The 57,671-nt window shown below is 32.0% G+C and carries 44 protein-coding genes and 3 tRNA genes (2 of these 47 cut by a window edge); 33 read left to right on the top strand and 14 right to left on the bottom strand.

All coding sequences use genetic code 11. From position 1 onward, the window contains the following. Together IQ05_RS09325 and thrA are read right to left on the bottom strand one after the other, a co-directional pair. Positions 1 to 569, bottom strand: the 5' portion of a protein-coding gene (locus IQ05_RS09325) for a homoserine kinase (RefSeq protein ID WP_144892295.1). Its footprint begins 358 nt before the window's first position; the window shows 569 of its 927 coding nt (coding positions 1-569); it begins with the start codon at positions 567 to 569; its stop codon lies off the left edge, out of view. Between the two features lie 107 nt (positions 570 to 676). Further along, positions 677 to 3,124: a bifunctional aspartate kinase/homoserine dehydrogenase I gene (gene thrA, locus IQ05_RS09320; RefSeq protein WP_144892293.1), complete on the bottom strand. Its 2,448-nt coding sequence runs from the start codon at positions 3,122 to 3,124 to the stop codon at positions 677 to 679. A 655-nt stretch (positions 3,125 to 3,779) separates the two neighbouring features. On the opposite strand from thrA, the gene hutH reads away from it, so the two are divergent. The 3 genes from hutH to IQ05_RS09305 are packed head-to-tail and all read left to right on the top strand — an operon-like array spanning position 3,780 to position 7,364. Next, a complete protein-coding gene (hutH, locus tag IQ05_RS09315; RefSeq protein ID WP_144892291.1) occupies positions 3,780 to 5,294 on the top strand; it encodes a histidine ammonia-lyase in 1,515 nt (504 codons plus the stop codon). A 49-nt stretch (positions 5,295 to 5,343) separates the two neighbouring features. Next, entirely contained in the window at positions 5,344 to 5,988 is a 645-nt protein-coding gene (locus IQ05_RS09310) for a DUF47 domain-containing protein (RefSeq protein ID WP_144892289.1), read from the top strand. A 29-nt stretch (positions 5,989 to 6,017) separates the two neighbouring features. Then, on the top strand, positions 6,018 to 7,364 hold the full coding sequence (locus IQ05_RS09305) for an inorganic phosphate transporter (RefSeq protein WP_144892287.1): 1,347 nt from the start codon (positions 6,018 to 6,020) through the stop codon (positions 7,362 to 7,364). A 201-nt stretch (positions 7,365 to 7,565) separates the two neighbouring features. Here the strand turns inward: IQ05_RS09305 and IQ05_RS09300 are convergent, their stop codons facing one another. The 3 genes from IQ05_RS09300 to IQ05_RS09290 all read right to left on the bottom strand — a co-directional run bounded on the left by IQ05_RS09300 (position 7,566) and on the right by IQ05_RS09290 (position 12,221). Next, the gene (locus tag IQ05_RS09300) at positions 7,566 to 8,075 is read right to left on the bottom strand and encodes a DUF421 domain-containing protein (RefSeq protein WP_144892285.1); all 510 of its coding nucleotides are present in this window, start codon (positions 8,073 to 8,075) and stop codon (positions 7,566 to 7,568) included. A 79-nt stretch (positions 8,076 to 8,154) separates the two neighbouring features. After that, on the bottom strand, positions 8,155 to 9,537 hold the full coding sequence (rimK, locus tag IQ05_RS09295; RefSeq protein WP_144892283.1) for a 30S ribosomal protein S6--L-glutamate ligase: 1,383 nt from the start codon (positions 9,535 to 9,537) through the stop codon (positions 8,155 to 8,157). Between the two features lie 137 nt (positions 9,538 to 9,674). Next, on the bottom strand, positions 9,675 to 12,221 hold the full coding sequence (locus tag IQ05_RS09290) for an ATP-dependent Clp protease ATP-binding subunit (protein ID WP_144892281.1): 2,547 nt from the start codon (positions 12,219 to 12,221) through the stop codon (positions 9,675 to 9,677). Between the two features lie 257 nt (positions 12,222 to 12,478). On the opposite strand from IQ05_RS09290, the gene gyrA reads away from it, so the two are divergent. After that, entirely contained in the window at positions 12,479 to 15,130 is a 2,652-nt protein-coding gene (gyrA, locus tag IQ05_RS09285; protein ID WP_144892279.1) for a DNA gyrase subunit A, read from the top strand. A 47-nt stretch (positions 15,131 to 15,177) separates the two neighbouring features. Continuing rightward, positions 15,178 to 16,446 carry a tetratricopeptide repeat protein gene (locus tag IQ05_RS09280; RefSeq protein ID WP_144892277.1) on the top strand — a complete coding sequence of 423 codons (1,269 nt, stop codon included), beginning with the start codon at positions 15,178 to 15,180 and terminating at the stop codon, positions 16,444 to 16,446. Between the two features lie 47 nt (positions 16,447 to 16,493). Here the strand turns inward: IQ05_RS09280 and IQ05_RS09275 are convergent, their stop codons facing one another. Together IQ05_RS09275 and IQ05_RS09270 are read right to left on the bottom strand one after the other, a co-directional pair. Continuing rightward, positions 16,494 to 17,255, bottom strand: coding sequence for a C40 family peptidase (locus IQ05_RS09275; protein WP_144892275.1), 762 nt, complete (start codon positions 17,253 to 17,255; stop codon positions 16,494 to 16,496). A 63-nt stretch (positions 17,256 to 17,318) separates the two neighbouring features. Next, on the bottom strand, positions 17,319 to 18,497 hold the full coding sequence (locus IQ05_RS09270) for an acetyl-CoA C-acyltransferase (protein ID WP_144892528.1): 1,179 nt from the start codon (positions 18,495 to 18,497) through the stop codon (positions 17,319 to 17,321). Positions 18,498 to 18,725: 228 nt separating this feature from the next. On the opposite strand from IQ05_RS09270, the gene IQ05_RS09265 reads away from it, so the two are divergent. The 22 genes from IQ05_RS09265 (at position 18,726) to IQ05_RS09160 (ending at position 40,640) form a co-directional block, all read left to right on the top strand. After that, positions 18,726 to 18,809: transfer RNA gene (locus IQ05_RS09265), tRNA-Ser, on the top strand. 17 nt (positions 18,810 to 18,826) lie between these two features. Next, positions 18,827 to 18,901, top strand: a tRNA-Pro gene (locus IQ05_RS09260). A 23-nt stretch (positions 18,902 to 18,924) separates the two neighbouring features. Continuing rightward, positions 18,925 to 18,998: transfer RNA gene (locus IQ05_RS09255), tRNA-Arg, on the top strand. 140 nt (positions 18,999 to 19,138) lie between these two features. Continuing rightward, the gene (locus IQ05_RS09250) at positions 19,139 to 19,915 is read left to right on the top strand and encodes a hypothetical protein (protein ID WP_144892273.1); all 777 of its coding nucleotides are present in this window, start codon (positions 19,139 to 19,141) and stop codon (positions 19,913 to 19,915) included. 124 nt (positions 19,916 to 20,039) lie between these two features. Beyond that, positions 20,040 to 20,324 (top strand): helix-turn-helix domain-containing protein, encoded by a 285-nt coding sequence (locus IQ05_RS09245; protein ID WP_144892271.1) that lies wholly within the window; start codon positions 20,040 to 20,042, stop codon positions 20,322 to 20,324. Positions 20,325 to 20,430: 106 nt separating this feature from the next. Continuing rightward, positions 20,431 to 21,618 (top strand): primase-helicase family protein, encoded by a 1,188-nt coding sequence (locus IQ05_RS09240; RefSeq protein ID WP_244289555.1) that lies wholly within the window; start codon positions 20,431 to 20,433, stop codon positions 21,616 to 21,618. Between the two features lie 230 nt (positions 21,619 to 21,848). Beyond that, on the top strand, positions 21,849 to 22,715 hold the full coding sequence (locus tag IQ05_RS09235; RefSeq protein WP_144892267.1) for a toprim domain-containing protein: 867 nt from the start codon (positions 21,849 to 21,851) through the stop codon (positions 22,713 to 22,715). A gap of 159 nt (positions 22,716 to 22,874) precedes the next feature. Then, on the top strand, positions 22,875 to 23,537 hold the full coding sequence (locus IQ05_RS09230; RefSeq protein ID WP_317133639.1) for a BfmA/BtgA family mobilization protein: 663 nt from the start codon (positions 22,875 to 22,877) through the stop codon (positions 23,535 to 23,537). Positions 23,538 to 23,541: 4 nt separating this feature from the next. After that, entirely contained in the window at positions 23,542 to 25,065 is a 1,524-nt protein-coding gene (locus tag IQ05_RS09225) for a DUF5712 family protein (protein WP_144892263.1), read from the top strand. Between the two features lie 47 nt (positions 25,066 to 25,112). Beyond that, complete coding sequence (locus IQ05_RS09220; RefSeq protein ID WP_144892261.1) at positions 25,113 to 25,703, top strand: ParA family protein; 591 nt, start codon at positions 25,113 to 25,115, stop codon at positions 25,701 to 25,703. A 74-nt stretch (positions 25,704 to 25,777) separates the two neighbouring features. Next, positions 25,778 to 26,002: a hypothetical protein gene (locus IQ05_RS09215; protein ID WP_144892259.1), complete on the top strand. Its 225-nt coding sequence runs from the start codon at positions 25,778 to 25,780 to the stop codon at positions 26,000 to 26,002. A 285-nt stretch (positions 26,003 to 26,287) separates the two neighbouring features. Continuing rightward, positions 26,288 to 27,223, top strand: a complete 936-nt coding sequence (locus IQ05_RS09210; RefSeq protein ID WP_144892257.1) for a hypothetical protein — start codon at positions 26,288 to 26,290, stop codon at positions 27,221 to 27,223. A 520-nt stretch (positions 27,224 to 27,743) separates the two neighbouring features. Then, positions 27,744 to 29,306, top strand: a complete 1,563-nt coding sequence (locus tag IQ05_RS09205; RefSeq protein ID WP_144892255.1) for a type I restriction-modification system subunit M — start codon at positions 27,744 to 27,746, stop codon at positions 29,304 to 29,306. Next, positions 29,306 to 30,526, top strand: coding sequence for a restriction endonuclease subunit S (locus IQ05_RS09200; protein ID WP_144892253.1), 1,221 nt, complete (start codon positions 29,306 to 29,308; stop codon positions 30,524 to 30,526). The genes IQ05_RS09205 and IQ05_RS09200 overlap by 1 nt, the downstream gene beginning before the upstream one ends. Positions 30,527 to 30,537: 11 nt before the next feature. Then, the gene (locus IQ05_RS09195) at positions 30,538 to 31,206 is read left to right on the top strand and encodes a DUF3800 domain-containing protein (protein ID WP_144892251.1); all 669 of its coding nucleotides are present in this window, start codon (positions 30,538 to 30,540) and stop codon (positions 31,204 to 31,206) included. Positions 31,207 to 31,210: 4 nt separating this feature from the next. Then, entirely contained in the window at positions 31,211 to 31,717 is a 507-nt protein-coding gene (locus IQ05_RS09190) for a hypothetical protein (RefSeq protein ID WP_144892249.1), read from the top strand. A 307-nt stretch (positions 31,718 to 32,024) separates the two neighbouring features. After that, positions 32,025 to 34,901: a type I restriction endonuclease subunit R gene (locus IQ05_RS09185; RefSeq protein WP_144892247.1), complete on the top strand. Its 2,877-nt coding sequence runs from the start codon at positions 32,025 to 32,027 to the stop codon at positions 34,899 to 34,901. A gap of 218 nt (positions 34,902 to 35,119) precedes the next feature. After that, on the top strand, positions 35,120 to 35,422 hold the full coding sequence (locus IQ05_RS09180; RefSeq protein ID WP_144892245.1) for a hypothetical protein: 303 nt from the start codon (positions 35,120 to 35,122) through the stop codon (positions 35,420 to 35,422). After that, positions 35,409 to 36,098, top strand: a complete 690-nt coding sequence (locus tag IQ05_RS09175) for a hypothetical protein (protein ID WP_144892243.1) — start codon at positions 35,409 to 35,411, stop codon at positions 36,096 to 36,098. Before IQ05_RS09180 ends, IQ05_RS09175 begins: the two co-directional genes overlap by 14 nt. A gap of 180 nt (positions 36,099 to 36,278) precedes the next feature. Beyond that, on the top strand, positions 36,279 to 38,867 hold the full coding sequence (locus IQ05_RS09170) for a TrlF family AAA-like ATPase (RefSeq protein ID WP_144892241.1): 2,589 nt from the start codon (positions 36,279 to 36,281) through the stop codon (positions 38,865 to 38,867). A gap of 304 nt (positions 38,868 to 39,171) precedes the next feature. Continuing rightward, positions 39,172 to 39,756, top strand: coding sequence for a TIR domain-containing protein (locus IQ05_RS09165; RefSeq protein WP_144892239.1), 585 nt, complete (start codon positions 39,172 to 39,174; stop codon positions 39,754 to 39,756). Next, the gene (locus IQ05_RS09160; RefSeq protein ID WP_144892237.1) at positions 39,756 to 40,640 is read left to right on the top strand and encodes a DUF4231 domain-containing protein; all 885 of its coding nucleotides are present in this window, start codon (positions 39,756 to 39,758) and stop codon (positions 40,638 to 40,640) included. The genes IQ05_RS09165 and IQ05_RS09160 overlap by 1 nt, the downstream gene beginning before the upstream one ends. Before the next feature lie 220 nt (positions 40,641 to 40,860). On the opposite strand, the gene IQ05_RS15505 is transcribed toward IQ05_RS09160, so the two are convergent. Further along, positions 40,861 to 41,121 (bottom strand): transposase, encoded by a 261-nt coding sequence (locus IQ05_RS15505; protein WP_244289554.1) that lies wholly within the window; start codon positions 41,119 to 41,121, stop codon positions 40,861 to 40,863. A gap of 982 nt (positions 41,122 to 42,103) precedes the next feature. Between IQ05_RS15505 and IQ05_RS09150 the strand changes: the two genes are divergently transcribed. The 4 genes from IQ05_RS09150 (at position 42,104) to IQ05_RS09135 (ending at position 49,118) form a co-directional block, all read left to right on the top strand. Further along, the gene (locus IQ05_RS09150) at positions 42,104 to 43,606 is read left to right on the top strand and encodes an LVIVD repeat-containing protein (protein ID WP_144892235.1); all 1,503 of its coding nucleotides are present in this window, start codon (positions 42,104 to 42,106) and stop codon (positions 43,604 to 43,606) included. 524 nt (positions 43,607 to 44,130) lie between these two features. Beyond that, positions 44,131 to 45,909 carry an ATP-dependent nuclease gene (locus IQ05_RS09145; RefSeq protein ID WP_144892233.1) on the top strand — a complete coding sequence of 593 codons (1,779 nt, stop codon included), beginning with the start codon at positions 44,131 to 44,133 and terminating at the stop codon, positions 45,907 to 45,909. Positions 45,910 to 45,922: 13 nt separating this feature from the next. Continuing rightward, on the top strand, positions 45,923 to 48,208 hold the full coding sequence (locus IQ05_RS09140; protein WP_144892231.1) for an nSTAND3 domain-containing NTPase: 2,286 nt from the start codon (positions 45,923 to 45,925) through the stop codon (positions 48,206 to 48,208). 280 nt (positions 48,209 to 48,488) lie between these two features. Then, positions 48,489 to 49,118, top strand: a complete 630-nt coding sequence (locus IQ05_RS09135; RefSeq protein WP_144892229.1) for a hypothetical protein — start codon at positions 48,489 to 48,491, stop codon at positions 49,116 to 49,118. Positions 49,119 to 49,360: 242 nt separating this feature from the next. Here IQ05_RS09135 and IQ05_RS09130 read toward each other — a convergent pair whose 3' ends face one another. Continuing rightward, on the bottom strand, positions 49,361 to 50,605 hold the full coding sequence (locus tag IQ05_RS09130; protein ID WP_158634582.1) for a site-specific integrase: 1,245 nt from the start codon (positions 50,603 to 50,605) through the stop codon (positions 49,361 to 49,363). A gap of 897 nt (positions 50,606 to 51,502) precedes the next feature. On the opposite strand from IQ05_RS09130, the gene IQ05_RS09125 reads away from it, so the two are divergent. Together IQ05_RS09125 and IQ05_RS09120 are read left to right on the top strand one after the other, a co-directional pair. Further along, positions 51,503 to 52,258, top strand: coding sequence for a carbonic anhydrase family protein (locus IQ05_RS09125; RefSeq protein ID WP_144892225.1), 756 nt, complete (start codon positions 51,503 to 51,505; stop codon positions 52,256 to 52,258). Between the two features lie 133 nt (positions 52,259 to 52,391). Continuing rightward, on the top strand, positions 52,392 to 53,039 hold the full coding sequence (locus IQ05_RS09120; protein WP_144892223.1) for a M15 family metallopeptidase: 648 nt from the start codon (positions 52,392 to 52,394) through the stop codon (positions 53,037 to 53,039). A gap of 3 nt (positions 53,040 to 53,042) precedes the next feature. Here IQ05_RS09120 and IQ05_RS09115 read toward each other — a convergent pair whose 3' ends face one another. The 5 genes from IQ05_RS09115 to IQ05_RS09095 form a co-directional block, all read right to left on the bottom strand. Further along, positions 53,043 to 53,609, bottom strand: a complete 567-nt coding sequence (locus IQ05_RS09115; protein ID WP_144892221.1) for a hypothetical protein — start codon at positions 53,607 to 53,609, stop codon at positions 53,043 to 53,045. 5 nt (positions 53,610 to 53,614) lie between these two features. Further along, positions 53,615 to 54,793, bottom strand: a complete 1,179-nt coding sequence (locus IQ05_RS09110; protein ID WP_144892219.1) for a THUMP-like domain-containing protein — start codon at positions 54,791 to 54,793, stop codon at positions 53,615 to 53,617. Positions 54,794 to 54,795: 2 nt separating this feature from the next. After that, on the bottom strand, positions 54,796 to 55,887 hold the full coding sequence (locus tag IQ05_RS09105) for an AI-2E family transporter (RefSeq protein ID WP_144892217.1): 1,092 nt from the start codon (positions 55,885 to 55,887) through the stop codon (positions 54,796 to 54,798). Between the two features lie 75 nt (positions 55,888 to 55,962). Beyond that, positions 55,963 to 56,913, bottom strand: a complete 951-nt coding sequence (locus IQ05_RS09100; RefSeq protein ID WP_144892215.1) for a zinc metalloprotease — start codon at positions 56,911 to 56,913, stop codon at positions 55,963 to 55,965. 207 nt (positions 56,914 to 57,120) lie between these two features. Further along, on the bottom strand, positions 57,121 to 57,671 hold the 3' portion of the coding sequence (locus IQ05_RS09095; protein ID WP_144892213.1) for a zinc metalloprotease. Its footprint extends 400 nt past the window's final position; 551 of the gene's 951 nt are visible here — the last part of the coding sequence; its start codon lies off the right edge, out of view; it ends in the stop codon at positions 57,121 to 57,123.

Below are 57,671 nucleotides of genomic sequence, written 5' to 3'. Positions count from 1 at the left end.
TGTTTTAATACGGAACGAGCATCTGATGTTTTCAATTCAATTTGAGGATGAACCACGGTGGCATACAATTCAGATGGACTTTCTATTTTTATAATATCCAGTGGATTATAACTTCTTACCAATGTAAATCCTCCCAAGAGGGCAGGAGCAACATTATCAGCATGGGCATTTCCACTGGCTAATTTTTCGCCTTGCATCGCAAATACAACCAATTCTTTTCGAGTAAATGGACGTCCCAATAATTCATTAATTCCAAAAACTGCACCCGCTGCACTCGCGGCACTGCTCCCAATTCCGCTTCCGGCTTTGATATTTTTGTAAATTTCGATTTCAAAACCAAATTCGGTTTCTACTTCTTCTAACATTGCCAAAGCGGAGACTCCAGCAACATTTTTTTCGGTTTCCAAAGGCAGGTCGGCACCCACAATTTTAGTAATTCGAATTCCTTTTATATTTGATTTCCGAATAATCATTTCGTCACCCGCAGTTTCTAAACAAAGTCCTAGGACATCAAAACCACAGGAAAGATTAGCAATTGTAGCTGGGCAAAATATTTTTATTTCATTCATAATAGTAGTCTTAAAGTCTAATGTCTTAAAGTGATAAAGTCATTGAAATGTACATAAAATGAAGTCGGTAACTTGTAGACTTTATGACATTCGACTTTATGACTTATTTATATATTTCCAATCCTAATTACATCTGCAAAAATTCCTGAAGCTGTAACTGCAGCTCCGGCACCAGCTCCTTTTATCAATAGCGGTTGATGTACATAACGGTTTGTGAAAAACAATACAATATTGTCTTTTCCTTCTAGATTATAAAAAGGATGGTCCTTAGGAATGAATCGCAATCCTACATTAGCTTTTCCGTCTTCAAATTGCGCCACATATTTTAATCGTGATTCTTTGATTAATGCTTCTTTGTAAATGGATTCAAAATGTGCCGCATGTGTTTGTAAGGATTTGAAAAAGGCTTCATTATTAGTTGTATCCAAACATTCAGCTGGCATGAACGATTCGTTTGTAATTTCGTCAATTTCCATTTTGTAACCGCTTTCGCGAATCAAGATTAATATCTTTCTGGCAACGTCAATTCCGCTCAAATCTATCTTTGGATCTGGCTCTGTAAATCCCTGTACACCAGCTTCTTTTACAACATCATGAAAAGTGTTATTTTCATCGAAATTATTAAAAATAAAGTTCAAACTACCAGATAAAACGGCTTGAATTTTATTGACTTTATCGCCCGAAGCAACTAGATTTTTTACCGTATCAATAATTGGTAATCCAGCTCCAACATTAGTTTCAAACAGAAAAGGAGCATTAAATTGTCTGGATAGTTTTTTTAGCTTTTTATAATTGTCGTACTCTGATGCGCATGCAATTTTATTACAAGTCACTACGGCAATATTGTGTTTTAAATACTGTTCGTATGTTTTAGAAACACTTTCATTTGCCGTGATATCTACAAAAATACTGTTGCGTAAATTGAGTTCTTTAACTTGTGTGATAAACTGCTCTTGGTTACAAGGTTCTCCTGTTTCTAAAGCAAATTGCCAATCTTTTAAGGAGATTCCATCTTCATCAAAATACATTTTTCTAGAATTTGACAAGGCTATTACGCGCAGGTTTATCTTCAATTTTTCTTTAAGGAATTTCTTTTGATGTTGAATTTGTTCTATGAATTTTTCTCCCACATTTCCTACTCCCATCACGAACAAGTTGAGTTGCTTGGTGTTTTCTTCAAAAAAGTTTTCATGCAGCGAATTCAATGCTTTTTTTACATCTCTTTCGTTAATTACCGCCGAAATATTTCTTTCTGAAGCTCCTTGAGCAATGGCGCGAATATTGACATTGTTTTTTCCCAAAGTGCTAAACATTCTACCGCTTAAACCTTGATGGTTTTTCATATTCTCGCCCACTATGGCTATGATGCATAAATTTTGTTCAACAATACATGGATTAACTTTATTTTGTATAATTTCCACTTCAAATGCGGCGTTGATTGCATCCTCGGCTACAGCGGCATCTGAATTTAAAATCCCAATACAAATAGAATGCTCAGATGAAGCTTGAGTAATAAAAATCACGTTTATTTTATGATGTGATAATACTTCAAAAAGTCTTTTAGAAGACCCAGAAACACCAATCATTCCAGAACCTTCAAGTGTAATCAATGTGATTTTATCAATATGTGTGATTCCTTTTACGGGATTAGATGTTGTTATAAATTGGTTCGAAATATAAGTTCCTTCGGCTTCTGGTTCAAAAGTGTTTTTGATTAAAATAGGAATATTTTTTCTTAAAACAGGCTGTATAGTTGGCGGATACAGTACTTTAGCTCCAAAATGAGACAACTCCATCGCTTCCTGATAGGAAATGAATGCAATAGGTTTCGCTTGTTTTACAATTTTTGGATTGGCAGTAAACATTCCGTTGACATCAGTCCAAATTTCAAGTTCCTGTACATCAAGTGCCCCCGCAAGAATAGCTGCCGTATAGTCAGATCCTCCGCGTCCTAAGGTAGTATTGATTCCGTCTAATGAAGCAGCAATAAAACCCGGCATTACAACTACCTGTTTTTCATTAGATTCGAAAAATAGATTGATCTGTTTATTTGTTACTTCAAAATTTACCGTTGCTTTTCCAAAATCAGCATTGGTTTTAATTAATTCTCTACTGTCTTTGTAGCCACTATTTGGGATTATTTGCTGCATTCCTTCGGATATGATAAATGAAGAAAGCAACTCACCAAAACTTAAAATAGTATCTGAAGTTCTTGCGGATAATTCACCCAAAAGATAGCAGCCATCCAGTAAGGTTTCAAGATGATTGATAATTCTCTTAATTTGGCTAAGCAAACCGCTTTGATTTTGTACTGGTATAAGCTCTCTTAAAACTTCTAAGTGGTTTTTCTCAATTTCGGCAAGAATTGTTTTGTAATTTTCATCTCCAGCAGCCGCTTTTTGTGAAGCAAGTTGGAGCATATCAGTAACTTTACTAAAAGCAGATACCACTACAATTAATTGTTGGTTTAGGGATTGGTTCATGACAATTGACATTACCAATTTTATATTTTGTGCATTGGCCACAGAAGTGCCTCCAAATTTGAGTACTTTCATTTTGTTGTTGTTTAGTTTTTTATTAACAAGAGACCATGGTCGCTAGGTAAAATTATTGTGAAAAGAGAATTATTTGAGTTTTACTCAAGTTAAGTTAACTTTAAATAAAGTATACGTATAGGATGATATGTAATTGTAGTACCCCTAAGGGGTTGTAGTAGTTGTAGTAGAGTAAGCAACAAAAGTTACCTCCCATAATAGGGTGGTGCTTGTAGTATTATATGTTGCTTTATTGTTCTTCATCTGTTTTTCAAAAATACGTTATTTAGTTTAAAATAAGCATGTTTGTTTCATTTTTGTGAAATATGAATTTTGTAAAGCGTAAATTGTATATTTCTAAATTTGATTTGATGAAATGCATTGAAAATCATGATATTCATATTTTTTAAAGTTTTTTTGACTTTAAAAAAGATAAGACTTTAGTTTTTTATTTGATATATCTTTTTTTTGAATCTATAAAAGGCATTTTGATTTTCAGGGTTCTATTATTTTTTGAAATGGAAAAAAAAGAACTTTTAAGCGGATGTTTTATTTATTTAAAATACAGTTATGTTTCAAAATTAAATTTTGTTTAACCTAAAAATAGAAATTAGTATTAATTTATGTTGTGTACTAATAAAGAATTGATCAAATTTACTTTTCAAATAAGATACTGATGGATAATACACATTATATTAGCACTGAGTTGCTTACGCTTGAATCTGTAGATAAGATTATTAAAGAGAATAAATATTTAGCCCTGTCAGATGAGGCGAAAATTAACATACAAAATTGCAGAGCGTATTTAGACAAAAAAATGGTGTCTCAAATAGAACCTATTTATGGGATAAACACGGGGTTTGGTTCGTTATGTAATGTGAAAATTTCTAATGAAAATTTATCTAAGCTTCAAGAAAACTTAGTGCAATCTCATGCTTGTGGAACAGGAGATGAAGTTCCAAAAGAAATTGTTAAACTGATGCTATTATTAAAAATACAATCACTGAGTTATGGGAACTCTGGAATTCAACTAGAAACAGTGGAGAGATTAGTGTCATTTTATAATAATAATATTTTACCCGTAATTTATACGCAAGGGTCACTTGGAGCCAGTGGTGACTTGGCGCCATTAGCGCATTTATCTTTACCAATCATTGGTCATGGTGAGGTTTATTACAAAGATCAAAAGGTTGAAGCAGCGGTAGTTTTAAAAGAATTTGACTGGGAACCTATTGTATTAAAATCAAAAGAAGGATTAGCATTATTGAATGGTACTCAATTTATGAGTGCTTATGGAGTTTATGTTTTACTTAAATCCAATACCTTATCTTATTTTGCAGATTTCATAAGTGCTGTATCTCTAGAGGGTTTTGATGGAAGGATAGAGCCTTTTAATGAGCTCATTCATTTTGTTAGACCTCATAAAGGGCAGATTATTACAGCGCAAAATATGGTTCATTTTCTGTCAGGCAGTGAAATTATAAAACAACCCAAAAATCACGTACAAGATCCTTACTCATTTAGATGTATTCCTCAAGTGCATGGAGCTTCTAAAGATGTTTTTGAGTATGTAAAAAAAATATTTACTACCGAGATTAATTCGGTAACCGATAATCCTAATATATTTATTGATGAAGATCAAATAATTTCTGGAGGGAATTTTCATGGCCAACCCCTTGCAATGGCACTTGATTTTATGGCAATTGCCCTTTCAGAATTAGGCAGTATCTCTGAGCGTAGAACCTATCAATTAATTTCAGGTAATAGGGAATTGCCAGCTTTTTTGGTTGATAATCCAGGACTTAACTCAGGACTAATGATACCGCAATATGCGGCAGCTAGTATTGCAAGTCAAAACAAACAATTGGCTACTCCAGCCAGTGTAGATAATATTGTTTCGAGTAACGGTCAAGAAGATCATGTAAGTATGGGTGCTAATGCAGCTACAAAAGCACTTCGTGTTGTTGATAATGTAGAACGCATTTTGGCTATTGAACTCCTCAATGCATCACAAGCACTTGTATACCGAAAACCTTTAAAGTCAAGTGTTTTAATCGAAAATTTTATAGATTCATATCGCTCTGCAGTGCCTTTGATCACTGAGGATAGGATTCTTCATTACGATATTTTAAAGACAGTAGCTTTTTTGAATACTTATCCAGTTGAGAATAATTTGTTAACAATGGCTTAACGTTAGCAATTAATAATGAAGTAATTTTGCCTGACTAAAATTAAATCAAATGAATATTAATAATTTTTTCCAATTTTTGGTTCCTAAAGACAAAAAATTTTTTCCACTTTTTGAAGAAGCATCTAGTAATTTAATTGAAATTGCAATTAATTTACATGAAGCAGTAAATTTACCTTTTAAAGAGCGTGAAATTCTTTTTCAAAAAATTGATGTTTTAGAACAAAAAGGGGAGGATATCACTCGTCAAACCAACCTTGAGTTGAGTAGAAATTTCATAACACCATTTGATAGAGAAGATATTCATTCCTTGATTACTTCAATTGATAATGTTGCCGATAACCTTCATGGAGCTGCAAGCAGAATACGCTTGTATCAAGTGGATAAAATTACAAAATCAATCCGAAAATTAACGGAGATTAACCTTGAGGCTTGTCAAAATATTGATGTTGCTATAAGAGAGTTAAGAGATTTAAAGAAAATGAAAAATATTACTGATGCTTGTGTTCGCATCAATAAATTAGAAAATAAATCTGATAATGTTTACGATAAAGCCGTTCTTGACTTATTCGAAAATGAAACAGATGCTAAAAATATTATCAAATATAAGGAAGTGCTTTCTGTACTGGAAACAGCAACAGATAAGTGTAAAAGTGTAGCTGCAGTTTTAGAATCTATTTCTGTAAAACATTCTTAATTAATTCCTTTTTATCTGAAATAACTCTTATGGATTTCACCTTACTTATAGTTATCATTGTCTTAGCTTTAATCTTTGATTACATCAATGGTTTTCATGATGCTGCCAATGCAATAGCTACAGTTGTTGCAACAAAAGTCTTGTCGCCATTTCAAGCTGTAGTTTGGGCTGCTTTTTTTAACTTTTTGGCCTATTGGGTTTTTGGTTTTGGTGTGGCTGATACAGTTGCAAAAACAGCCAATACTCTCGAGATTGATCTTGTTGTAATTTTAGCAGGTGTTATAGCCGCAATTATTTGGAATTTATTTACGTGGTGGCAAGGTATTCCATCGAGTTCATCACACACACTTATTGGTGGTTTTGCTGGTGCAGCCATTGCTCACGCGCTAGCAGTTCATGGTTTCTCAGGATATTCAGTAGGATCAGGTGCTGAGTTACATACCGCTTATTGGTATGATACTGTAAACTGGTACACAGCTGGTAAAGACGGAGGTTTTCCATCTGGAGTATTGGTAATCATTGCTTTTATTGTACTAGCGCCACTTTTGGGAGCTTTTATGTCTTATTTGATATCTATTTGGCTTTTAAATGCTTCTAAAAGAAGTATATATCCCAAGATTTTTACAGTTTGTTTGATGTTATTAACAATTTGGTTTGTAGAGTCTCAAATGGTTTATTTTGTGGATATTAAAAAACCGCGTTTCGATTCGCATTTTTGGAGTGTAGTTTTTGAATCTCATAATATTAAATGGTTTTTAGTTGCATTTATAATTTTGACCATTAGTGGTTTTAGTTTAATATTTAGCTCTTTAAACTTACATCAATCAACTGCTTGGTTGAAAAAGATGCAATTGTTATCATCAGCAGCATTTAGTCTTGGTCATGGAGGTAATGATTCACAAAAAGTTATGGGAATTATTGCAGCAGCAGTTACAGTTTATATCCAAACGAGCGGATTAAGTCAAGAAAGTCTTCCAGATTGGTTAGATGTAGTATTACCAAATGAAGAAGGCATTTTTAAAATGCCAGAATGGATTCCTCTAGCATGTTATTCTGCAATAGCAGCAGGGACATTGAGTGGCGGTTGGAAAATTGTAAAAACGATGGGTTCAAAAATCACAAAAGTTACTTCTTTTGAAGGAGTTGCCGCAGAAACCGCAGGTGCACTTACTTTGTATTTTACAGAGCATTTTAAAGTTCCAGTAAGCACAACGCATACCATTACAGGTTCTATAATAGGTGTTGGATTAACAAAAAGAGTATCAGCTGTGCGATGGGGAATGACTGTAAGTCTTATTTGGGCTTGGGTACTAACTATTCCTATTTCTGCAATTTTAGCAGCTATCATATATTATATGTTTCGTATTTTTATATAAATTAAAACATTAAAATATCGAATATAAAAAAACCATTCTTAACGGAATGGTTTTTTTATATTCGATATTTCCTACTTCTCAATATTATATTGATTTAAAAAATATAAACTGATTGCGATTTTGTCTTAAAAAAAACAGAAAAAATTGATTTTCTTTAATGTGATTAAAAGTTGATAATTCAAACAGTAACTAGACTTCTTTTTATCCGTTAAGATTTTTATGGTTATATTTTCGTTTGTGATAGGTCTGTTTTAATTGAATATTACCCGAAATAATACTAATGTTACCATCAATCTCTAACATGGCCAGTTTTACTTCATTAAAATGTTCTATACCATGTTCCCGCATTGATTCTTTTAATTCGTCTGAAGTGATGTTCAATTTACTTAGAGTTTTAAAGTCTAAATGGCCATTATGAATTAAGATTTCTGGCTTTTCTTGCATGAAATCACTAAATTTCGGAAATCTGAACATCAGTTTTTTTAAAATAAAATTAATGATAAAAAGGACTGATGCTGCAGCTAGGCCTCCCCATAGACTAGTATTGTTTCCTACCATTGCATTTTGAACGGAGTTGCTAATGAGTAAGATTAGAATAACATCAGCAGTATTCAATTGGGATAATTCTTTTTTGCCAAAAAGGCGCAGCGCAATTACCATAAAAAAATATACAGCACTACTTCGAACAATTATAATTAGATATTCGTTCATTTGTACTGTATATTTATTTAAGAGGTTCGTTAGACTCTGGCATCTTTCTATCTGTTGCTAAAGTCTATTTAAAAATTGGTTATTTCAAATCTGCTTTTTGATGAAAGTGTTTCTCAATAGCTTTAATCATTTCTCCTGCAATATCTTTGTTAGTCGCACCTTCTATTCCTTCTAGCCCTGGAGATGAGTTAACTTCTAATAGTAAAGGACCTTTAGAAGAACGTATTATGTCAACACCTGCTACTTTTAGATCCATTGCTTTTGTTGCCTTAATAGCTATTCGTTTTTCCTCTGCTGTAACTTTAATTACAGAGGCTGTTCCTCCTAGATGTATATTTGCTCTAAATTCTCCTGGCATTGCCTCTCGCTGAATAGCAGCAACCACTTTTCCGTCGATGACAAAGCAACGAATATCTTTTCCATTAGCTTCTTTTATAAATTCCTGTACTAAAATATTTACATTTAGACTCTTAAAAGCATTAATTACGCTTTCGGCAGCTTTTTTTGTCTCAGCTAGAACAACTCCTTTACCTTGTGTACCTTCAAGTAACTTTACAATTAGTGGAGATCCACCTACCATCTTAATTAAATCGTCAGTGTCAAGTGGAGAGTTTGCAAAACCAGTTGTAGGAATTTCAACTCCATGATTCAATAGTAATTGTAAAGAGTATAATTTATCTCTTGACTGTGTAATTGCGTTTGAAGAGTTCAAGCAATACACTTTTAAAGCTTCAAATTGTCTTGTCAATGCACAACCATAAAAGGTAATACTAGGTCTAATTCTTGGGATAATAGCATCAAATTGGTTTAGGATTTTTCCTCCTCGATAATGAATTTCTGGGGTTTTTGCATCCAGTTTCATATAGCATTCCTTGATATTTAAAAAATGCATTTCATGACCACGCATTTCACCAGCTTCCATGATTCTTTTATTGCTGTACAATTCGGGATTACTGGCTAAAAGACCTATTCGCAATCCTGATGTTGCTTTTTCAGAGTTTTTATAAAGCTCTTTTAAAGTATCTGTTGTCGGTTGACCTAAAAGATATTTTTCTTCAGGATCAACAAGTACACGTCCACTCATTGCTTCACGTCCTAGAAGCATTCTAAAGCCCATTGAATCTCGATTTGTCAATGTCATCTCAATTGGCCATTGTGAACTTCCTATTTGTAAATTAGTTTGAATCACATAGCGTTGTTCTCTAAATCCGCTAGAACTTTTCACAATACGTTTATCAATCAAAGGAGCTTCGCAGTGAATCACTGTCATTTGATTGTTTTGTATGGGATTAATGTCAAATTTTACCCAGTTACTTTCATTTTTTATGAACGGAGCAATATTTATAGCGTGTAAAGCTGATGTTTTTGCTCCCGAATCTACGCGTGCTTTTATGGTAGGAATTCCTAGTTCTGGAAAAGAACACCATTCCTCACTACCTAAAATTACTTTATTATCTGACATACCTATTTTTTGATTAACCTTAATTTAAAGTCCAAATGTATATATTTGTTTTTAAAATTAAGGATGTTTTTTTGTAAACAATAAACCCGTTATGTTATGAAAACGTAACGGGTTTAAGCATACGAATCTATATGAGTTTATAAGTTTGAAGCTTCACCTGCTTTATGAACTTTTACTGTTAATTCCTGAGCACCTTCTTCAATATCCATGAAGATCTCATCGCCCATGCTTATTTTTGAAGTAATGATTTCTTCGGCAAGTGTGTCTTCTACGTATTTTTGAATGGCTCTTTTTAGCGGTCGAGCACCAAATTGTTTATCAAAACCTTTATCAGCAATAAACGCCTTTGCTTTATCAGAAAGATTTAATTTGTAACCTAATTCTGCAACACGTGCAAATAACTTTTTCAATTCAATTTCAATAATCAAATCAATATCATGTTTTTCTAAAGCATTAAAGACAATTACATCATCAATTCGGTTAAGGAATTCAGGAGCAAACGTTTTTTTCAATGCATTTTCAATAATACTTTTCGAATTATCATCTGCCTGTGATACTTTTGCAGCTGTACCGAAGCCTACTCCTTGTCCAAAATCTTTTAACTGTCTGGCACCCACATTTGATGTCATGATAATTATAGTGTTTTTGAAATCAATTTTTCGACCTAAACTGTCTGTCAAATACCCATCATCTAAGACTTGAAGTAACATATTGAAAACATCAGGATGTGCTTTTTCTATTTCATCTAACAGTACAACACAATACGGTTTTCTTCTTACTTTTTCAGTAAGCTGACCACCTTCTTCATAACCTACGTAGCCTGGAGGCGCACCAACTAAGCGCGAGATTGCAAATTTCTCCATGTATTCGCTCATGTCTATGCGTATCAAAGCATCCTCTGAGTCGAAAAGTTCTTTAGCTATAACTTTTGCTAATTGTGTTTTTCCAACTCCAGTTTGTCCCAAGAAAATAAAGGAACCAATAGGTCTATTAGGATCTTTCAATCCTGCACGATTTCTTTGAATAGAGCGTGCAATCTTCATTACAGCTTCTTTTTGACCTATAACTTTACCTTCAATAAGTTCTGGTAATTTAGCCAGTTTATTACTTTCGGTTTGAGCAATACGGTTTACGGGAATACCACTCATCATTGAAACAACATCGGCCACATTGTCCTCTGTAACTTCTATGCGATTGTTTTTAGCATCTTCTTCCCATTGTTCTTGGGCTATTGCCAAATCTTTTTCGATGCGTTTTTCATCATCTCTAAGTTTTGCTGCTTCTTCGTATTTTTGTTTTTTTACCACAACATTTTTTAGTTCTCTAACTTCTTCAAGTTGTCTTTCTAGATCTAAAATTTGCTTTGGGACCTCAATATTTGTGATGTGCACTCTAGATCCGGCTTCGTCTAAAGCATCAATGGCTTTGTCTGGTAAAAAACGGTCAGACATGTAACGATCTGTAAGTTTTACACAAGCTTCAATTGCTTCCTGAGTGAAAGTTACATTGTGGTGGTCTTCATATTTATTCTTGATGTTGTTCAAAATTGTAATTGTTTCAGATACCGATGTTGGTTCTACAATTATTTTTTGAAAACGTCTTTCTAAAGCACCGTCTTTTTCTATATACTGGCGGTATTCGTCAAGAGTTGTAGCGCCAATACATTGAATTTCTCCTCTAGCTAGAGCAGGTTTAAACATATTTGACGCATCTAGAGAACCTGTAGCTCCACCAGCTCCTACAATGGTATGAATTTCATCAATGAATAAGATTATATCATCGTTTTTTTCTAATTCATTCATAACCGCTTTCATACGTTCCTCAAATTGTCCGCGGTATTTGGTACCGGCAACAAGGCTTGCAAGATCAAGTGTTACTACGCGTTTGTTGAACAATGTTCTAGAAACTTTTTTCTGAATGATGCGTAACGCTAAACCTTCAGCAATTGCTGATTTTCCAACCCCAGGTTCCCCTATTAATAAGGGATTGTTTTTTTTACGACGGCTCAAAATTTGAGAAACACGTTCAATCTCTTTTTCACGTCCTACTACTGGATCTAGTTTTCCTTCTTCGGCCATTTCTGTTAAATCTCTACCAAAATTATCTAAAACAGGAGTCTTTGACTTCTTGTTAGACTTATTGGCTGGATTGTTGAAAGTTCCTTCTTTAAAACTGTCATCTTGTCCTGAATCGTCATTGTATGATTCGTTTCGGGGTAAATTTTCTGTAAAATCGTCTTCGCTTGGAGTCATATTTAAATACTGTTCTTTAGCTATATCGTAATCAATTTTAAGTTTATTCAATAGCTTAGTTGTGGGATCGTTTTCGTTTCTTAGAATGCATAATAAAAGATGCGCTGTACTAATAGATATACTTTGAAAAACCTTAGCTTCTAGAAAAGTAGTTTTTAGTGCACGTTCAGCTTGTCGCGTTAAATGCAAGTTTTTCTTTTCAGTATTTGTGTCTACTCCCGGAATTGCTGGGCTTAGTATTTCTACTTTTCTTCGTAAATGGTCTAAGTCTATATCTAGACTGTTTAAAATCTGGATTGCTTTTCCATTTCCGTCTCTTAGTATTCCTAGCATTAAGTGTTCTGTGCCTATAAAATCGTGACCTAGTCGTAAAGCTTCTTCTTTACTGTAGGTGATAACGTCTTTTACTCTTGGTGAAAAATTATCATCCATAATATATATTTGATATCGTAAATTTAGTGAATTAAGTATTGAAAAACAAAAACCATTCCTATTCCAATCCCATGTCAGCTAAGTGACAAAATTTATCATGATTTTAAAGTTAAATTCCCCTTAAATTATTAACTAATTCGACACTGGATATTGTTAATAAATCTTGTAAATAACTCCTATAAAATTAGTGAAAAAAATTCAGAAAGCCGTATATTAGCACGTTTTGAATTTAATATAATTATTTAATATAACAACTTATGTCTGAAGGAGAAAAGTTAATTCCTATTAACATAGAAGATGAAATGAAATCAGCTTACATTGATTATTCGATGTCAGTAATTGTATCAAGAGCGCTTCCAGATGTTAGAGATGGTTTAAAACCTGTACATCGAAGAGTTCTTTATGGAATGTATGATTTAGGAGTTTTTTCAAATAAAGCCCATAAAAAATCCGCAAGAATTGTTGGAGAAGTTTTAGGTAAGTATCACCCACACGGTGATACATCTGTATATGATGCTATGGTACGTATGGCTCAAGAATGGAGTATGCGTTACTTATTAATTGATGGTCAAGGTAACTTTGGTTCTGTAGATGGAGATAGTCCAGCTGCAATGCGTTATACTGAGGCTAGAATGCGTAAAATTTCAGAAGAAATAATGGCTGATATCGAAAAGGAAACAGTTGATTTTCAATTGAACTTTGATGATACCTTGTATGAGCCAAAAGTAATGCCTACTCGTGTTCCAACTTTGTTAATAAACGGTGCTACTGGTATTGCTGTTGGTATGGCTACTAATATGCCACCACACAACTTAACCGAAGTTATCAATGGTACACTTGCTTTTATTGATAACAATGAAATTGAGATTGATGAGTTGATGAATCATATTAAGGCACCAGATTTCCCTACTGGTGGTATTATTTATGGTTACGAAGGTGTTCGCGAAGCCTTTAAAACAGGTAGAGGTCGTATTGTTATGCGTGCCAAAGTAGGTTTTGAAGAGGTTGACGGTAGAGAATCTATTATTGTTACCGAAATTCCGTATCAAGTTAATAAAGCAGACATGATCAAGCGTACTGCTGACTTGGTAAATGATAAAAAAATAGAGGGAATTGCAAATATTCGTGACGAATCGGATCGAAATGGTATGCGTATCGTTTATATCTTAAAACGTGATGCAACTCCTAATGTAGTTTTGAACACTTTATATAAGTACACACAACTGCAATCTTCTTTCAGTGTAAATAATATTGCATTGGTAAAAGGACGTCCGCAAATGTTGAATCTAAAAGATATGATTCACTATTTTGTAGAGCACCGACATGATGTAGTGATTCGTAGAACGCAATTTGATTTAAGAAAAGCTGAAGAAAGAGCGCATATTTTAGAAGGATTAATTATAGCCTCTGATAATATTGATGAGGTTATTGCGTTAATCAAAGCATCTAAAAATACTGAAGAAGCAAGAACTAAATTAATAGAACGATTTAATCTATCCGATATTCAGTCTAGGGCTATCGTAGAAATGCGATTGAGACAATTAACAGGTCTTGAACAAGATAAGCTAAGAGCGGAATATGAAGAAATCATGAAATTGATTGATCACTTGAGAGCTTTACTTGCTGATGTAAATTTAAGAACTGCATTAATCAAAGAGGAACTTGAAGAAATAAGAGATAAATATGGTGATGCTCGTCGTTCTACCATTGAATACTCAGGAGGTGATGTAAGTATTGAGGATTTAATTGCTGATGAAAATGTGGTTATAACCATTTCTCATGCGGGTTATATCAAACGTACAAACTTAACAGAGTATAAAACTCAAAATAGAGGTGGAGTTGGTCAAAAAAGTGCCGGTACAAGAGATCAAGATTTCTTAGAACACATGTTTGTTGCTACAAATCACCAATATATGATGTTCTTTACTCAAAAAGGGAAGTGTTTCTGGATGCGTGTTTATGAAATTCCAGAGGGTAGTAAAACAGCAAAAGGAAGAGCAATACAAAACTTGGTAAACATAGAAAGCGATGATAAAGTAAAAGCTTTCATTTGTACTCAAGATCTAAAAGATAAGGATTATATCAACAGTCATAACCTTGTTATGGTTACTAAACAAGGTCAGGTTAAGAAAACATCTCTTGAAAAATATTCTAAACCAAGAGTTAATGGTGTTGCAGCTATTACTATTAAAGAAGGTGACGAATTACTTGAAGCTAAATTGACAAATGGGGAAAGCCAAATTATATTAGCTGTTAAATCAGGTAAATTGGTTCGTTTTGAAGAAACTAAAACAAGGCCAATGGGTAGAACCGCTTCAGGAGTCCGAGGAATTACTTTAAAAGACGATACTGATGAAGTAATTGGCATGGTTACTGTGGATAAAAATGATATAAACGATTCTCAAATTCTTGTTGTAACCGAAAATGGTTATGGTAAACGTACGAAACTTGTTGATGATGATGGTGAGGATGTATACAGAATTACAAATCGTGGTGGAAAAGGAGTTAAAACATTAAACATCACTGAAAAAACAGGTCAATTAATCTCGATCAATGCCGTTACTGATGCTGATGATTTGATGATTATTAACAAATCTGGTTTAACGATTAGAATGGCTATTGAAGATTTAAGAGTAATGGGAAGAGCAACTCAAGGAGTTCGACTTATAAATCTTAAAGGAAAAGACTCCATTGCAGCAGTTACTAAAGTCATGAAAGATGATGTAAATGAAGTTGTTGTTGATGAAGATGGTAATGTAATTGAAACAGCGGTAATTGAACGAGTAAAACCTGATCTTGAAATTCTTGAAGATGATGGAGTTGTCGAGGATGATGAAGAAGACGACGAGGTAGTTGAAGACGACGAAGATGTGAACGAAGAATCTGATGAAGACGAATCGGAAGAATAATAATGCAAGCCCAATTAAGAATAATTATTAAACAAACAATGAATATTATGAATAGTAAATATGTAATACTAGCATCAACTTTATTGATATCGGTAACTACTTTTGCTCAAAAAGATCAAATAAAAGCTGCCGAAAAGGCATTAAAAAGTGGTAAAAGTCAGGAAGCAGTAACGTTACTTGCTGAGGCTGAGTCGTTGATATCAAATGCTCCAGACGCAGAAAAAGCACAATTTTATTTTGTAAAAGGAAATACATTTTTAGATCTAGCAAATAAAAGTGTAGACACAGATAAGAACTTGTCACAAGCAGCTACTGCTTATCAAGATTTAATTGCAGTTGAAAAAGCTTCGGGTAAATTAAAATTTACTACTCAAGCTGCAGCCTCAATTACAGATATTAAATACAAATTTATAAACAGTGCCATAGCTGATTCTAAAGCGGAGAAGCATGCTGATGGTGCAAGGAAATTGTATGACGCTTATAAATTAGATAAAAAAGATACTATTAACTTGTATTACGCTGCGTCAACTTATGTAAATGCAAAAGATTATGACAAAGCTTTAGAGTTGTATAGTAACTTAAAAACTTTAAATTACTCTGGTAAAGGAACTAGTTATTATGCTGTAAATAAACTTACTTCTCAAGAAGATTATTTTACTTCTCTTCAAGAAAGAGATAAGATGGTAAAAATGGGAACGCATGAAAAACCAAGAACAGAAGTTGTTCCATCAAAAAGAGGTGAAATTTATAAAAACATGGCCTTAATTCTAGTTGAAAAAGGTAAAATTGACGAAGCAAAAAAAGCAATTGCTGATGCGAGAGTTGCAAATCCTGAAGATGGTTCTCTTTTATTGACTGAGGCTAACTTGTACCTTGAAACAAAAGATTTCGATACATACAAAAAATTAATAGCTGAGGTTTTAGAAAAAAATCCAAATGATGCGGATTTAATTTTTAACCTAGGTGTAATTAGTGCAAATGCTAAGAATTTTGTGGATGCTGAAAAGTATTACAAGAGAGTTATTGAGATTAATCCCAAATATCTTAATGGTTATATTAATTTAGCAGCAATGAAACTGGATAATGAGAAAGAAATCATTGACGAAATGAACAAACTTGGTACAACACCAAAAGAACAAAAACGTTATGATGAATTGAAAAAGAAAAGAGAAGATATTTTCCGTTCAGCAATACCATTCTTAGAAAAAGGAGTGGAGTTAGATCCGAAAAATACAGATGTTTCTAAAACTTTATTAGGAGTTTACAACGCTCTTGAAATGACTGCAGAAGCTAAAGCATTGAAGGCTAAAATGTAAAATATGTTTTAGTTTAAAAAAAGCCTGTCTATTTAGACAGGCTTTTTTTATATTATCTTTTTGATAACTCTCAACTTGTGTGTGTGTTTATTTGTTTCGGTATTAAATATACCTAAATGGTCAATCCTATCAATTCGAACTTTGCCGCTGGCATGAATAATATAATTGTCATCCATGATTATTCCTACGTGAATGATAGATCCTTCATCATTATCAAAAAACGCTAAGTCCCCAGGCTCGCTCTCTTCAATAAAACTTAAAGCTTCACCTTGAGTAGCTTGTTGTGAGGCATCACGTAATAAATGATATCCGTTAAGTTTATAAACCATTTGAGTAAAACCCGAACAATCAATACCAAAAGGTGTTTTTCCGCCCCATAAATAAGGAGCATTCAGATACATGAATGAGGTTTTGATAAGGTTGTCTTTGTTTTTTTTACCACTAGTCTTAGTTCCTTCAAATTCAAAATTATCTTTGTTAATATCAAGGTGATTTAAAAAAGATAATGAGGCACCAAGTGGTATCGGAAGCATCAAGTTATTTGTTCCCGTTATGTATTCTAGTAAATCAGCGTTTAAAATAATAGTGTCATCAGTAAGATTTTGATAGCTGTTTTCAGAGATTAGTTGCATTTGTTTGCTATCAATCCAGCCCTCGTAATTATCGTACTGTAATTTTATTTTAAACCATTGATTGTTTTTTTCTAAAATTTCAAAATGTTCTCCAAATAAAACTTGAGAAACTATTTCGCTTTTATCACTTGCCTCATGACGAAGCGGAATGACTGCAAGATTACAAATTCCGAACATTTAGATTGTTTTAAGAGTTAAAAAGAGCAAATTATTTCAAATAATTTGCTCTTTTTTTTTGAATTAGATTCTTTCTATTACAATTGCAGATGCACCACCGCCGCCATTGCAAATAGCAGCAGCACCTATTTTTGCGTTATTTTGCTCCAGAACATTTAATAAAGTAACAATAATACGCACTCCAGAACATCCTAGCGGGTGTCCTAGTGATACAGCACCACCGTTTACGTTAACTTTCGTATTGTCTAGTCCTAGTATTTTAGAATTGGCTAATCCTACTACAGAGAAGGCTTCGTTAAATTCAAAGTATTCAACAGCATCAAGTGCTATTCCAGCTTTGTCTAGTGCTTTTGGCAAAGCCTTAGCGGGGCTAGTAGTAAACCATTTTGGTTCTTGGGCAGCATCAGCATAGCCTTTAATGTATGCTAACGGTTTTAAACCTAATGCAAGTGCTTTTTCTTCACTCATCATGATTACCGCAGCAGCACCGTCATTGATAGTTGATGCGTTAGCAGCTGTTACAGTTCCGTCTTTAGTGAAAACAGGACTTAATGAAGGTATTTTGTCTAGTTTTACATTAGTGTATTCTTCATCTTTGATTACCATGATCGGGTCTCCTTTGCGTTGTGGTACAGCAACAGGTACTACTTCATTGTCAAATTTTCCGGTATTCCATGCGGTAGCACTTCTTTCATAGGATTGAATAGCATACGCATCTTGATCTTCACGAGAAAAATTATATTCGCTCGCACACAAATCAGCGCAAACTCCCATTGCACTGTTGTCATAAGCGTCTGTAAGGCCATCTTTTTGCATTCCGTCAAGCATGGTTGATGGACCAAATTTTGTTCCGTTTCTTAGGTTCATGTAATGTGGAATCAAACTCATGTTTTCCATACCACCTGCTACTACAATTTCAGCGTCTCCGCACTGAATTGCTTGAGCAGCCATCATTACTGCCTTCATTCCTGAGGCGCATACTTTGTTTATAGTTGTACAAGCTACTGTTGTAGGCAATCCTGCAAACAAAGCCGCTTGTCTAGCAGGAGCTTGGCCTACGCCTGCTTGTACTACGTTACCCATATATACTTCGTCAATTAAGTTTGGGTCTAAATTTATTTTGTCTAAAGCACCTTTTATAGCAGCAGCACCCAATTTTGGTGCAGTTACTGTAGATAATGCTCCCATAAAACTTCCGATAGGTGTTCTTACGGCAGAAACGATAACAACTCTTTTGTTCATGTCTTTCATAATGTTAGTTTATGAAGCAAATTTAATCTTTTTTAAGTAAATTTATATTTCGAATAGGATTTAATAATTCCGATAAATTTTTAATCTTCTATGTGTTTGACTGTGAAGTATTTTTAAAGTTTTTTAAAAAAAATATTAAAAAAACATCAAAAAAAGTTGTGAGAAGTCTAAAGAAGTAGTAAGTTTGCAACCGCAAAACAGAACACGTTTCTTGAGCTTGGAGGGGTGCCAGAGTGGTAATGGAGCAGTTTGCTAAACTGTCATCGAGTGATCGGTGCCAGGGTTCGAGTCCCTGTCCCTCCGCTTTAAGTTTTTGTTTTCGGGGTGTAGCGTAGCTCGGTTATCGCGCCTGCTTTGGGAGCAGGAGGCCGCAGGTTCGAATCCTGCCACCCCGACTAGATTTTTTTACATGAGCAATGGAGGCATAGCTCAGCTGGATAGAGCACCTGCCTTCTAAGCAGGCGGTCGAAGGTTCGAATCCTTCTGCCTTCACATTGAAAATCAAGCCCTTACAAATTTGTAAGGGCTTTTTTTGTGCCTTGTAACGAACATTTGACGAACATTATAGTCAAATTAAGTAAATCATACTCTGATTATTTTTTCCTATTTTTGATAAAGTTAAAAATTAAAATATGGAAACTGTTCAAATTACTGCGGGATGTTGGGGTATACTTTTTCTATTTTACCTTTTAATAGTAGGGCGATTGTCTTATATTATCACTCCTGTTTTGTCTACTTATTATTTTGATGAAAAATTAGAATGGAATGAGAAAATAAACTCTGTAAAGTTGAAAATATATTTAATTTTATTTTTGCTCGCTTCCTCTTTAATTTGGTTCAGTTACCAATCGTTTATTGAACCTAAACCTTTGTTTGATATTACGATTACTTTCATTGTCGATTCTGTCGCGTTTGCTGGGATATATTTTTTTTTGGAAAATAAAATAAGAACTCCTTCAAAAGAAAATCTTAATAATTGTTCTTACGAAATCAACGATATTATATTAGTTTCAAATGTAATCAATGATCAAAATAATATTTTGTTAGAAGATGTAAAGAAAATAGACAACTCTTTTTCTTTTACTAATGAAGAAATTAAACGAAAGCATGTGGAAGCTTTGGAAAACAAATTGTTTGATTGTGAATTATCAGTTTTTAAAACTTTCGTTTTGTTAGAAGAACCTATTGAAAAATTAATTTGGAAACCAGTTGCGGATAGTGGTCATAAAAACAGACAATTACTTTTTGATTATATTAATGATTTGTTTCCTAATCAGATATTGACTAAAGATAGAAACGAAAGTGTAACCATGATAAACAAATATTTTGAGTTTAACGAGATTGGACACCCTAAAAAGGAGAAAGAGGTATATCCTAAGTTAATTGGAGATTGGATGAAAAAAAAATAAGAGAGTTTCTTTTGAGAGTTAGGACAGTTATAATAGATTAACTGTCTTTTTTTCTTTTTATCCTTTCTATTCCTTTGCTTCATGGTTCTCACAAAGAGAATTTAAAATCTTAAAAAAGAAAACGATGAGCAATCTACAAATCGAAGAGAAACTATTCCATATTGAGAATAGTATTCAAAAGTTAAGTCTAGCAGTTAAGACTATTTTATCTCATGAAGAAGCAGCAGAGTTTTTAAATATGAAACCTTCATATTTATATAAGCTTACAGCGAGAAAGGAAATAAGATTTTTCTGTCCATTAGGGAAGTTGAATTATTTTCAAAAATCTGATTTAGAGGATTTTTTACTTCGTAATGAAATCCCTGCAATCTATAAGGAACATACAATTGAGAATCATTGGAAAAAATAAACACAATCATAATAGCTTCCGACTATAATGATTGTGCTCTATTTTGTTTTTAATCCATTCGTATCTCACAAAGATACAATAAAATTCATATTGTATAATGAAAAACATGTATTTAAGAATAGGAACTACCTATTTTAAGAAATCCTTATATCCTTTACCATCAGGTGATTTTATTGAAATTTTAGTTATTTGGTCTGCCGAGTTAATCAGACAAGATCATGGCAAAAATGTCCTTTCAGAAATTGAACGATTTGATGGGTTCATATGCATCCCTGAGAATCGCCCCGAGTTCTTCAAAAAAAGAGTTCAGGATTATTACAACACCTATCATCAAATAAGTAAATCGCCTTTAGAAGGCGAAATTATTAATACTCTGGAGTTTCTATCTCACATTTTTGGTGAGCAACTTGAACTTGGGCTTGATTATTTGCAATTAATTTATTTAAAGCCGACTCAAATTTTACCAATTCTTTGTTTAGTTAGTAAGGAACGTTCTACAGGTAAATCAACATTCCTAAAGTGGTTAAAAGAAATTTTTGAATACAATCTGACTTTCTTAACTAACAGTGACTTTACTTCAAATTTCAACTCCGATTGGAGTTCAAAACTATTGATTTGCATTGATGAAGTTTTATTTAAAACTGATGAACTCACAGAACGGATAAAATACCTCTCTACTACTAATACACATAAAACGGAAGCCAAAGGAAAAGACAAAAAAGAAGCCTCTTTTTTTGGAAAATTTATTCTTTGTTCCAATAATGAAACATCGTTTATTAAAATTGATGCAGATGAAATTCGCTTTTGGATCATAAAAGTGAATCGTTACAAAAAAGAGGATGTTAATTTTCTAAAAAAACTAACTGACGAAATTCCTGCATTTCTACATTTTCTAACAACAAGAAAATTATCTACCGAAAATCAATCCCGAATGTGGTTTACTCCAGAACAGATTAAAACTGCAGCATTGCAAAAACTGGTACGTTATAATTCGAGTAAAATTGAAAATGAATTAGCAAACGTTTTATTGAATACAATGGAAAGTTTAGATACTGAACTTTTAGAATTTTGTTTTTCAGATTTATTAAATATTTTGAACAAATTCAGGATAAAGTATGATGCTGCTGAAATAAAAAAAATCATTCGTGAAAATTGGCAATTAGTCCCAGCATCTAACTCTAATAAATACCAAAAAATAACACTCACCATGGATTTAGATTTTTATCAAAATCAATCCAAAGGAAGACATTATTCAGTTTCTAGAAATTTTTTAGCTGAAAAATTGATGAATTGATGACAGACTAGTCTCAGCCCAATATTTACAAGGCTTCGTCTTGTCATCATTTTGTCATCAAAAATAAAAGTGATGACAGAAAAATGATGACGAGCATAAAAAAGAAATCAAAACTGATGACGTGATGACAAAATGATGACAACGTAATCCCTTTACCGCATTGACCTAAGGAAGCTTTGTCATCAAATCATCATTTTTTTGCAATTTTTTAACCCACTAAACAAATTGAGATGAATACAACCCAAGCAAGAGAAATATTAATTGAAAAAGTACTCCAGAATTTAGGCTGTGAACCCACAAAATCTTCTGAAAATGAAAGTTGGTATTTATCCCCTTTTAGAATTGAAAAAACAGCCTCTTTTAAGCTCAATAGAAAGATTAATCGATGGTTTGACCATGGAGAACAAAAAGGTGGAAACGTTATAGACTTGGTAATTGAAAAGTTTGGATTTACTGTTAATGAAGCTTTGAGTTACCTAGAAAAATTCGACACTTTTTTTTCTTTTCAAAAGCAAATTTTCGAAACAGTAACTAAGGAACTGAATAGTAAAAATCAAGTTGAAAAAATACTACCGGTTCAACATGTTGCTTTAGTTCAGTATTTAAAAACTAGAAAAATAAATAATTCGAATAATATTGAACAGCTAAAAGAAATTCATTACTCAATAAATGACAAAAATTACTTCGCCTTAGGATTTCAAAATAAAAGTCAAGGCTGGGAAATCAGATCTAAATATGCAAAAATATGCCTAGGAAAGAAAGACATATCATTAATCAATAATGGATCAAAAACGCTAAGGATATACGAAGGTTTTTTTGACTATTTATCTTTTATACAGATTCGGGGAAATTTAAAAATGGAGGAATCGGATTATTTGATTTTAAATTCTGTGGCATTGTTAGTGAAGAATATTTCGGTTTTGAGTGATTATGATTTTATAGAATTGTACTTAGACAATGACACCACAGGAGATAAATATACTTCATTGGTAATAGGGAAATTTAAAAATGCGAAAGATTGTAGAGTGCTATTTGATGGATTTAAAGACTTTAATGAATGCTTGGTAGGTAGCAGTGCAATTAAAGATAGAATTTGAAGATATGAGGGAGCAAGAGGGGATTGCGCTATGCGACAATCCAAACCATAACTGACTGAATTTTAATGTTTTAATTTATTGTGGTTTTAATAAATGCGTGCAATCTTTATCCTTTTTTACTAAAAAAGACAAAAATAAACTAATAATCAACACTTTACGATGGATAATAGTAAACATAATTACATGCAGAAGGATGTAAACATCAGAATTAGCAACGAATGTAAAAGCCAGCTTGATTGGTTGAAAAAAACTTATTCTTTCACAACTTTTAACGAGTGCATTTCTCAAATCCATTATTTTTTTAAGGTAAATAATATAGCTCCGAACGAACAAATCTCAAACATGTTTTTAAAAAATTTCGAAGAATTAAAATTTGAAATCAATAATTTAAAAAAGGTAATGAAAGACGATTTTAAAGCGAACGAGAAAATTTTAAAAATAAGCGAGAGAGATATTTTGACTCCTATGAGCCGAAAAATAAATGCCCTTTTTGAAAATAAAAACATTCAATCTGTTGATAAAAGAAACGAATCTTTGATTGAAAAAGCGGAAGAACCTAATAAGATTTGGGAACTAGATAAAAAAATAATTAGCCTCACACGGGACTTATCATCGAAAAATCAACTGCTTATTTCCATGGAAAAAACTATAGAAGGAATAAATGAAGATTTAGGATTTTACAGAAGATTACACCAAATCTTAAAGGAAAATACAAAAATAGAAAAGCAGCTTATCAGTAAGGATAAAGTAGTAATTGAATGGGATATTGACGATTGGAAAGATATTCTAGAATATAGAGAAGTATTTAAACGAAAACGATAAAATCATGAATATAAAATTTATCACGCACGATGCCAAATCAAGTTCCAGTTGTTCAGGGCTTGTAGAATATCTGAATAAGGAAAACGAAATTGACACTGACAAGGTCAGACTACAGGAGAATTTTTTCAATCAAGAATATTCAGAGACACAACCTTTGCAAAACATAAAAATGGATGATGTCAAAGATACTATCGATTCGAATAAAGGGTCTCGGAAACTAAGCGAATCTAATTTTTACATGCTAAATATTTCGCCGAGTAAAGATGAATTAAAACACCTAGAAAAAATTGCAGTTGCCGAATTAACCCAAAGGGGATACGATAAAGACAGTCCTGTTTATGAAGAAAGCAAAAAAGAACTTATCAAAATGCAATTGAAGCTTTACACCAAAAATCTAATGTCTGAATATGCTTCAAATTTCGAAAGGGAGGTCTTTATTAACCCCCAAAAGATTCCGAACAATGAGGAAAAGAAAGCTCTAGAAATGGAAACTAATAAAATTTACAAAGATTACTTGAAAGAAAGAGGATTAGAGATCAAAGAAAATACAAATCCCAAAGAATGGAAGGAATTAAAAGATTTGAAAATTATTTCGGAAAATAAAAAATCTTTGAAAGTTGAACTGAGTTTGGAAGGTTTTGGAAGCAAAGAGGTTTCTATTCCAAAAACACTTTTACATGAACAAAAAAATGGAACCTATAAAATTCCTCAAACATTGTATGATCACAAAGTAAATGAAGCAATTGAGAAAGAATACGGAACCAAAAAAGAAAGTATTTACAAAGACCTCGCCCATCAAAAAGGGTTCGATTTGAGCAAAAGACAGCTTACAGGCGATGATTTACTTTGGTATGGAAAAGTAGAGACACAAAGGCATTACAACCACAAAGACAGGGAAGTTATAAGAAATAAGGAGCTGTTACGAGAAATTAAAATCGAAAAAAATAATCCTGAAAAAATAAAGGAATTGGAAGCCAAACTAAACAGAGATCCATTTACCAAGGAAGTAATCAAACACGACACTTTGAAAGGTGGAGACAACTTTCACGTACATGTTTTAGTTTCTAGGCATGATAAAACCAACCATAACGCACGAGATAAAATTTCACTATCTCCTTTGTCAGCCGCAAGGGACAAAATGCTTTTAGCTGGAAAAAATCAAGTTGGTTTTAATCGTAGTGCTTTTTTCAAAACGGCAGAGCAAACTTTCGATAAAAAATTCGAGTATGCCAGACCCATTCACCAATCGTACGAATATTTTAATGATAAAAAGAAAAATTATAATATTGAAAAGTCCGAAAAAGAATTAGGAAATAAAGTATCTAGTGGGGTAAAAAACGAGGCTAAAAATTTCATATTTAAGCACACTGGCTTAAATGAGGTAAAGCAACAATTGAACCCAATTCAAAGTATAAAAGAGCAAATCCCATTTGCTAAGATACCGACTAGTTTCCCAAAAACCATAACGGATTTGTCAATAAAAGTTATGAGGAAAATTCTTGATAGTGGTAAGGATTTGGGCTACTAATCGCTTCGCTAAGTTTACAGAAATAATAACCGTTTAAATTTTAAAACATGCCGAAAATTATATTAATAACACACCAAAAAGGAGGAGTTGGTAAAAGCACTCTTACTTTTAATCTTGCACAAAATATTGCTACAAATTCCAGAGTTGCCGTATTAGATTTTGATTTACAAGGAAGTTTGAGCCAATTAGAAGAATTGGTTACTGATTTTAATATAATTCCCTATCAAGATAAATTGGAAAGTATTTCGGAGCTGCAATATGATTTTATATTCATAGACACTCCCCCTTATTTAACTAATCATTTAGCTAAACTGATTTCAATATCAGATTTAATTATTGTGCCAACTAAAGCCGGTATTCTAGATCTGCTTGCCATAAAAAGCACCCTTGCCATTATTGAACAAGAGAAAAGAACTATGGATACCTTGGTTGTTTTCAATATGATAAAACCAAACACTACTTTAACTCTAGATATTTTAATTGGCTTAGAAGAATATAACGTTAAAATTGCTTCTACGCATATTAGTGATTTGGTCGCTTTTACACGCTCAGTTCTATTAAAAGGGGTTTCAAATGACAAAAATGCACAAAAACAGATTGACCAACTTACAGAAGAAATTTTAACTAAGCTAATATGATTATAGGAAAATATAGATCTACAAGTCTATAAATCTATAAGTCTATAAATCTATAAAAATACAAATCTATCATTATGGAAAAACAAAACATCAATGACCTAATTAATAAGGCGAAATCAAGCAATCAGCAAAAAGCAATTCAAAAAATTGTTCCTATTGTTACCAAAGAAATAGAAGAAGTCCAATTTTCTTTTTATCTCGAAAAAGAACTACTTAAAAAGTTAAAGCTTAAAGCCCTACAAGAAGATACCAGTATGAAGCAAATTGTCAACGATGCTGTAAAATCATTTCTTATTTAAACTCGACCTTTGATAGATTAATTATTTTAAAATAGATATCGCTCTTTAAAAACTTTGACTAAATTTGAAACCAATATAAGATGTAGCAAAATACAGTTTTAGAAATAAAAATATAAAGTGTTTAGCTTTTGAATTAGTACTATAAAATCTCCAAAATTAATAGCACGCTAATATCAAAACTAAGACGCCCATGCCTAGCGTGGGCTGTTCTTGTTTGGTGTGCTGGTGTTTGGAGATACCTATAGTGCTAACAAGAAACAGTTCCACGCTTTTTTTAAAAACGTCATGGGAAATATAAACGAAAAAGTCTCTAATATTCGAGTTCAAGTTTCAGAAAAATGTACTGAAAGAGAGAAATCAATCATTGAACTGTACTGGAGGTTTAATGGTTTTGAATTTTTAAATACAGCCAAAAGTATCATGGAAACTTTTGAAATTTCTCAAAGTCAGCTAAACAAACTTATTTCTTCACGTGGGTTACTAATGTTTTCTATTCCTTGTGGGTCTTGTCCTAAATTTGATGATTTTCAAGTATCTAGTAGATTGAATTTTAAATCAACTATAAATCAAGCATTGACAAGTAATCTTATTTCAACATATAAGTGCAGTTTTTGCATCAGTAAAGAACAAGAAGAAGCTTATTTGAAAAATGTTCAAGAACAAAAAAAAATAAATGAAAATTTAGAAAAAGCCATTGAAACTGAAAATTGGCTACACCTTTCTAATTTTCAAAAAGGAATGCTATGTAATTGCTTCAAAATGAATTTTGTTGAATTAAAAAAACATTATCGCCCCATATTAGGTTCAGATAATTGGATTCTATTTATTGACTCATTGGAATCTATTGAGTCACATAATCTTTTGAGTTTACAAAGAGACTCAACCACGAAAGAGATCATAAATTATCGTTATTTAGATGAACTAACTAGTTTTAAAAATGAAATTTCAATAAAAGAAACGATTACTAAAAGCTCATTTGATATGGATATTGAAACAAATGAACTAAAATTTAGATTAACTACTAATAAAGACCAACATTACCCTGACCGTCCTTCACATTCAGGAACTGTAATCTTTAATCAAAAAATAGTCATTGAACCTGGAGTAGAATATATTTATGGACTATGGCCAAGAGCCAATAAACATCTATATTTAACTTTGATACCACAAGAGAATTTAGAGAGGTTGCCAACCTATGGAAGTTCGCGTAAAAGGAAATAATTACAAAAAATTGAGTTTCCTTTTGATTGGTGAAAAAAAATACATTTCTATAAAACTAGATTTATAGAATTATATAATTCTAGTTTTATAGAAAATATCAAAAGTACTAATCAAAATGGACAAAAGTTATTTCCATAAAATTCTTGTGAGCTTTTAAAGTAGCTCGATAATTTTATGGAATAACTTTTCTGAAGACATTGATTGTTGTAAATCAAATTTGCTAACATCCTAAAACATGAGTAAAAGACAATAAAAGAAATCAACAGAAAATAAAAGCATGATTTTTTTTATCGCTTTTCGGTTTTACGTACCGCTTAAAATTAATTTTTTAATATCTTAGCAAAGTGAATTTCTTACATAATTAAATTTCCAAAAACACTTTTGGTTGTAGTACCACAATACCACAAATTGCAATCAAAAAAATACCACACACCAAAAGCTTAAAGCAAAGAAATTAATTAACTAATTAATTAAATAGAAATATTCACATTAACATAAACAATACGATTATATATCATTAATGGCAGCCGAACAAAAACAAAAATTAGAACAACAACTCTGGAACATCGCAAATACCCTTCGTGGGAAAATGGATGCCGATGATTTTAGAGATTACATTTTAGGTTTCATTTTCTACAAGTACCTGAGTACTAAAATGGATTTGTATGCCAACACCATACTTCAACCCGACGGTTTGACTTTTCAAGAAGTAGTAGGACATCCTGACGAAGCCCTCTTGATGCAAGAAATAAAACAACTCGCTATTGACAAATTAGGCTTTTTCTTAGAGCCAGCTGATTTATTCTCAGAACTAGCACGCAGAGGCAACGCAGGTGGAAAAAATAATTTCATTCTGGGCGATTTAGCCAAAGTACTCACGCACATTGAGCAAAGTACCATGGGGTCAGAAAGCGAAGAAGATTTTGGAAACTTATTCTCAGATTTAGATTTAACATCTCACAAACTAGGAAAGTCCGAAGCCGATAAAAACGAATTGATCGTAAAAGTATTAATTCACTTGGACGAGATTGATTTTGATTTAGAAAACACCGATAGTGATGTATTAGGCGATGCCTACGAATATTTAATAGGGCAGTTTGCCAGTGGTGCCGGCAAAAAAGCAGGAGAATTTTACACGCCACAACAAGTCAGCAGCATCTTGGCACAACTAGTAACCGTGGGTAAAGACAAACTCAAAAGTGTGTACGACCCAACTTGTGGTTCGGGTTCTTTGCTTTTGCGTGTAGCCAAAGAAGTAAATGGCGTAAGTGCTTTTTACGGTCAGGAAATGAATCCTACCACCTACAACTTGTGCCGCATGAACATGATCATGCACGATGTACACTACAAACGTTTTGACATTAAAAACGAAGATACCCTAGAACGCCCACAACATTACGATTTGCGTTTTGAAGCCATCGTGGCCAATCCGCCATTCTCGGCCAACTGGTCTGCGAGTCCGCTGCACATGACCGATGATCGTTTCTCGGCCTACGGCAAACTCGCCCCAAGCTCTAAAGCTGATTTTGCTTTTGTACAACACATGGTGCACCAGCTAGAGGATAACGGAACCATGGCTATTGTTTTGCCACACGGCGTTTTGTTTCGTGGTGGTGCTGAAGGACACATTCGCAAGTATTTGATACAAGAGAAAAACTACCTCGATGCCGTAATAGGCTTACCCGCCAATATTTTTTACGGAACCAGTATCCCAACCTGTATTTTGGTCCTAAAGAAAAAACGCGACAATCCAGATAACGTATTGTTTATTGATGCCAGCCAGCACTACGAGAAAGTGAAAACCCAAAACGTACTGCGTACCGAGGGTATTGACAAAATAATTAGTACCTACGAAAACCGTTTGCCCGAAGACAAATACAGCCATTTGGCGCAGCTAAGCGAATTAGAAACCAACGATTACAACCTGAACATTCCGCGCTACGTAGACACTTTTGAAGAGGAAGATGCAATAGATTTACAAGCCTTAAGTAAAGAATTACGGGAACTAGCTTCGCAATCTAAAACTACCGATGCTACCATTGCTGATTTTTGCATTGAATTAGGAATTGAAACACCATTTTAATGAGTACAACAACTTTACAAATCGAAAAGAAAAAAATGCTTGTACCTCATTTGCGCTTTCCTGGGTTTGATCAACAGTGGGAGCAAAATAAACTTGGCAGTTTAGGCGAATTTAAAGGAGGTGGAACTCCTAGTACGACAAACGAAGATCATTGGAACGGTAATATTCCTTGGATTTCTAGTTCCGATATTTATGATGGTAATCTACATGAAATTAATATTCACCGATTTCTTAACGAAGCTGCCATTAAAGAAAGTGCAACTAAAATAATTCCAGCCAATAGTATATTATTGGTTTCAAGAGTCGGAGTTGGAAAATTAGCTATTAATAAAATTGAATTATGTACTAGTCAAGATTTCTGTAATTTTATTCCAAATAAGTGTAGCAGTTATTTTGTCGGTTATTTTTTAATATCTAGGAAACAAATATTAATAAATTTTTCTCAAGGAACTTCTATTAAAGGTTTTACTACTGGCGATATTAAAACATTACCAATAACACTTCCGACTCTTCTCGAACAACAAAAAATAGCTTCTTTTTTATGTGCGATCGATGAAAAAATACAGCAATTGTCCCGCAAAAAGGAATTATTAGAACAATACAAAAAAGGCGTCATGCAACAATTGTTCTCAGGCAAATTGAGGTTTAAAGACGAAAATGGAAAGGATTATCCGGATTGGGAGGAGAAAAAGTTGGGAGATTTTTGCACTTTTTTTTCAGGAGGAACACCAACAAGTACAAATCAAAAATTTTATTCAGGCACAATACCTTTTATTGGTTCAGGAAATATTTATGATTCTGAAGTTTACAATTTTATATCAGAAGAAGCTTTAAATAGTTCATCGGCCAAAATGGTTGAAAAAGGCGATTTACTTTATGCTCTTTACGGTGCAAATAGTGGTGAACTTGCAATATCAAAAATGAATGGAGCAATAAATCAAGCGATACTTTGTATTAGAAATGAAGAATGTATAGAATACTTATACTATATATTATTGCTAAATAAAGACAATATTGTTGCAAAATATTTACAAGGTGGACAAGGAAATTTGTCTGCACAAATAATTAAAAGATTAAAATATAAATTTCCATCCCTACCCGAACAACAAAAAATCGCCAATTTTTTATCGGGGATTGATGGAAAAATAGAACAGGTGAATGGGGAATTGGTAAAAACGCAAGAATTTAAAAAAGGATTGTTGCAGCAAATGTTTGTATAAAAATTTTAACTATGAATAAAACATTCAACATCTATTGTGATGAAAGTTGTCACATCGAGAATGACCATAAAAAATATATGTTTTTAGGGTCAACAAGTGTTGCTTACAATCAAGTTAAATTGCACACTGAAAAAATAAATGAATTAAAAAAGAAACACCATTTTTATGCCGAAATAAAATGGTCAAATGTTTCTAAATCTAAAATACGTTTCTATCTGGAATTGGTCGATTATTTTTTTGCAACGGACTTGCAGTTTAGAACAGTAGGTATAGAAAAAGCTAAAATTAACAACGCTAATTTTAATCAAACTTTCGATGATTTTTACTATAAAATGTACTACTACCTTTTAAATCATAATTTAAACAGTTTGTACAATTACAACGTTTATTTAGATATAAAAGATACGCTGAGTGCTTACAAGGTAAACAAATTAAAAGAGGTTCTAAATGCCAAATTTGGTGTTTTTAGAAACGTGCAAAACATACGTTCTCATGAAAGTATAATTATGCAAGTAACTGACTTTATGATGGGTGCTATATCTTACTTACACAATGAAGAGGATAAAAAAAATATTGCAAAAATTCAGATAATTGACAAAATTACAAATCATTGTAATGATGCGTTACTGAAGACTAATTACTCTAATAAGTTAAATTTGTTTTTCATTGAGTTAAGATAAAATTATGCCATTAAATACACTAAAAAATTACAACGACCATCTTGATTTAGCTTCACTAAATGAACCAAAAAGATTAGCTTCACTAAAAGGTGTTTTTGATAAAGACTTTACTAATAAGCAACCTGTGTATTTTAACCAAAAACAGCTTATCCCTTGCCCTAGTGACGGTAAAATAGAAATGGACACCTTATTCAGACACTTAACAACAGTTATAACAGATAGGGCGACAAATAAAAGAGAGTTTGAAATGAGTCGGTCAAAAAGACTACATTGGGTACGCTATCATATTGATGGAAAAAAGAAAAACAATATGTTATTGTTTACTGTCAAAGAGCCCGAAGGGCTTAGAACCTATTTGTATGATGATGATGAGAAATATGTTATAGTGTTAGAGCCTAAATTAAAACAAAATGTTTATTTTTTACTTACAGCATATTATCTGGAAGGGAAGGATGCACAGAGAGATAAGATAAAAAAGAAATATAAAAGACGAATCACAGAGGTGTTATAAAAGCAAAAAACGCAGAGCATCTAGGCTTGCGTTTCTCGATTTCCTTTTCTCGGGTGAGAAATGAACTCGGTGCAAATATAAGAAATAAAACTTGGTTTTATCAACAATGAGCAATACTTATTAACAAATTTGTTAATAATGAACTTATAGTCTTAATGGTATTGATTTATTTACTAAAGAGAAAATCGGTTAAATGAAAATCAAAAAAGTTGCCAAATTGCAAACAATTAATTACAAATCCTACGTTGCTATTTTGTTTTGAAAATAAATAAAATGATCTAGTTTTAGATAAATAAAGAGTATTAAAATGAGTCATCAATCCGAAGCTACATTAGAAAACAACTTAATCAAGCAATTGATTGGTTTGAACTATGCGTCTGTTAAAATTCAGGATGGAGACGCTTTAGTTTCTAACTTCAAAAATCAGTTGGAAATTTTTAACGAAACCACTTTTACTCCCAAAGAATTTGATGCCGTTTTGAATCATTTGGCCAAAGGCAATGTGTTTGAAAAAGCCAAAACACTCAGGGATCACTTTCAATTGACCAAGGAAGATGGGACTTCGTTCTATGTTCGGTTTTTTAATGCGGAGGATAACGGCAAGAATTTATATCAAGTTACCAATCAAATATCATTAGAAGGCAGTTATAAGAACCGTTTTGATGTCACCCTTTTGGTCAACGGTTTACCATTGGTACAAATAGAATTGAAGCGTTCCGGTATTGAAATCAAAGAAGCTTTTAACCAAATCAATCGCTACCAGATGCACTCGTTTTGGAGCAACCACGGTTTGTTTCAATACGTGCAATTGTTTGTGATAAGCAATGGTGTTAATACCAAATATTTGGCCAACAATAAATTGCAATCGGTCAAACAAACTTTCTTTTGGGCTAATGCCAATAATAAAAACATCACGGAGTTACCCGAGTTTACGGCTGCTTTCTTAAACCCAAATCAATTGGGTAAAATGATTGCGCATTACATAGTGATCAACGAAACACATAAGGTAATGATGGTTTTGCGTCCATATCAATTTTTTGCTACCGAAGCGATTATTCATCAAGTCAAAAACTCGAATGACAACGCCTATATTTGGCACACTACAGGATCGGGTAAAACCTTAACTTCCTTTAAGGCCAGCCAAATTTTGATGGAATTGCCCGAAGTCTATAAAGTCGTTTTTGTAGTAGATAGGAAAGATTTGGATTACCAAACCATGAATGAGTTCAACGCGTTCAAAAAAGACAGTGTTGATGTCACTAATAATACCCAATCGTTAGTAAGACAATTGACTGACAATACAAAGTTGGTCTTAACTACCATTCAAAAATTAAACAATGCCATTTCAGAACGGTTTTCGGGCAAAATAGAAGCTTTACGACACAAGAAAATCGTTTTTATATTTGATGAGTGCCACCGTTCACAATTTGGAGAAACACACGACCGCATTACCAAATTCTTTGAGAAAAGTCAGTTAATAGGATTTACAGGAACACCCATTTTTGCCGAAAATGCTTCTAAGAATGATTTAGGAAAACGAACCACGAAAGATTTGTTTGGCAACTGCTTGCACAAATATGTCATTACAGATGCTATTCGGGATCAAAATGTTTTGCGTTTTGGGATTGAATATGTGGGGAAATACAAGAACAAGAGCAACGCTTTTATCGACATAGAAGTAGAAGACATTGACAAGCAAGAAGTACTGGATTCTGAAAAGAGAATCAATAAAATTGTAGATTACATCATTGCCTATCATGATCAAAAAACATTTAATAAAGACTATGCAGCGCTGTTAGCAGTCAGTAGTATTGATAATGTGATTCAGTATTATGACCTTTTTCAACAAAAGAAAGAAGCTGGAGCACACGATTTGCGCATTGCTACTATTTTTACCTACGGCACCAATGAAGATTCAGAAGAAGCACAAGATTTCTTGCCTAGTGATGATGATTTTGATATGGCGGCAGAACCAAAAGCCATTTATCAATCTAAACATACCCGGGACAAGCTAGAAAAATACATTGGTGATTACAACAAAATGTACAATACCAGTTTTTCGACTAAGGACAGCCAACAATTTGAGAATTACTTCAAAAACATAAGCCAACGTTTGAAAGACCGAGAAAAAGAAAACTTCAATCATGAGAAAGATCGATTGGATATTGTCATCGTGGTCAATATGATGCTTACGGGTTTTGATGCTAAAAAAGTAAATACGTTGTATGTAGATAAAAACTTGAAGCAACACGGCTTGATTCAGGCGTATTCCAGAACCAACAGGATATTGGGAGAACAGAAGTCACAAGGAAATATTTTGGCTTTTAGAAACCTTAAAAAAGCGACTGATGATGCCATTACTTTGTTTTCGAACAAAGAAGCTATTGAAGTTGTAACTATGCCCGATTATGAGGCCATTGCGGAGAAATTTGATGAAGCTTTAAAGCTTTTAAGAGAAATTACACCCACGTATCAAAGCGTAAATGATTTAAAAAACGAAGAAGAGGATGCGCAATTTGTGCAAGCGTTTAGAAAGTTGATGCGAGCCACGAATGTATTGCAATCCTATACTGATTTTGATTGGGAGGATTTAGGTATTGATGAGCAAGAATACGAGGACTACAAAGCCAAATATCTTGACATCTACCAAAGGGTAAAGCAGGATAATGAAAAGAAAAAAACATCAATTCTGGATGACATTGATTTTGAATTAGAATTAATTCATACCGATCAAATCAACGTAGCGTACATCCTGAAATTGTTAGCGCAGCTAAAAGGCGAAAAAACACCAACGGCAGCTGCAGCACAAAAGAAAGCCATCATTGATTTGTTGGGAGGGGACATTCATTTGCGAAGCAAAAGAGATTTGATTCAGAAATTCATTGATGAGAACTTGCCCAATATCAAAGACGGTGATTCTATTCAAGATGAATTTGAAAAATACTGGCAAGATCAAAAAGTCTTGGCATTAGGCAAACTATGCGAGGAAGAACACCTAGACAAAGCACAATTCAAATCCTTAATCGACGCTTACATCTACAGTGGTCGAGAACCCATAAAAGATGAAGTCTTTCAATGCTTAGACAACAGACCCAGCATCCTGCAAGCCAGAACCATCGGTGACCGAATTATAGCAAAAATGAAGGAGTTTGTGGAGATTTTTGTGAAGGGGATGATGGCGTAATTTGTGTAGGACTATAAATATAAAATATTTTTATTTGTAATAATTTAATTATAAATTAGCAAAAAAAACAATCTTTACAAGATAAATCATTCTAATGTAAGTAGCTACGTCTGATTTTGTCAAACATATTATAGTAGTTAGGCGCATGCAAACCGAAAATACGAATAAACTTAAAGTTTATTAAAGATGAATAATTTCTAAACATTGAATTAACCAATATGACTGCAAAAAAGGCTAAAGAAGAAATACTTGAAAAATGGTATGAAGACCCAGTTAAAAAGTGGTTTTCAGTTTTTATGGGATTTCTTAGTGTTGCTTCAATAGGTTATGCGTTTGCAAGAATTCAAATGACATTAGAATTCCGAATGGAAAAATATGAAATTAGACAAGATTTTAATGAAAAGTTGAGAGGTCAAATCGATGATTGTAGAACTCAAAAGCAAGAATTAGAAAACAGTAGAGTCAATGAAATTGAAGAAGTAGTTAAAAATTTAGAAAAAAAATTCGATGGAAAAAAATAAAAACTATAAGATAATTGTCTTTATTTTATCTATTGGATTGATTCTATCAATATCATTATTATTGATGTTTTATATTGATAACCAAAATTTAGAAAGACAGATTGTAAAAAGAGAAAAGCTTATTAAAAAAGCTGTTGTAAAAGACGTTGAATTATCAAAGCAGAAAACTAAAAATGACAGTATAATTGAACATTATATAGATGATTGTGGAATTAGAGTTAACAATAAAAAAGTATCTTCAGATGAACTTTTAAAATTGATTTATTCTAAAATAAAAGAGGTTGAAGAATTGACTGCAAAAAATTCACAATTGAATGATTCCTTACAAATTTGCCAGTCTTTTGTTTCATTAACAAAAAAAAGTATTGATGTAAAGTACAATGTTAAAAAGGAGGATAATAAAATAATATCTAGCATAAATATAAAACAAGATTCTTTAAATATTTATAAAAAACTCTATCAGCTTATGAGAAGAGATTATGGAATATTTTATACTATAGAAGAAAATAAAGATTCAAGAACCTACATAAAAATATATTCTAAATTAGATTCTGCACTTTTTGTTTACAAACATTATAAGCACGTTTTAAGTACAGATTCTAACGGAAGCTTATTAATTGATCTACCTACAAAAAAAGAAATTAGAAATAGTACAAGCAATCGGGGAAAAAAATAGCCAGCACCTAATAGCCGTTTGTCAAGATTGGGGTTTTAGATTTAATTTAAAGATGGTTTTGTTTTCGGAAAATTTGTGTTTAACCGAAAAATATAGAAGCTTTAATACCCAACCTCGCCAAGCGGCAAAACTTTGTATGCTAGCTTCCACGACCACAGAAACTTAACACGACCAAGAACAATGAACGAAATTTACAGAGGCTCAGAATGGAGAAAATGGGACTTACATTTTCACACTCCTTCTTCTTATGACTACCAAGACTTAAGTGTAACTAACCAAGATATAATTGACGGATTATTTGCAAACAATATATCAGTTGTTGCTGTGACTGACCACCACATAATTGATATTACTAGAATTAAAGAACTTCAAAAACTTGGAAAAGAAAAAGGGATAACTGTTTTGCCAGGAATTGAATTTCTTGCAGAATTGAGAGATAGAGAGCCTATTCATTATATTGGAATTTTTTCAGAAGAAGCTAATTTAGAAGCTATTTGGGGACAACTAGAAAATAAAACAGCACTTTTTGGTATAAAAAGTGAAAGTAAAAAAATTAATGAAGTTTATTGTGTCCTTAAAGACACTGTTGAATTAATTAAAAAGTTGGGCGGTATTGTGACAATTCACGCAGGAAGCAAAACAAATTCCGTTGAAAATATTACAAATTCATTATCCCATTCAATTGCTCAAAAAATAGATATTGCAAAACTTGTTGACTTCTACGAGTTAGGTAAGATTGAAGATAAAAAAGGCTATTTAGAAATTGTTTTTCCTGCAATCAAAAAGCATATTCCATTGATTATGGCGTCTGATAATCACAATATCAGAAAATATGCTTTAAAAGAAACTTGTTGGATTAAAGCTGATAAAACATTTGAAGGGTTGCAACAAGTTATATATGAGCCAAAGGAACGAGTACGTATTCAAGCTAACAAACCTCAAGAAAAAGCTGGATATCAGGCAATAGATAATATAACAATTTCACACACTGATTTCTCTCCAATTAAAATCCAGCTTAACCAAAATTTAAATACAATTATTGGTGGTCGCTCTACTGGCAAATCTATATTACTTGGTTCAATTGCAAAAAAACTAAATAGCGATAAGGAAGTAAAATTTGAAAATGAAGACTACTCAAACTATGTATTTCAAATAGTTTCAAATCTGAAAGTAACTTGGAAAGACGGTATTGAAAATAATGACCGGAACATTGAATATTTCCCTCAAAGTTATATGCATCGACTTGCTAAAAATATAAATAACGACCTAGACAATTTAATTGAGGAAATAATTATTCAAGACGAAGAGAAAAAAAACGAAATTGATAATTACCAAAACTTTAGCAAAAACAATAACACTGAAATTGTTGGAAAAATAAATAAATTATTTCAGACTCTAAGTGATTTCCAGAAATTAAAACTAAGTATAAAAGACCTTGGTGATGAAGATGGCATTAATAACGAAAAGGCAAAATTAACAATAATACTAGATGAATTAAGAAGTAAAATTCAAATTTCAGAAGATGAAATAAAGATTTACAATTCTTTAGTACAGCAGTATAATGAAAATTTAAATAAAATTAGTACTATAGAAAATCAAATTCTAAAACTGAATAGCCTTAAAGGAAAAAGCATTACTAATGACAATTTAGAATTTGATTTTGTTAATCTTATTGATCCTGCAAAAACAGCAATTTCTGACATTTATAAAGATTTGAAAACGCAATTTCAAACTGCTTGGTCTGCAAAAATTGATGGTTTGGTTGTGGCATTACATCAGCAAATTCTACAATTAAATTTACTTAACAATCAAATTATTGAAAATCCTATTTACACTAAAGGAATTAGCGTTTTTAATAATAATGAACAGTATAAAGAGATTGAAGAAAAACTAAAAATTCAGACTAATAAATTATTCGAAATTGGAACTTTCAAAACACAAGAAAAGGCTCTTATTGAACAATATAATCAAATTAAAGATACTGTTAAAATTGACTTTCGTGAGTATTATAACAGAATCATTTTAATAAAAGATAAACTTAGTTTGAAATCAGATAAACTTGAAATTAAAGCTAAACCAACATTAAGTGTTAGTAAGTATCTTGAAATTTTAAATTCAAGTATTAATCAACAGAGTTACAAAGGGCAAGAAATAGTAAATAAACCTATTAAATCTTACGAAGATTTTTTTACTGCTGTATTTGAACTTTTTGAATTATTACTCAACAATAAAGTAACATTAAAAGGAGGATTTACTAATACTTCACTTGCGCAGAAAATCTTATCAACGAACTTATTTAAAATCACTTACGAAATATTCTATGAAGACATTTTTAAACAAATGTCAGAGGGTAAAAAAGCATTTGTTGTGTTAATGTTATTGTTAGATTTTAGTAATAAAGACTGCCCCATTCTTATAGACCAACCAGAAGACGACTTAGATAATAGAGCAATTTACAACGAATTGGTAACTTACATTAAAAGGAAGAAAAAAGAACGACAAATTATTATAGTTACCCATAATCCTAATATTGTCGTTGGTGCAGATAGTGAATTAGTAATCGTATCTAACCAACACGGTGTAAATTCACCAAATAAAGGAGATTTTAAATTTGATTATATACAAGGTAGTCTAGAAATGACAAAAGAGAAAGATGAAAAGATAAATGAAACTTTATATTCACAAGGTATAAGACAACACGTTTGTGAAATTTTGGAGGGGGGATTTGAAGCGTTTAAAAAAAGAGAACTAAGATACAGTATACATTAAAAGCCAGCATATAACGCACGTTACAAGCAATTTGGAGATTTTGCCTAATTTAAATATGGTTATATTTTCGGAAGATAAGGCAAATCCGAAAAAAGGGCTTAATTTAAGCCCTAACATCATGTAGCACGGGAACGTCAGGCTGTGAAAAAACCTCTTCAAATCTAGAAAGTATTTGGAGGGCTACCAAAGAGTAATCTCAAATATAGAATTCTCAAGAGGTTGATTTTAGTTTTTTCACAGACTGACGATGGCAGAAATCCCAAATCTGAGACGAGAATCTAATACAATTTAAATATATAAATTTATGGCACACAAATGTTTCATTTCCTTTAAAACTCAAGACCACGAATTTAAAAAATATATTCATGACGAACTTGATATTGATATGATAGATAAATCATTGCACGAACCAATCAATTCCGATGATGAAGATTATATTATGAGAAAAATACGTGAAAATTATTTATCTGATTCCACCGTTACAATTTTCTTAATTGGCACAAAGTCAGCTGAGAATGCATTTTTAGAAAATCAAACATTTATTAAAAGAGAACTACAAGCATCATTATATCATGGTGCAAATAATACTAAAAATGGAATTTTAGGTGTTGTTCTTCCTGATATGAATAATTCAATATTTTTAGGAAGTGATAATTGCTCAACTTGCGGTAATTCTCACACCATTGTTAAAATCAACGATGATACTTCAATCACAGAGTTTTCATATAACTATTACATTCCCAATAATAAATGTTCTTGGACAGAAGATGATAGATATTGTATTTTAACCAGTTGGGAAAAATTCTGTGAAAATCCAAATTATTATATAGACCAAGCTTTCGACAAAAGAACACGTGCAATTTCTGCATACACTAAAGTTAGACCGTAATGAAAGACAAAGATTTTCCTAATTATTTTCGTGCAGGCGATAAAGCTTCAATTGTTGCTCAATCAACATATGTAAATTATGTAAAATGGGACTTAATATTTATGGTTTGTGGATCCACATTAACAATTTTTAACTATCAAGACGAAAATAGCAAAACAATTATTTATGTTATTTCGGGTGTACTACTTTTAATTGCTACAATTCTTTCCCTTGTTATAAAAAATAAACAATTTGAAGATACATGGTATCGTGGAAGAGCTTTAGCTGAATCTTGTAAAACTTTAACATGGAGATATATAACTTGTTCCGAATATTTTGAAAACTATTTAACCGTACATGAAGCTAAAAAAAGATTTATCGAAAGAATTACAGAAATAAAGGATGAATTTAATGACTTAAATAAAGAATTAAGCGCAAACCTAATCGCTCTACCTATTATTACCGATGAAATGAAACTCGTTAGAGAGTTTTCTTTAGATATTAGAAAACAATATTACTTGCAACATAGAATTGATAATCAAATTAATTGGTACAAAAATAACGCAGATAAAAATAAAAGTAAATATGAGGGTTGGTTTTGGGCAGTAATAATTGCGCAAATATTAGCAATAATTTCTATTGGTTTTTTAATAAAATTTCCAAATTGTAATTTTAATTTTGTTGGTCTTTTTTCAACATTATCAGCCTGTTTCTTTAGCTGGTTACAGCTAAAAAAATATCAAGAAAATAAGGAAGCATATACAACCGCTACTTCCGAATTAAATTTGATTAAACAAGAAGCCGAAGAAATAAACTCAGAAGGATCATTTTGTAAATTTGTTCTTGATTCAGAAAATGCAATGTCAAGAGAACATACAATGTGGTTAGCTCAAAAAAGAAAATGACCTCTGCCAACAGACACTAAAAGTAAATTTGTTTTTGGCTTAATTTGAAATTAGCTATGTACTTGGAAGATTAGGAAAACCCAAATAATGGGCTTAATTTAGTCCCAAACTGCTTGTAGCACGGTAACGTCAGGCGGTGAAAAAATCTCTTTTTTCTAATATAATCTTCAAATTTCAAGACGCTACAATTCAAATAAGGTCTTTTAAGAAGTCGCTTTTTTTAGGCTGCAAATTTAGTTTGATAAAAAATGGAGTCTAATTGCTGCTTTATATACTTCGTTTTTAGCAAAAGCAAGACTTTTGCATTGTAAGGTGAGTTCCATTTTATGAGTTTGGCAATCAGATCGAGAACGCCCAGGATATTGATACTGCGTTTGATATTATACACCAGCATAATCAGGCTGTGTTCTCCATTTACTTTTTCGAGTCCCGTTAAATTGGTGTGATTATAATCCCATTGTCGTTTAATGGTGCCAAGCATTACTTTTCTAGATCTCGACTACTTCTGACTCCACTGAGATACCCGTATAAATAGATCTTTAGAAACACTTTACTATTAAAACTCGGACGAACTTCGGTATTCAGGGTTTTTAAAGCAAAATCAAGGTTAGAGAGATGAATATACTCGACAAAGGCATCTATAAAGCGCACCTGATTATCAGGACTTACTATGTCTTCTAAACTTGAAAAACGTAGTTACTGATGAGAAATAACTGTGATATGTTAAATCTTAAAAAAATACGAAAAATCTTCTTTTTATATCAGTTTTTTATTATATTTGAGCATAATAAAACGTAAGTTTTTTCACAGACTTAAATTGGCAGAAGAGGAAATGCGACACTCAGCTTAAACTTGAAAGTCAAACAAAATTTAAGAAATTTGAAGCTAAATTGATAACAACGAAACTTAAAAATCTATGACAACACATAACAGTCACTCTGCTGCTAGTATCACTTAAGAAATATGCGTTTTGAAGTGTAATTGCAAACAATTTATAAAAAATAAAAAGGAAGTAGGCCGAAAATTCCAACTAGAGTAGGCAAAAAAATAAAATTTAATATATGACTAGTTCAGCAAACATTGAAATGAATGATGTAAAAGCAGCCTTTAAAAAGATCCTGCCTATTGGTAATCGTGTATTTTATGAAAGTTATCATAATTATCCCACTTCTTCTGATGGATTAATTAAGTCTCACTTTAAGGGTATTGCATCCTATAATAACAAACTAATTTTCACTCATACCAATTTAGGTGCCCCAGTAGTTGGTGTAAATGGTCCTGGAAAAATTATAATTGCTGGTAAACAAACAGCAGGAGATCAGGCTAGTATTAGTGCGATTTATGATACAACTCCATATCATGCAGGTTGGTCACATCCATGCTCTGCACAAGCTTGTGGAAGTTTTATGGCGATGGGTATTCAAATTACAGATGATAGTAGTTGTAATGCTGAAATTCATATTTTGGATCTTACCCCTGTTGATAATGATGCCCAACCCCAAAATATAGGAACTATTATATGTGTAAATAAAACAGGAGGACAATCTTTACTCTCTGCAGTTAATGGAGTAGCCATGACAAAAGAATCCGGTAATGATGGCAAATATATTGTTGCAGGACTTCAGGGCAATGCATTAACATTATACAGATCAGTAAATTCATTTTTGACATCTAATCCAGCGGATAATATTTTTAATGTAATTGGAGATACCATTCAAAACTTTCCAAGATCAGGTGCTGGAATAGCTCTTATTACTCAAACGAATGGTGATATTTATATAATTGCATTAGATACAGATGATGATGAGGGTTCAAATAACAGTATATACCTGTGCCAATTAACAATAACTGAATCATCTGTTACATGTAGTGATGTTTTAGATTCAAAGTACATGCCTGTACCTGGATTATCAGAAGCAGTTAGATATGCCACTAACGGATGGGTTATAACAGATATCGGTACGCTGGGTGGGGATCCAGTTTTGGCTACCTTTCTGACTACATTTTCTACTGGTATTCAAAATATCAATATTCTCAACACTTCATTCAGATGGGGAAAGGGACTTGCAATAACATCTCCAGATACTTTTGAAATCTATGCTACAGACCGTAATGATTTAACAACTTCCCAATTCAGTAGGCCAGTTAATACTCAGAAAGACTTTTCATTGGTGACATGGTTTTCTGCTCCAGCCTCGCCACTTTTCTTAACAACACAAGGAAATGATGGCATCTTTATATTTGATACCAAGAATACGGGTCAGAGTCCATCGCAAATACCATCAACTGCTAGATATGGCTTTCAGAACGTTATAGCAATAGGTAATCTTCTATATCTAACTACTCAAGGCAGTGATGGCATCTTTACATTCGATACACAGAATTTAGACCAGAGTCCATCGCAAATACCATCAACTGCTGGATATGGCTTTCGGGACGTGATAGCAATAGGTAATATTTTATATCTAACTACTCAAGGCAGTGATGGCATCTTTACCTTCGATACACAGAATACAGGCCAGAGTCCATCGCAAATACCATCAACTGTTGGATTAGGCTTTCAGAATGTGATAATAATAGGTAATCTACTATATCTAACTACTCAAGGCAGTGATGGCATCTTTATATTCGATACACAGAATACAAGCCAGAGTCCATCGCAAATACCCTCAACTGCTGGATATGGCTTTCGGGACCTCAAAACTTTCGGTAATCTTCTATATTTAACTACTCAAGGTAGTGATGGCATTTTTACATTCGATACACAGAATACAGGCCAGAGTCCATCGCAAATACCATCAACTGCTGGATATGGTTTTCGGGACATGATAGCAATAGATAATATTTTATATCTAACTACTCAAGGTAGCGATGGCATATTTACATTCGATACACAGAATACAGGTCAGAGTCCATCGCAAATACCATCAACTGTTGAACTTGGATTTAGGGGAATCATTCTTTAGGTTAGAGATTAATGGAATTCTCCAAACACGCTGTGATTCTCATTTATAGTCAAAGCGTGTGGTGGGGAAGACCAAAACGTTAAAAATTATGAGAACACAAAACAGTTCCATTGCTGCTAAAAGATATGGTTTCGTCGCGGCAGCAAGCCGAACAATGAAACCTGTGTTAAACTGAACTGGTCACTGGCAGGTACTATGGAGTTATCGCAAAATTTAGATAGATAATGACTAGTGGGCTTTCAGTCTTCAACGCCTTTACGGCAAAACGGAGCTTAGAGAGGTCTATAGAATCGACAAAGGCATCTATAAATCGCACCTGGTTATTTGGAGCTATAGCGTCTTCTAAACTTGAAATACGCATTTGTTCACGGGAAATTCCTGTGATGTGTTGCATGCTTAAAAATACGAAAAATCTTCTTTTTACACCTGTTTTTTGTTATATTTGGTGATAATAAACCAAAGCTTTTTCACAGACTGACGTTACTTGCCATTTTTTGAACTCGCAACCAATAACAGACAATCATATGGCACATAAGCTATCAGATTTTAAAGTAGAAAATTTTAAATCAATTGTATCTCAAACATTTGAACTTTCCGACTATACTCCATTAATTGGATACAACAATGCTGGAAAATCAAATATTCTTAGTGGCATAAAATGGCTATTAAGAAGAAGCAGTTTAAGTGCTGATTCATTTAATCAAATTGGAATACCAGTAAGTATGGAAGGAACAATTGATGGAATAGATGAGGATTTGTTAGATTTATTACCTCAAAATCACAGAAATAGCATCGAGCCATACATTGTAGCAAATCAATTAAAAATTAAACGTGTTCAAAATAATCCGAATGATACAGCTGCAAACATTCGCTTATTTGTACATAATCCAAATGCTGCCGATCCCAATAATCCTTGGATTGCAAATCCAAACGGAATAGATAACGCCTTAAATGTTTTATTTCCAGAACCAATTCATATTGGCGCAATGGAAAATTCTGAAGATGATGTAAGCAAGTCGAGAGCAGGAACAACAATTGGAAAGCTTTTAGGAGAAATTATTGAGCCAATTGAAAATCAATATGGAGAAGATATCAGACAGATGTTAGATGGACTAAAAGGTTTATTAGACGCCGACGGCGTTGACCGAGCGGTTGAACTAACCGAGTTCGATACTGCAGTTAATGAAAAAATTGATATTTTTTTTCCAGATGTAAACATAAAATTACATATACCAACTCCCGAACTTAAAGAAGTGTTCAATAAAGGAACAATAAAAGTTTATGAGCCGCATTCGCAATTAGGACGCGACGTTTCGTCATTAGGTCATGGCGCACAACGTTCAGTCCAAATGGCATTGGTACGACATTTAGCAGAATTAAAAAGAGCTGCACAAAATCATGTTACAACAACACTTCTATTAATCGATGAACCTGAACTTTATCTTCATCCGCAAGCAATCGAAGTAATTAGAGACGCATTGAAAAGACTTTCGACTCAAGGATATCAAGTTGTTTTTTCAACTCATTCCGCAATGATGGTTACTCATGAAGATGTTGCGAATGCAATTTTAATCAGAAAAAATCTTCCTTTGGGAACTTACAAAAGACAAACTTTAAAAGCTGCAATTCCTCAAGTAACAATTGATGCACCAAGCCAATTACAACTTATGTTTTCATTGAGTAATTCTACAAACATTTTATTTTCAGAAAAAATAATTTTAACCGAAGGCAAAACTGAACTTAGGATTTTACCAGCTATTTTTGAAAAAGTAACTGGTAGTACATTAGGAATTCACAAATATGCAGTTGTTAGGCAAGGCGGTGTTGCAAGTACACGAAAATCAATGATGGTTTTAAATACAATGGATTTACCAACAAAAGCCATTGTAGATCTAGATTATGCGTTTAGAAATGCGGTTGGAGACGGTTATCTTTTAGCAGCTGATTCAGATTTATTAGCTTGCCAACAGCATTTAGCACAAATTGCACTTGCTAATGGAATTGCTCTCGAAGCAGACGGTTATCCCACAAACAGAAATAGTTCTATGTCGGCATCAGATGCATTTGCCTTTTTAGCCAACCAACCTGTAATACAACCAAATATAAATAACCTTCATATTAAACTTTTAGGAGAGAATATTTGGCTTTGGAAACGTGGTGCAATCGAACAACATTTGGGAATACATGGAAAAGCTGAACATGTATGGGCAAATTTTGTTTCTCATTTGAAAGCGAACCCATTAAATGTGGCAGTTGCTGATCATGCTGAAATTACCGCTTGTGTCAATTGGCTATTAATTTAAACTATAAACCTTAATGAATGATTATAATTTTTTGAATTTATCATCCTTTGAATTTGAAAATTTTTCAAGAGATATCTTGCAAGAAAAGTTAGGTGTCTTTTTTGAAAGTTTTACAAGCGGTCAAGATGGAGGAATAGATTTACGAGCAACAATAAACAAAGATGAAAACATAATTGTTCAAGCAAAAAGGTATACAAGTTATAGTGATTTGAAATCTACTCTAAAATCAGAATTAAAGAATGTGAAAATTCTTAAACCTGACCGATATATAATAACTACTTCAGTTGGATTAACACCACCAAATAAACAAGAAATATTAAAAATATTCCATCCCTACATTAAATCTACAGAAGATATACTTGGGAGGACGGATTTGAATAATTTAATAGGTTTACATCCGAAAGTTGAAGAAAGATACTATAAATTGTGGCTATCAAGCACAAATATTCTTAATAGACTGATTCATAGCACAGTTTACAATCAAAGTAAATTTGAGCTTGATGAAATAAAAGAGACTTTGAAAATTTATGTTCAAAACAATAGTTTTAAAGAAGCTTTGGACATATTACAAGACCATCATTATATAATAATTTCTGGAATCCCTGGAATTGGTAAAACTACTTTATCCAGAATGTTGGTCTACCGTCTATTAGCTAAAGAATTTGATGATTTTGTATATGTTTCTGAAAGTATAAACGATGCTTATTCTTTTTATGAAGATGGAAAAAAACAAATTTTCTTTTTTGATGACTTCCTAGGTAGAAACTTTTTGGAAACAGGTTTATCAATGAATGAAGATAGTAAACTCATAAAATTTATTGATAGAATAAAAAAATCCAAAAATAAAATATTCATTCTCGCTACTCGAGAATATATATTAAAACAAGCAAAAAACACATTTGAGGCATTAAATAATCCTTCACTAGAATTAGTAAAGTGTACTCTAGACTTATCAAAATACACAAAAATAATAAAAGCAGAAATCCTTTATAATCATCTATTTTTTGCCAATATGCCAAAAGCACATTTAAAAAACCTAGTCGAAAATAAAGGCTATTTAAAGTTAATTGAACACAAAAGTTACAACCCAAGGATTATTGAAACCTTTGTCCAAAATCAATTTTGGAATGATTGCGAACCTAAAGAATTCTCAAAGAAAATTTTATCATTCTTTAACAATCCCACAAGTGTTTGGTTACACGCATTTGAAAACACAATTTCTAAAGGTTCACAAATTGCTCTTTTAATTTTATCAACTATTGGAACACCAGTTCTTTTAGAAGATTTAAGAATAGCTATTAACTCATTTATTATAGCAAATAATAAAAAGTATCCACTTACAATTGATTCAATAGAATTTAATAAGATAATAAAGGAATTAGAAAGTACTTTTATAAGTACAAGAATGGATTCATTCAATAAAATAGCTATCGAATTTCAAAACCCATCAATTCAAGATTTTTTAATTAACTATATAAAAGATAAAAATGATTTAATAAGTGATTTAATAAAATCATTTTCTTTTGTAAGTCAATTTTTTAGAATATTTACTTTTGACAAATCCATCAGCGAATTTAATCTCAGAATAGGACTAAATAATGAACTATTGGAAGAATATGTCAATAAAATAATTTCAGATTTCAGTTTGTTTAAATCTTCATATATTCTTCGTTTAAACTTTGAAAATAGTAGATTTAGCTGGCATAAAAACGAAAATTTTATATACTCCTTTTTAAATCAAATTTTAATTGAATTAGATAATTCAGCTAATCAGAAACTATATGATTTTGTGATAGAAGAATTTCAACGAAATATTGAACCTAAATTGACTAGTTATGATGAACGAAAATCTTATATCAAATTACTAAACAGAATTGACAAAGAAAACATAACTATTGGAAGTGAGGGTTTAATTAATAGTTTTGCAAAACAAGTAAACTCTATAGATTCTTTAAAGGACTTTTCTAAACTTCAAAGCTTATTTTCGTTTGAATATCAAGAATTTGTTACAAACCCTAAATTTGAAAGCAAGATAGAAGAAGTGATTGAAAGTGAAATTAATGGAACAGAAATAAATAAATACGAAAATCTAATTGATGAACTAAAAGAAATAGAGAAAGAGTTTGGATTTCATCTAGATGATAAAATAAGTACTTTAACTGAAAAGCACGCTGAACTTATGGACGAAATCGACAGAAACATGGAAAAGAAGACAACGATTATTCATTCGAAGCTAAAGAATATGAGGAGCAGATGGAGAGAGAAGAACAGTTTATTTCAAACTTATTCGATGGATTAACAGAAGAATAATAAGTAGGTAACACTTGCTACAAGCAATCTGCGCATTTGGCTTAATTTGAAGATGGTTTTGTATTTGAAAAATTAGTATTTAATCGAAAGATTACGCATTTTAATCCCAGCCTACACTTAGCGCGAGGAAGTCACGCTGTGAAAAAACTACTTAAAATTTATAATGTATTCGGATGGATACCAAATAAAAATTTCAAATATGAGATTCTTAAGAGGTTGATTTTAGTTTTTTCACAGTCTGACGTTAGCGGAAATTTAAAAAAAAGCAGATGAAACAAGAACTAATTAATAATAAAGTATTCTGCGAAAACATAAAATCGCTTATAAAACTTTCCGAAGATTCATTAAATTTAATTGAAAAGCAAAATTCAGAATTTCACTATAAACTAACTAAAGGAGAAACTGATGAAACTTGGTTAGACGAAAGTGCTCATCTTGCAAATTCTGATTGGATAATATTAAATTCAATATTTATAAGTATGTTTTCTCATTTTGAATTCAGATTGTTTCGTTTGTGTAAAATTCTTGAAAAAGAATCAGTTAGCCAAATAAAAATTGAACATTTAAGTGGTTCAGGAATTACGAAGTTTTATAATTATTTGAGTTTAGTCTCTAATATAAAATCTGCTAACAAAAATGCAACTTACTATAATGAAATACAGAAGTTTCAAAAAATTAGGAATCTTCTAACTCATAATGGAGGAATACTTTTGACTGATAGAAATAAAGATATTACTAAAGAGGATAATTACAAATTCTTAAAAGAACATAAAGTGGTAGTTGCCGGAAGTTTGGGAATTATAAGAATAACAAAGACTAATTTTCTCGAATATTTTGCCAATTTGATTTTTAAAATTATTAATGAGATAACAGAAGATATTAATATAAACTTCCCCTAATACACACTACAAGCAATTTGGGTATTAGGCTTAGTTTGAAGTTGGTTTTTTATATTTGGAAGTTTTGGCTTATCCACAAATGGCTTAATTCTATATCAAAATCATTGTAGCTACTTTAAAAAATGCGGTGAAAAAGAAATTTTATCACCGCATTTTTGCGACGTATTATACATATTTACACCGCAAAATTACTTATGTGTGGTAATTAAAAACTATAAATTCGATTATTACATGGTTTTATTTTAGAAATATTTTGAATTTTCAAAAACATCATCAATAATTTTGTCAAGCTTTTTGTTGGGTAGCTTGTTTAAATAAGCCTGAGTGGTTCTAATATCGGTATGACCTAACATTTCGCTAATAGCATCGATAGGAATGTTTTCAAACTTTAAAAACGTAGCAAATGTATGGCGAGCAGTATAAAAAGTGATGTGTTTGCTAATTTTTAAAATTGCCATCATTTCTTTCAGAGCTGGATTTATTTGTCCAAGTAATTTATGACTTCGGTTTTTAATTTTTTTTATGGTCATGTTTTCATCTAGTAAAAGAGGAAATAGATAAGAATTCATGGATTTTTGGTTGTACACTTTTAATATCTCGAGCGAGTGATCACGCAGCTTAAAATCCAAATGTACTCCAGTTTTAGTTCTTATATAGGATTGTCTTTCATCGTATAAATTTGAATTGTTTAATTTTAGTAAGTCAATAAAATTCATTCCTCTACAGTAGAAACTAAATAGATACATATCTTTTGCAAATTGATGTTTTTTATTTGAGCTGAAATCTTTGGCAATTAGTTTTTGTAACTCTTCATCAGTCAAATATTCTCGTTTTGCTTCTTTCTTCAGCGCTGATATTTTATAGTGCTTAAAAGGGTAGGTGTTGGAAGAGATTATTTCTCTTTTTATAGCATTATTAAATACCGCTCTAATCGTTCTCATCTTGATGCTTATTCCACTATCAGACCCATTGTTACTTCTTAGAAAAGAATCATATTTTTCTAAGAACTCAAAATTTAAATCTTGAAATTTTAGTTCAGTCTTTGTATAGAATTTCTTGAGGGAACTCAGAGTTTCTTTATAGATTTTTGCAGTTCCAATTTTATTAGAATTTAGAAACTCATCTGTGATTTCTTGATGAAATTTGTAATAATCTAATGCTGGTGCTTTGGTTATATCATCTGCTTTAATTTCATTTGCAATATCCTTGATTGTAAAATCTACATTCAAGCGACGTTTCTCTCTTATAAAATCTTCAATCTTAAGATTTGTTTTACTAATGAAATTATTTATTTCAGTTATCCTTTTTAGTTCTTGACCTTTTTTATTTGTCTTTAATGTATTGCTCTCAAAGCTCCACGCATCAAAATCACATGCGTAGTTGGTGGCCATTGAGGTATTGCGTCTGTTCTTTATTAAGACCAAAACGATAGAATGTTTCCCATCCTTATTTGCATTCCTTTTTATTGTAAATTTGATTGAAGCCATATTTTGATTTTTTTTGACGAACATTTGACGAACATCTGTGTGACAAAAGTATAAAATAATCAATAATAAGAATAATCTATTAAATATAATATGTTAAAAATCAACAAAGTAAACAAAAAGAATAAAAAAGAAAAAATAAAACACCTGCCTTCTAAGCAGGCGGTCGAAGGTTCGAATCCTTCTGCCTTCACAAGACCCACCAATTTGGTGGGTTTTTTGTTTTTAATCCAATTCATTTAGGATGATTTTAAAAAAATATAAAATTTAAATAGTCTTAATCTCAAAATGACTAGTTAAAGAAATAGAGCATCCCGATTTTTAATCGGGGCGGTCGAAGGTTCGAATCCTTCTGCCTTCACAAAACCCACTGTTTACGGTGTTTTTTTTGTTTTATATACTTGTTATGTACTATTATTCCCTATATTTACTACCATTAAACACCACTTTTCACAAAATTTTCACGAACAAATCACGAACATGAAAATAGAATTTAAACTTTTTCTTAATTTAAAGAGTGTAATTAGTAGTTCATGATATTCAACAATAATTTCCTATTTTTTTAATAAAAGTATGGATTATTAAAAGCTCTTTCGAAATCACATATTTTATTGTTATATATTTTTCACCCTTTTTTTAGAACTCAATTTTTTTAGAGTCATTTATTATTAATTGAATGTACTAATTTTATAGAGTTAGGCTAGTAGTGCAATTTGTTAAAGAAAATAATCAGGATAAAATATTTAAAAACCTTATTTTTCTTTTGGCTAAATACTGTTTGTTTCTTTATATACAAATGTATTTATATTAATTATTTTTATAACTATCATATAAAGTATAAATAAAAATTTATGAATTAAAAGTTTCAATTTTGTATCGTTAAATTTTAAAACTCAAAAAATGATACAACAAGTAATCAAAACTGCGACATTTGTGATTTTATTGCATACAATAGCAAGCTGCAATTCAGGTTCTAAAAACGAAAGTTCTCAAATAAGTCTAGATTTGCAAAAGAGGGATTTAGTTATAGATCATGTTTTAACAAAAACAGAACGCGATGCACTTACACCAGAGCAGGTTTTAAAAGAGTTTATTACTGGAAACGATCGTTTCAATTCAGGGAATATTACCCAACGTAAACATTCGGAAGAAATTAGGAAAGCTGCAACTGATGGTCAATATCCAAAAGCAATGGTTTTAAGTTGTTTAGATAGTAGAGTGCCAGTGGAAGATGTTTTTAATCAAGGTATAGGAGATGTATTTGTAGGCAGAGTAGCTGGAAATTTTGTAAATACGGATTTATTAGGAAGTATGGAGTTTGCCTGTAAAGTTGCCGGTGCTAAATTGATTGTTGTTATGGGGCATCAACACTGTGGAGCTATTAAGGGAGCTATAGATGATGTGCATTTAGGTAATATAACCTCAATGCTCACTAATATTAAACCTGCTGTACAAATTAGCGAAGATTTTAAAGGAGAAAAGTCTTCTAAGAATGAAGCATTTGTTAAATTTGTAGCTAAAAACAATATAAAAAATACAATATCTCAAATTAGGTTAAAAAGTAAAATTTTGAAAAAGATGGAAAGTAAAGGCGAAATTAAAATTGTAGGTGTATTTTATACGTTACGAACAGGTAAATTAGAGTTTGTTGAATGAATACGGATATTCGATTTATTAACCTTAATAATATAGAAGTTTAAGTTTAATTATATAGTATTTACCACATAAACTTTACACCCTTTTCGGGTCATTTTAATAAATTAATACTAAAAAAATAAACATCATAATAATGAAATTGTTCTTACCCCTATTACTATTTTCCTTTTTAACTTCTACTGTGGCACAATCCTCGTTGGCTACTTCATATAATGCTAAAAATGACAAAGTGAATGACACAACTTTTGTGAATTTAAAAAGTTATAGTGATGCGTTTATATACGACATGAAGTATGCTACTGATGATAATTTTTTAAAAGCTAAGGTATATGATTGCTCAGAGTGTTTTTTACGTTTAAAAACGGTTAAAGGATTGATTAAGGCCAATACTAAATTAACTCAAAAAGGGTATACAATAAAGATTTACGACTGCTACAGACCTTTGGATATCCAAAAAAAAATGTGGGAAATAGTTCCTAATCCTAAATATGTGGCTAACCCTAAAACGGGTTCTATTCACAATAGGGGTGGAGCCGTAGATATTTCTCTTGTAACGCTTCAAGGAGAAGCAGTTGATATGGGTACTGATTTTGATTTTTTTGGCGAGAAAGCAAGCCATTTATATCAGGATTTACCTAAAAATGTATTGCAAAACCGAAAACTATTAAAATCAGTAATGATTAGTGCTGGTTTTAATTCATTTGATTCAGAGTGGTGGCATTACAATTTGAAAGCGGGCTTGAAAAATCCCGTTTCTAATGTAAAATGGGAATGTGAATAATAGCTATTCTACACATTTTAAGTAATTGATAAAATAGTTTTCTGGATTGTAGGTTTCGTTATTGAGTTCTGATATGAATTCTTTTTTTACTATATGGTCTTCAGTGTCAGTTAAGTATTTAATTCGCATTAAAGTAATTGGCACAGTTTTAAGATCTTCAAAATTTTCTTTGGCAAACATAAAAATGCCTGAGTTAATTCTGTTGTCAAATTGTTTATCATCTCTTAATATAGTACCACAATTTTCTTGTTCAACATGAATTAGCGTTACAATTTTACCGTTGTTTAATTGTAAGTAAATTCTAGAATTTTTATCGAAACAATTTGCTCTAATAAAATCTTTGCTTTTTTGTATGGTTTGAACGTTTAAGGTAGGTAACCCATCTGTAACAGCAAGAGAGAAAAAGATGTAACTTTTATTTGTTCCAAAATTTTTCTCACTAATCATATATTCCTTTGTTATTTTATATGAACCAATAGAATCTGTAATATTCTCAGTGAAGTCACAAGGTTTTTGGCTGAATACGGCAGTAGTAATTAGTACAAAAAAGAGTAGTGTTAGGTATTTCATTTCAATTATATTTTGTCGCAAAGTAAAACAATTTTGTCATTATTTTCATCAATTGTAAAAAAACAATAAGCGTCACCACCATCTTTAATGTTCCATTTTTTTCTTATTTTTTCTACTGTATCTGGAAAGTTTCGTGTTGTTATGTTTGCTTTTTTATTTTCAAGTTGTATTTTCATTTCGTTTTTTGAGTATGGAAATGATTTTCTTATGTGAAACGTTCTCCCTGGAAAAGGAATTTGTTCTGTTGATGTGTATAAATGAGAGTGCTTGTGTAATTTGTTCACTTTATAAAAAGCACTTACGGCATCAAACCCTCCAGATTTCATTATGGAACTATTTGCTTCATACAGGTATTTTTGAGGTTCACTGTAAGTTGCAATTTGGCTATTATCGTTCCAAATAAAATCAAATTTTTCGATTTCATTTTTTGTTAAGTTGACTGATTTTATCGTGGTAGCTCCAGAGTATTCTTTATGCAATTCCCATAGGAGTTCTTTTACCTCATTTTCTAAAGCAATGATATGAATATTTTTAACGCATTTAAGTTCTGAAAGTCCAGCGGTAATATCCAGTAAAGGTGCTGTTTTTATCAAAATTGAATTTGATTTTTGAAAGTAAAAATCTAAGTTTTCAGGAACATTTGGTAAACAATCCTTTAGCATAAAAACTTTGCCTTTAGCATCATTTCTTCTGGAGGGGTCAATGTATATCCAGTCCCATTCTTTATTTATGTTTTTAAGCGTATCATTACTATCTCCGGGATAACATGTGATTGAATTGCAATTGAGTTGACTAAAGTTGTGTTTAGCTATTTGAGATAATTCAATATTAATTTCGCAATGAGCTACATCTTTAATTTTTTTAGAGAAATGATAGTCATCAACCCCAAAACCTCCTGTTAAATCTATTAGTGATGACCCATGTATTAGCGATGTCTTGTAGGCTGCCGTTTTTTCTGAAGACGTTTGTTCTACAGAAATTTTGGTAGGATATATAATTAATGCTGTAGAAAACCAAGTTGGAAGTTTTTCTTTAGCCTTTGTTTTTGCTTCAATTTGGTTCAAAATTGTTATCCATTCAATATTTTCAAAAGGATTTTTTTGTAACGCTAGTTGTGATATATTTTTGCCAATGTTGTTGTTTATAAACAACTGTATGTCATGATCTAATAATTTTGATTCCAACTTTAAATATCTTTTGTTAGTAGCATGATTACTTTATTCTCTGGAAAAAATTCTTTCCCAATCACTTTTATAATGGTGTAAATAGGCACAGCGATTACCATTCCTAAAATCCCAAAAAGAAAACCTGCAATAAGGATAACTAGAAAAATTTCAAGGGGATGAGAGCTTACACTTTTTGAAAAAATTAGCGGTTGTGATACATTGTTGTCTATTACTTGTACGATCCAAAAACCTATAAGTACATATATAGTTACTGGTAAAATTTCAGATTGAAAGTTGCTTCCTAAATTACTTAACATAGTCAAAATTGCTGCTAAAACCGATGCAATAAGTGGTCCTATGTATGGTATAATATTAAGTACTGCACAAAGAAATGCGATAACCACAGCATTTGGGACTCTAAAGATCAAGAGGGCAATAACGTACAATATAAAAACAATAAAAAGCTGTAAAAGCAATCCAATAAAATATCGAGATAATAAGCCGTTTATTTTTTCAAATGAGTTTAAAACTTGTTCTTCATGGCTAAAAGGTATTAATTTTTTGACGCTAAGTATAAAAATTAGTCGGTCTTTTAAAAAGAAAAAAGTTATAAATAAAACAGAGCCTAGTCCCACGCCAAAGCTACTGATTGTGTTTAAAATTGAATTTAAAAAATTGGGTAGAAAATTCAAATTCAGTTTAGAAGTAATATTTGAATCTTTTAATAGTTTTGCCGAATCAATATTGTGATCATTTAAAAACACACTAATTTGATCTATTAATTGAATAATGTCTTTCTCAATTTGTGCAGTATTAAGCAAGGAAAGATTCTCGCCTTGAGAAAGAATTAAAGGTATAAATAGCATAATCAAACCAAATAAAATTCCAATAAAAAAAAGCAAAGTTACAATTGTCGCAACAAGATGATTAAACTTTAGTTTATGTTTGAAAAAATTTAAAATAGGATTACCAATAAGTGTCAATATCAATGAAATAATGATATAAATTATAATAGACTGAATTTGGTAAATAAAAAAGAGAAGCAAACTACAACAGATTATAGTGAAAAGTGCTCTTAAAATACCGTTTGAAATAATTTTTGAGGTAATCATAATTTACATTTAGATTGTAAATATAAAAAAACTCGCTAACAAGTAGCGAGTTTTCAATATTAATTAAGGCTGAAATTATATTCCAAAACTTGCTCTTGCTCCACCTGAAACAAAAACTGCATTCATTCTAGATTTTTGTCCGTTAGAGAACATATACATTCCTCTATCGTCGGTATAATCCATATAGTTCATTGTCATTTCTACTGGAGTACCAGTACAAGTACTGTAATGTGGATAAGCTGGAACTCCAGAATTTGCTGCATTGTGTGTAGGTGTATCAGATACTAAATCACTTCCACAAGTTGCATCACCCCAAATGTGACGTAAGTTCATCCAGTGTCCAACTTCATGTGTCGCTGTTCTTCCTAAGTTGAAAGGGTATACAGCTGTACCCGTATTTCCTAAATATTTAGAATCTATTACAACACCATCAGTAGAAGAAGATCCACCAGGAAATTGAGCATAACCTAAAATTCCACCACCAATAGTACAAGCCCATAGGTTCATTTTTGTAGTTGGTGAAGTAGGAGCAATTCCACCTTGTGAAGCAATTTTCATTGCATCGTTAGTTCCCCATGATGTTTTCGTAGTAGATTTTCTATAAACAGCATCAAGAACGAAAGATATACCAACATTAGCTTTAACTCCAGCAAATAAAGTAGGAACTTGATTAAAATCAGAATTCGTTGCATTGAAATCTTTGTTTAGAATATCAATTTGTGACTGAATTTGTGCTAGAGATATATTTTCTGCAGTTGTTCTGTAAAGAACATTTACTACAACAGGAATTTGAACTTTACCATTTACTAATCTTCCATTAGCCATGGCATTTTTTGTGAATTCCTCAATTTTGTTCATTCTTAGTGCAAGAGTAGGATCTGCTTTCATTTGAGCATCAAGAACTTCTTGAGAAGCACAACCTCTTTTAAGTGCTGCAGAGGCTTCTGGAGCGTTAGTTTCTGTGGTGTCATTTTGACAAGAAAATAGCATCATGAATGCTAAAGCAGATAAAAGAATTTTTTTCATAATAAAGTATATATAAATTAATAGGTTTTGGTTAATTATCTTACGATTTTTTTAAAGTTTATTCAATGTATTGATTTCAAATTATTTTTTTTAGTAAAAAATAATTTTAAAAATGGGTAATTCTAATATTTTAGAATTGAGTCAAAATTTTTAGATAAAAAGAGGTGATTTTTTAGGACGCCTCTTTTTATTTGGTTTGATAGAAAATTATATTCCGAAACTTGCTCTTGCTCCACCTGCAACAAAAATTGCAGCTATTCTAGATTTTTGACCATTAGAGAACATGTACATTCCTCTATCATCTGTGTAATCCATGTAGTTCATTGTCATTTCTACCGGAGTACCTGTACAAGTACTGTAGTGAGGATATGCAGGAACACCGTAATTAGCATCATTGTGAGTAGGAGTATCAGAAACTAAATCGCTTCCACAAGTTGCATCACCCCAAATGTGGCGTAAGTTCATCCAGTGACCAACTTCGTGAGTTGCAGTTCTTCCTAAGTTATAAGGATAAGCACCTGAACCAGATAAACCAAAATATTTAGAATCGATTACAACGCCATCAGTAGTAGAAGCTCCCCCAGGAAATTGAGCATATCCTAAGATTCCACCACCAATTGTACAAGCCCACATGTTAAGTTTTGTTGTAGGTGAAGTAGGATCTAAACCTCCTTGTTTTGTTTTTTTCATTGCATCTCTAGTTCCCCAAGATGTTTTAGAAGTAGATTTTCTGTTTACTGTTTCTAAAACGAAAGTGA

This window comes from Flavobacterium tiangeerense, assembly GCF_007830355.1.
Classification (GTDB): Bacteria; Bacteroidota; Bacteroidia; order Flavobacteriales; family Flavobacteriaceae; genus Flavobacterium; species Flavobacterium tiangeerense.
This window is presented reverse-complemented; position numbering and strand designations above follow the sequence as displayed.

Coding starts and splice junctions, on each gene's coding strand:
- thrA (WP_144892293.1), bottom strand. CDS start 3,124: ATGAAAGTACTCAAATTTGGAGGCACTTCTGTGGCCAATGCACAAAAT.
- hutH (WP_144892291.1), top strand. CDS start 3,780: ATGGATAATACACATTATATTAGCACTGAGTTGCTTACGCTTGAATCT.
- IQ05_RS09310 (WP_144892289.1), top strand. CDS start 5,344: ATGAATATTAATAATTTTTTCCAATTTTTGGTTCCTAAAGACAAAAAA.
- IQ05_RS09305 (WP_144892287.1), top strand. CDS start 6,018: ATGGATTTCACCTTACTTATAGTTATCATTGTCTTAGCTTTAATCTTT.
- IQ05_RS09300 (WP_144892285.1), bottom strand. CDS start 8,075: ATGAACGAATATCTAATTATAATTGTTCGAAGTAGTGCTGTATATTTT.
- rimK (WP_144892283.1), bottom strand. CDS start 9,537: ATGTCAGATAATAAAGTAATTTTAGGTAGTGAGGAATGGTGTTCTTTT.
- IQ05_RS09290 (WP_144892281.1), bottom strand. CDS start 12,221: ATGGATGATAATTTTTCACCAAGAGTAAAAGACGTTATCACCTACAGT.
- gyrA (WP_144892279.1), top strand. CDS start 12,479: ATGTCTGAAGGAGAAAAGTTAATTCCTATTAACATAGAAGATGAAATG.
- IQ05_RS09280 (WP_144892277.1), top strand. CDS start 15,178: ATGAATAGTAAATATGTAATACTAGCATCAACTTTATTGATATCGGTA.
- IQ05_RS09275 (WP_144892275.1), bottom strand. CDS start 17,255: ATGTTCGGAATTTGTAATCTTGCAGTCATTCCGCTTCGTCATGAGGCA.
- IQ05_RS09270 (WP_144892528.1), bottom strand. CDS start 18,497: ATGAACAAAAGAGTTGTTATCGTTTCTGCCGTAAGAACACCTATCGGA.
- IQ05_RS09250 (WP_144892273.1), top strand. CDS start 19,139: ATGGAAACTGTTCAAATTACTGCGGGATGTTGGGGTATACTTTTTCTA.
- IQ05_RS09245 (WP_144892271.1), top strand. CDS start 20,040: ATGAGCAATCTACAAATCGAAGAGAAACTATTCCATATTGAGAATAGT.
- IQ05_RS09240 (WP_244289555.1), top strand. CDS start 20,431: ATGTATTTAAGAATAGGAACTACCTATTTTAAGAAATCCTTATATCCT.
- IQ05_RS09235 (WP_144892267.1), top strand. CDS start 21,849: ATGAATACAACCCAAGCAAGAGAAATATTAATTGAAAAAGTACTCCAG.
- IQ05_RS09230 (WP_317133639.1), top strand. CDS start 22,875: ATGGATAATAGTAAACATAATTACATGCAGAAGGATGTAAACATCAGA.
- IQ05_RS09225 (WP_144892263.1), top strand. CDS start 23,542: ATGAATATAAAATTTATCACGCACGATGCCAAATCAAGTTCCAGTTGT.
- IQ05_RS09220 (WP_144892261.1), top strand. CDS start 25,113: ATGCCGAAAATTATATTAATAACACACCAAAAAGGAGGAGTTGGTAAA.
- IQ05_RS09215 (WP_144892259.1), top strand. CDS start 25,778: ATGGAAAAACAAAACATCAATGACCTAATTAATAAGGCGAAATCAAGC.
- IQ05_RS09210 (WP_144892257.1), top strand. CDS start 26,288: ATGGGAAATATAAACGAAAAAGTCTCTAATATTCGAGTTCAAGTTTCA.
- IQ05_RS09205 (WP_144892255.1), top strand. CDS start 27,744: ATGGCAGCCGAACAAAAACAAAAATTAGAACAACAACTCTGGAACATC.
- IQ05_RS09200 (WP_144892253.1), top strand. CDS start 29,306: ATGAGTACAACAACTTTACAAATCGAAAAGAAAAAAATGCTTGTACCT.
- IQ05_RS09195 (WP_144892251.1), top strand. CDS start 30,538: ATGAATAAAACATTCAACATCTATTGTGATGAAAGTTGTCACATCGAG.
- IQ05_RS09190 (WP_144892249.1), top strand. CDS start 31,211: ATGCCATTAAATACACTAAAAAATTACAACGACCATCTTGATTTAGCT.
- IQ05_RS09185 (WP_144892247.1), top strand. CDS start 32,025: ATGAGTCATCAATCCGAAGCTACATTAGAAAACAACTTAATCAAGCAA.
- IQ05_RS09180 (WP_144892245.1), top strand. CDS start 35,120: ATGACTGCAAAAAAGGCTAAAGAAGAAATACTTGAAAAATGGTATGAA.
- IQ05_RS09175 (WP_144892243.1), top strand. CDS start 35,409: ATGGAAAAAAATAAAAACTATAAGATAATTGTCTTTATTTTATCTATT.
- IQ05_RS09170 (WP_144892241.1), top strand. CDS start 36,279: ATGAACGAAATTTACAGAGGCTCAGAATGGAGAAAATGGGACTTACAT.
- IQ05_RS09165 (WP_144892239.1), top strand. CDS start 39,172: ATGGCACACAAATGTTTCATTTCCTTTAAAACTCAAGACCACGAATTT.
- IQ05_RS09160 (WP_144892237.1), top strand. CDS start 39,756: ATGAAAGACAAAGATTTTCCTAATTATTTTCGTGCAGGCGATAAAGCT.
- IQ05_RS15505 (WP_244289554.1), bottom strand. CDS start 41,121: ATGCTTGGCACCATTAAACGACAATGGGATTATAATCACACCAATTTA.
- IQ05_RS09145 (WP_144892233.1), top strand. CDS start 44,131: ATGGCACATAAGCTATCAGATTTTAAAGTAGAAAATTTTAAATCAATT.
- IQ05_RS09140 (WP_144892231.1), top strand. CDS start 45,923: ATGAATGATTATAATTTTTTGAATTTATCATCCTTTGAATTTGAAAAT.
- IQ05_RS09135 (WP_144892229.1), top strand. CDS start 48,489: ATGAAACAAGAACTAATTAATAATAAAGTATTCTGCGAAAACATAAAA.
- IQ05_RS09130 (WP_158634582.1), bottom strand. CDS start 50,605: ATGGCTTCAATCAAATTTACAATAAAAAGGAATGCAAATAAGGATGGG.
- IQ05_RS09125 (WP_144892225.1), top strand. CDS start 51,503: ATGATACAACAAGTAATCAAAACTGCGACATTTGTGATTTTATTGCAT.
- IQ05_RS09120 (WP_144892223.1), top strand. CDS start 52,392: ATGAAATTGTTCTTACCCCTATTACTATTTTCCTTTTTAACTTCTACT.
- IQ05_RS09115 (WP_144892221.1), bottom strand. CDS start 53,609: ATGAAATACCTAACACTACTCTTTTTTGTACTAATTACTACTGCCGTA.
- IQ05_RS09105 (WP_144892217.1), bottom strand. CDS start 55,887: ATGATTACCTCAAAAATTATTTCAAACGGTATTTTAAGAGCACTTTTC.
- IQ05_RS09100 (WP_144892215.1), bottom strand. CDS start 56,913: ATGAAAAAAATTCTTTTATCTGCTTTAGCATTCATGATGCTATTTTCT.